This window comes from Candidatus Enterococcus huntleyi (genome assembly GCF_009933175.1).
Lineage (GTDB): Bacteria > Bacillota > Bacilli > Lactobacillales > Enterococcaceae > Enterococcus_K > Enterococcus_K huntleyi.
Window position 1 is genome coordinate 115344 of sequence record NZ_MAEJ01000012.1, and the last position, 57671, is coordinate 173014.

At 37.4% G+C, this 57671-nt stretch carries 59 protein-coding genes and 1 pseudogene (2 of these 60 cut by a window edge); 28 read left to right on the forward strand and 32 right to left on the reverse strand.

Annotated elements, in window-relative coordinates; translation table 11 throughout:
- The 6 genes and pseudogenes from BAU15_RS08565 to BAU15_RS08585 all read left to right on the forward strand — a co-directional run.
- Positions 1-296: the 3' portion of a MurR/RpiR family transcriptional regulator gene (locus BAU15_RS08565; protein ID WP_161842328.1), read on the forward strand. It extends 580 nt beyond the left edge of the window; 296 of the gene's 876 nt are visible here — the last part of the coding sequence; its start codon lies off the left edge, out of view; its stop codon occupies positions 294-296.
- A 196-nt stretch (positions 297-492) separates the two neighbouring features.
- Positions 493-1401 carry an ROK family protein gene (locus BAU15_RS08570; RefSeq protein ID WP_237580163.1) on the forward strand — a complete coding sequence of 303 codons (909 nt, stop codon included), beginning with the start codon at positions 493-495 and terminating at the stop codon, positions 1399-1401.
- 635 nt (positions 1402-2036) lie between these two features.
- A pseudogene (locus BAU15_RS15925) lies at positions 2037-2087 on the forward strand (hypothetical protein); the annotation flags it as partial.
- Positions 2088-2168: 81 nt separating this feature from the next.
- On the forward strand, positions 2169-2480 hold the full coding sequence (locus BAU15_RS08575) for a hypothetical protein (RefSeq protein ID WP_237580164.1): 312 nt from the start codon (positions 2169-2171) through the stop codon (positions 2478-2480).
- Positions 2481-3122: 642 nt separating this feature from the next.
- On the forward strand, positions 3123-3479 hold the full coding sequence (locus BAU15_RS08580) for a winged helix-turn-helix transcriptional regulator (RefSeq protein ID WP_237580165.1): 357 nt from the start codon (positions 3123-3125) through the stop codon (positions 3477-3479).
- A 362-nt stretch (positions 3480-3841) separates the two neighbouring features.
- Positions 3842-4135, forward strand: a complete 294-nt coding sequence (locus BAU15_RS08585; protein WP_161842329.1) for a hypothetical protein — start codon at positions 3842-3844, stop codon at positions 4133-4135.
- Positions 4136-4344: 209 nt separating this feature from the next.
- Here the strand turns inward: BAU15_RS08585 and BAU15_RS08590 are convergent, their stop codons facing one another.
- A complete protein-coding gene (locus tag BAU15_RS08590) occupies positions 4345-4965 on the reverse strand; it encodes a class I SAM-dependent methyltransferase (RefSeq protein WP_202622722.1) in 621 nt (206 codons plus the stop codon).
- Positions 4966-5008: 43 nt separating this feature from the next.
- Positions 5009-5542: a class I SAM-dependent methyltransferase gene (locus tag BAU15_RS08595; RefSeq protein WP_161842331.1), complete on the reverse strand. Its 534-nt coding sequence runs from the start codon at positions 5540-5542 to the stop codon at positions 5009-5011.
- 258 nt (positions 5543-5800) lie between these two features.
- Between BAU15_RS08595 and BAU15_RS08600 the strand changes: the two genes are divergently transcribed.
- On the forward strand, positions 5801-6370 hold the full coding sequence (locus BAU15_RS08600) for a TetR/AcrR family transcriptional regulator (RefSeq protein ID WP_161842332.1): 570 nt from the start codon (positions 5801-5803) through the stop codon (positions 6368-6370).
- 206 nt (positions 6371-6576) lie between these two features.
- Here BAU15_RS08600 and BAU15_RS08605 read toward each other — a convergent pair whose 3' ends face one another.
- The 4 genes from BAU15_RS08605 to BAU15_RS08620 are packed head-to-tail and all read right to left on the reverse strand — an operon-like array spanning position 6577 to position 9864.
- Positions 6577-7494 (reverse strand): ABC transporter permease subunit, encoded by a 918-nt coding sequence (locus BAU15_RS08605; RefSeq protein WP_161842333.1) that lies wholly within the window; start codon positions 7492-7494, stop codon positions 6577-6579.
- A 12-nt stretch (positions 7495-7506) separates the two neighbouring features.
- Complete coding sequence (locus BAU15_RS08610) at positions 7507-7734, reverse strand: hypothetical protein (protein WP_161842334.1); 228 nt, start codon at positions 7732-7734, stop codon at positions 7507-7509.
- Positions 7721-8611 carry an ABC transporter ATP-binding protein gene (locus BAU15_RS08615; protein WP_161842335.1) on the reverse strand — a complete coding sequence of 297 codons (891 nt, stop codon included), beginning with the start codon at positions 8609-8611 and terminating at the stop codon, positions 7721-7723. The genes BAU15_RS08610 and BAU15_RS08615 overlap by 14 nt, the downstream gene beginning before the upstream one ends.
- 2 nt (positions 8612-8613) lie before the next feature.
- Entirely contained in the window at positions 8614-9864 is a 1251-nt protein-coding gene (locus tag BAU15_RS08620; protein WP_161842336.1) for a hypothetical protein, read from the reverse strand.
- 402 nt (positions 9865-10266) lie between these two features.
- Here BAU15_RS08620 and BAU15_RS08625 point away from each other — a divergent pair, with 402 nt between their 5' ends.
- Together BAU15_RS08625 and BAU15_RS08630 are read left to right on the forward strand one after the other, a co-directional pair.
- On the forward strand, positions 10267-11610 hold the full coding sequence (locus BAU15_RS08625; RefSeq protein ID WP_161842337.1) for an MFS transporter: 1344 nt from the start codon (positions 10267-10269) through the stop codon (positions 11608-11610).
- Between the two features lie 117 nt (positions 11611-11727).
- Positions 11728-12168, forward strand: coding sequence for an RrF2 family transcriptional regulator (locus tag BAU15_RS08630; RefSeq protein ID WP_161842338.1), 441 nt, complete (start codon positions 11728-11730; stop codon positions 12166-12168).
- Positions 12169-13783: 1615 nt separating this feature from the next.
- Here the strand turns inward: BAU15_RS08630 and BAU15_RS08635 are convergent.
- The gene (locus tag BAU15_RS08635) at positions 13784-13969 is read right to left on the reverse strand and encodes a hypothetical protein (protein WP_161842339.1); all 186 of its coding nucleotides are present in this window, start codon (positions 13967-13969) and stop codon (positions 13784-13786) included.
- Between the two features lie 542 nt (positions 13970-14511).
- Entirely contained in the window at positions 14512-15516 is a 1005-nt protein-coding gene (locus BAU15_RS08640) for an aldo/keto reductase (RefSeq protein WP_161842340.1), read from the reverse strand.
- Positions 15517-15635: 119 nt separating this feature from the next.
- Here BAU15_RS08640 and BAU15_RS08645 point away from each other — a divergent pair, with 119 nt between their 5' ends.
- On the forward strand, positions 15636-16193 hold the full coding sequence (locus tag BAU15_RS08645; RefSeq protein ID WP_161842341.1) for a TetR/AcrR family transcriptional regulator: 558 nt from the start codon (positions 15636-15638) through the stop codon (positions 16191-16193).
- Between the two features lie 34 nt (positions 16194-16227).
- Here BAU15_RS08645 and BAU15_RS08650 read toward each other — a convergent pair whose 3' ends face one another.
- The gene (locus BAU15_RS08650) at positions 16228-16737 is read right to left on the reverse strand and encodes a helix-turn-helix domain-containing protein (protein ID WP_161842342.1); all 510 of its coding nucleotides are present in this window, start codon (positions 16735-16737) and stop codon (positions 16228-16230) included.
- A gap of 242 nt (positions 16738-16979) precedes the next feature.
- Here BAU15_RS08650 and BAU15_RS08655 point away from each other — a divergent pair, with 242 nt between their 5' ends.
- Positions 16980-17852: an AraC family transcriptional regulator gene (locus BAU15_RS08655; protein ID WP_161842343.1), complete on the forward strand. Its 873-nt coding sequence runs from the start codon at positions 16980-16982 to the stop codon at positions 17850-17852.
- Positions 17853-17966: 114 nt separating this feature from the next.
- On the opposite strand, the gene BAU15_RS08660 is transcribed toward BAU15_RS08655, so the two are convergent.
- The 7 genes from BAU15_RS08660 to BAU15_RS08690 form a co-directional block, all read right to left on the reverse strand.
- Positions 17967-19076, reverse strand: coding sequence for a C45 family autoproteolytic acyltransferase/hydrolase (locus BAU15_RS08660; RefSeq protein WP_161842344.1), 1110 nt, complete (start codon positions 19074-19076; stop codon positions 17967-17969).
- 318 nt (positions 19077-19394) lie between these two features.
- Positions 19395-19979, reverse strand: coding sequence for a 3-isopropylmalate dehydratase small subunit (gene leuD / locus BAU15_RS08665; protein WP_161842345.1), 585 nt, complete (start codon positions 19977-19979; stop codon positions 19395-19397).
- Positions 19979-21352 (reverse strand): 3-isopropylmalate dehydratase large subunit, encoded by a 1374-nt coding sequence (gene leuC / locus BAU15_RS08670; protein ID WP_161842346.1) that lies wholly within the window; start codon positions 21350-21352, stop codon positions 19979-19981. The genes leuD and leuC overlap by 1 nt, the downstream gene beginning before the upstream one ends.
- 75 nt (positions 21353-21427) lie before the next feature.
- Positions 21428-22489 (reverse strand): 3-isopropylmalate dehydrogenase, encoded by a 1062-nt coding sequence (gene leuB / locus BAU15_RS08675; RefSeq protein ID WP_161842347.1) that lies wholly within the window; start codon positions 22487-22489, stop codon positions 21428-21430.
- 102 nt (positions 22490-22591) lie between these two features.
- On the reverse strand, positions 22592-24106 hold the full coding sequence (locus BAU15_RS08680; RefSeq protein WP_161842348.1) for a 2-isopropylmalate synthase: 1515 nt from the start codon (positions 24104-24106) through the stop codon (positions 22592-22594).
- 426 nt (positions 24107-24532) lie between these two features.
- Positions 24533-24997, reverse strand: a complete 465-nt coding sequence (locus BAU15_RS08685; RefSeq protein ID WP_161842349.1) for a VOC family protein — start codon at positions 24995-24997, stop codon at positions 24533-24535.
- A complete protein-coding gene (locus BAU15_RS08690; RefSeq protein WP_161842350.1) occupies positions 24994-25869 on the reverse strand; it encodes an AraC family transcriptional regulator in 876 nt (291 codons plus the stop codon). Before BAU15_RS08690 ends, BAU15_RS08685 begins: the two co-directional genes overlap by 4 nt.
- 288 nt (positions 25870-26157) lie before the next feature.
- On the opposite strand from BAU15_RS08690, the gene BAU15_RS08695 reads away from it, so the two are divergent.
- From BAU15_RS08695 to BAU15_RS08705, 3 genes are read left to right on the forward strand one after another with little or no spacing between them, the layout of a single operon-like run.
- Positions 26158-26529, forward strand: coding sequence for a GntR family transcriptional regulator (locus BAU15_RS08695; protein WP_161842351.1), 372 nt, complete (start codon positions 26158-26160; stop codon positions 26527-26529).
- 3 nt (positions 26530-26532) lie between these two features.
- A complete protein-coding gene (locus BAU15_RS08700) occupies positions 26533-27381 on the forward strand; it encodes an ABC transporter ATP-binding protein (RefSeq protein ID WP_161842352.1) in 849 nt (282 codons plus the stop codon).
- Positions 27381-28025 carry an ABC-2 transporter permease gene (locus tag BAU15_RS08705; RefSeq protein ID WP_161842353.1) on the forward strand — a complete coding sequence of 215 codons (645 nt, stop codon included), beginning with the start codon at positions 27381-27383 and terminating at the stop codon, positions 28023-28025. Before BAU15_RS08700 ends, BAU15_RS08705 begins: the two co-directional genes overlap by 1 nt.
- 136 nt (positions 28026-28161) lie before the next feature.
- Here the strand turns inward: BAU15_RS08705 and BAU15_RS08710 are convergent, their stop codons facing one another.
- Positions 28162-28857 (reverse strand): M23 family metallopeptidase, encoded by a 696-nt coding sequence (locus tag BAU15_RS08710; protein ID WP_161842354.1) that lies wholly within the window; start codon positions 28855-28857, stop codon positions 28162-28164.
- Between the two features lie 47 nt (positions 28858-28904).
- Positions 28905-29540 carry a TetR/AcrR family transcriptional regulator gene (locus BAU15_RS08715; protein ID WP_161842355.1) on the reverse strand — a complete coding sequence of 212 codons (636 nt, stop codon included), beginning with the start codon at positions 29538-29540 and terminating at the stop codon, positions 28905-28907.
- A gap of 581 nt (positions 29541-30121) precedes the next feature.
- Here BAU15_RS08715 and BAU15_RS08720 point away from each other — a divergent pair.
- Positions 30122-31939 (forward strand): glycerophosphoryl diester phosphodiesterase membrane domain-containing protein, encoded by a 1818-nt coding sequence (locus tag BAU15_RS08720; protein WP_161842356.1) that lies wholly within the window; start codon positions 30122-30124, stop codon positions 31937-31939.
- Positions 31940-32143: 204 nt separating this feature from the next.
- On the opposite strand, the gene BAU15_RS08725 is transcribed toward BAU15_RS08720, so the two are convergent.
- The 11 genes from BAU15_RS08725 to BAU15_RS08775 all read right to left on the reverse strand — a co-directional run bounded on the left by BAU15_RS08725 (position 32144) and on the right by BAU15_RS08775 (position 40555).
- Entirely contained in the window at positions 32144-33349 is a 1206-nt protein-coding gene (locus tag BAU15_RS08725; RefSeq protein WP_161842357.1) for a glycosyltransferase, read from the reverse strand.
- Positions 33350-33394: 45 nt separating this feature from the next.
- Positions 33395-33934 (reverse strand): DUF1697 domain-containing protein, encoded by a 540-nt coding sequence (locus BAU15_RS08730; RefSeq protein WP_161842358.1) that lies wholly within the window; start codon positions 33932-33934, stop codon positions 33395-33397.
- A gap of 56 nt (positions 33935-33990) precedes the next feature.
- Positions 33991-34521, reverse strand: coding sequence for a ClbS/DfsB family four-helix bundle protein (locus BAU15_RS08735; RefSeq protein ID WP_161842359.1), 531 nt, complete (start codon positions 34519-34521; stop codon positions 33991-33993).
- Positions 34522-34558: 37 nt separating this feature from the next.
- A complete protein-coding gene (locus BAU15_RS08740; protein ID WP_161842360.1) occupies positions 34559-34864 on the reverse strand; it encodes a DUF3781 domain-containing protein in 306 nt (101 codons plus the stop codon).
- A 254-nt stretch (positions 34865-35118) separates the two neighbouring features.
- Entirely contained in the window at positions 35119-35505 is a 387-nt protein-coding gene (locus BAU15_RS08745) for a VOC family protein (RefSeq protein ID WP_161842361.1), read from the reverse strand.
- 66 nt (positions 35506-35571) lie between these two features.
- Positions 35572-36348 (reverse strand): helix-turn-helix domain-containing protein, encoded by a 777-nt coding sequence (locus BAU15_RS08750; protein WP_161842362.1) that lies wholly within the window; start codon positions 36346-36348, stop codon positions 35572-35574.
- A 107-nt stretch (positions 36349-36455) separates the two neighbouring features.
- Entirely contained in the window at positions 36456-37469 is a 1014-nt protein-coding gene (locus BAU15_RS08755) for a HAMP domain-containing sensor histidine kinase (RefSeq protein ID WP_161842363.1), read from the reverse strand.
- A complete protein-coding gene (locus BAU15_RS08760; RefSeq protein ID WP_161842364.1) occupies positions 37466-38161 on the reverse strand; it encodes a response regulator transcription factor in 696 nt (231 codons plus the stop codon). The genes BAU15_RS08755 and BAU15_RS08760 overlap by 4 nt, the downstream gene beginning before the upstream one ends.
- 159 nt (positions 38162-38320) lie before the next feature.
- The gene (locus tag BAU15_RS08765) at positions 38321-39055 is read right to left on the reverse strand and encodes a hypothetical protein (protein WP_161842365.1); all 735 of its coding nucleotides are present in this window, start codon (positions 39053-39055) and stop codon (positions 38321-38323) included.
- Positions 39055-39846, reverse strand: coding sequence for an ABC transporter permease (locus BAU15_RS08770; protein ID WP_161842366.1), 792 nt, complete (start codon positions 39844-39846; stop codon positions 39055-39057). The genes BAU15_RS08765 and BAU15_RS08770 overlap by 1 nt, the downstream gene beginning before the upstream one ends.
- The gene (locus tag BAU15_RS08775) at positions 39833-40555 is read right to left on the reverse strand and encodes an ABC transporter ATP-binding protein (protein ID WP_161842367.1); all 723 of its coding nucleotides are present in this window, start codon (positions 40553-40555) and stop codon (positions 39833-39835) included. Before BAU15_RS08775 ends, BAU15_RS08770 begins: the two co-directional genes overlap by 14 nt.
- A gap of 251 nt (positions 40556-40806) precedes the next feature.
- Here BAU15_RS08775 and BAU15_RS08780 point away from each other — a divergent pair, with 251 nt between their 5' ends.
- The 4 genes from BAU15_RS08780 (at position 40807) to BAU15_RS08795 (ending at position 44523) form a co-directional block, all read left to right on the forward strand.
- The gene (locus BAU15_RS08780; RefSeq protein ID WP_420022124.1) at positions 40807-42192 is read left to right on the forward strand and encodes a M24 family metallopeptidase; all 1386 of its coding nucleotides are present in this window, start codon (positions 40807-40809) and stop codon (positions 42190-42192) included.
- 205 nt (positions 42193-42397) lie between these two features.
- The gene (locus BAU15_RS08785; RefSeq protein WP_161842369.1) at positions 42398-42694 is read left to right on the forward strand and encodes an ArsR/SmtB family transcription factor; all 297 of its coding nucleotides are present in this window, start codon (positions 42398-42400) and stop codon (positions 42692-42694) included.
- Between the two features lie 130 nt (positions 42695-42824).
- Complete coding sequence (locus BAU15_RS08790) at positions 42825-43760, forward strand: ABC transporter ATP-binding protein (protein WP_161842370.1); 936 nt, start codon at positions 42825-42827, stop codon at positions 43758-43760.
- Positions 43753-44523 (forward strand): ABC transporter permease, encoded by a 771-nt coding sequence (locus tag BAU15_RS08795; RefSeq protein ID WP_161842371.1) that lies wholly within the window; start codon positions 43753-43755, stop codon positions 44521-44523. Before BAU15_RS08790 ends, BAU15_RS08795 begins: the two co-directional genes overlap by 8 nt.
- A gap of 99 nt (positions 44524-44622) precedes the next feature.
- Here the strand turns inward: BAU15_RS08795 and BAU15_RS08800 are convergent, their stop codons facing one another.
- Complete coding sequence (locus BAU15_RS08800; RefSeq protein ID WP_202622723.1) at positions 44623-45060, reverse strand: GNAT family N-acetyltransferase; 438 nt, start codon at positions 45058-45060, stop codon at positions 44623-44625.
- Between the two features lie 145 nt (positions 45061-45205).
- Between BAU15_RS08800 and BAU15_RS08805 the strand changes: the two genes are divergently transcribed.
- Positions 45206-45700 carry a GNAT family N-acetyltransferase gene (locus tag BAU15_RS08805; RefSeq protein WP_337247993.1) on the forward strand — a complete coding sequence of 165 codons (495 nt, stop codon included), beginning with the start codon at positions 45206-45208 and terminating at the stop codon, positions 45698-45700.
- Positions 45701-45791: 91 nt separating this feature from the next.
- Here BAU15_RS08805 and BAU15_RS08810 read toward each other — a convergent pair whose 3' ends face one another.
- Entirely contained in the window at positions 45792-47030 is a 1239-nt protein-coding gene (locus tag BAU15_RS08810) for an aminopeptidase (RefSeq protein ID WP_161842373.1), read from the reverse strand.
- A gap of 267 nt (positions 47031-47297) precedes the next feature.
- Between BAU15_RS08810 and BAU15_RS08815 the strand changes: the two genes are divergently transcribed.
- Entirely contained in the window at positions 47298-47870 is a 573-nt protein-coding gene (locus BAU15_RS08815; protein ID WP_161842374.1) for a TetR/AcrR family transcriptional regulator, read from the forward strand.
- A 102-nt stretch (positions 47871-47972) separates the two neighbouring features.
- Here the strand turns inward: BAU15_RS08815 and BAU15_RS08820 are convergent, their stop codons facing one another.
- Positions 47973-48419: a flavodoxin gene (locus tag BAU15_RS08820; protein ID WP_161842375.1), complete on the reverse strand. Its 447-nt coding sequence runs from the start codon at positions 48417-48419 to the stop codon at positions 47973-47975.
- Between the two features lie 201 nt (positions 48420-48620).
- Here BAU15_RS08820 and map point away from each other — a divergent pair, with 201 nt between their 5' ends.
- From map to BAU15_RS08855, 7 genes are all read left to right on the forward strand, one after another.
- A complete protein-coding gene (map, locus tag BAU15_RS08825; protein ID WP_161842376.1) occupies positions 48621-49385 on the forward strand; it encodes a type I methionyl aminopeptidase in 765 nt (254 codons plus the stop codon).
- A gap of 22 nt (positions 49386-49407) precedes the next feature.
- On the forward strand, positions 49408-50328 hold the full coding sequence (locus BAU15_RS08830; protein WP_161842377.1) for a YihY/virulence factor BrkB family protein: 921 nt from the start codon (positions 49408-49410) through the stop codon (positions 50326-50328).
- A gap of 23 nt (positions 50329-50351) precedes the next feature.
- Positions 50352-51473 (forward strand): glycosyltransferase family 4 protein, encoded by a 1122-nt coding sequence (locus BAU15_RS08835; RefSeq protein WP_161842378.1) that lies wholly within the window; start codon positions 50352-50354, stop codon positions 51471-51473.
- 428 nt (positions 51474-51901) lie between these two features.
- Entirely contained in the window at positions 51902-53059 is a 1158-nt protein-coding gene (locus tag BAU15_RS08840; protein ID WP_161842379.1) for a CDP-glycerol glycerophosphotransferase family protein, read from the forward strand.
- Complete coding sequence (locus BAU15_RS08845; RefSeq protein ID WP_202622724.1) at positions 53056-53796, forward strand: WecB/TagA/CpsF family glycosyltransferase; 741 nt, start codon at positions 53056-53058, stop codon at positions 53794-53796. The genes BAU15_RS08840 and BAU15_RS08845 overlap by 4 nt, the downstream gene beginning before the upstream one ends.
- Positions 53793-54992, forward strand: a complete 1200-nt coding sequence (locus tag BAU15_RS08850; protein ID WP_161842380.1) for a CDP-glycerol glycerophosphotransferase family protein — start codon at positions 53793-53795, stop codon at positions 54990-54992. Before BAU15_RS08845 ends, BAU15_RS08850 begins: the two co-directional genes overlap by 4 nt.
- A gap of 47 nt (positions 54993-55039) precedes the next feature.
- Positions 55040-57671: the 5' portion of a bifunctional glycosyltransferase/CDP-glycerol:glycerophosphate glycerophosphotransferase gene (locus BAU15_RS08855; RefSeq protein ID WP_161842381.1), read on the forward strand. The gene runs 26 nt beyond the window's last position; only the first 2632 of its 2658 coding nucleotides appear in the window; the start codon lies at positions 55040-55042; its stop codon lies beyond the right edge, outside the window.

Below are 57671 nucleotides of genomic sequence, written 5' to 3' on the forward strand. Positions count from 1 at the left end.
TAATAAAGACCACTAAAAGTTTAAAGAGAAAAGGAATTTCTGTCATTGGAATTACGAGTGTTGGTGAGAATAGTTTGAGAGAATTTTCGGATTGTGTGCTGGATATTTCTACGAGAGAAAAATTATTTTCTAAAATTGGTAATTTTTCTTCAGAATATTCAGTTGAGTTGATACTTAATATTTTGTACTCATGCTATTTTCAATTGAATTATGAAAAAAATAGGTCCTATAAAGTTTTGCAGGCAAAAAAGATAGAAAATAATCATTTTTTGAACAATGATTTGTTGAATGATTGAGTTTTAATTGTAAGCAACAAGATTTGACGGAAAGTGTATTGTTTTTAATTGAATTGAAGATGTTTGCCTATTCTTCTAGAAACACATTGAGGTTAACTAGTTAACAGTAGTGATGCAATTCTCTGACAGTATAAAGAGTGGCTGATTTAAATGGCGGGTCATTTTAACCGTAGTTGACAAGGGAGGAAGAATAATTTTGGAAAACTATTTAACCATAGATATTGGTGGAAGTTATATCAAATATGCTTTAATGAACATTGAGGGAACTTTTTTAGAGAAGGGGAGTATTCAGACACCCCGGGAAAAACTAGCTGATTTAATAAAACTGATTCAAAGTATCTATTGTAAATATGAAGGGGTAAAAGGAATTGGGATTAGTATGCCTGGAGTAATTGATATGAAAGAAGGGTTTGCCTATACAGGAGGATCTCTATCATATATTCAGGAATGTCCATTTGCTTCCCTCATTCAAGAAGCCTGTAATGGAGTTCCTGTTACAATAGGAAATGATGCAAAATGTGCTGGTTATGCTGAGATTGGTTTCGGGGTTCTTAAGGATGTAGAGGATGCAATCATCTTAGTTTTTGGTACAGGACTCGGTGGCTGTATTGTCAAAAATAGGGAGGTTCATCAAGGAAAGAATTTTTCAGCTGGAGAAGTATCTGCAGTTAAAATAAATACTTCAGAGAGTAACAATACTAATAATTGGTGGGGAGTAAATAGTGGTGCACGTGGATTACTCCGAAAAGTACAGAAATCCATAGGAACCAATCAAAAATATACTGGAAAAGAAATATTTGCCATGGCAAACGCCAAAAATCCTCTTGTTCTTGAGGCATTAGATCATTTTTGTCATGATATTGCTGTTCAAATTTTAAATTTACAAGCTATTTTCGACCCAGAAAAAATAGCAATTGGTGGAGGTATCTCAGAACAGGAAATATTTATTCAAGCTATTCAGGAAAATATTAATAAAATCTATACAGCTAACAAAGGCTATCCAATTCCACTGCCTAAAGTTGTAGCTTGTAAGTATAGAAACGATGCTAATTTATTAGGAGCGTTTTATCAGCACTTACAATTAAACAGAAATCGTCTGGATTAATCAAGATAATGCCTGCATGTGAGGAAATGAGTGTTAAAAATTTGTATTTAATGAGCCCTGAAATCGAAAATCCGGTGTATTTTGTAGACTTACAATTCAGCACCTTTGTTTATTTTTTACTGGAATTGATGCCTACTAGGAGAGCGTAAGGTAAGTAATTTATGTTTTTCTGTGTAATTCATTTGCCAGTCGCTCGATTTTACGAGAAGTAGGGGCTTTCTCTTGTGAAATTAGCGAATAGAACTAGCCTACTTAAACCATATTCTTAGGTATCGCCAAATAGGTATGATTCAATGATTTAAAGTGAATCAATTAAACATTTATAAGCAGGCCATATGTTTTCTTTTGGTGAACCTGAGGTTGGGATATCTAAAGTGAGTTTATTCATATTATAATTTGAATAAATTGATTTTATTCCTTTAGAGGATAAATGGTATCTGTGATTCGTTTACTTTATCAAAAAAACACCTGAAAAGACTGTTTCTATGGTGTCTTTTTGCTTTAGTAGGTAGATTGGGTAGAGTAGATAAACAAATGATAGTAAGGTGAGGGTGTAAAAAATATGGAACTTAGTGAAACGTTGAAGGAAAAAAAGAAAAGAATTATCAATGACATAAGAACAGGTTGCAGAAAAAATTTTTGTATCTCAAAAGTCTGTTTCAAATTGGGAAACTCAAAAGACATTTCCTGATATTGAAAGTTTAATCCGTTTAGCTCATTTGTACGACTTATCTTTAGATCATTTATTACTGGAGGGATCAGATATCGTGAAAGATATTAAGGTTCAATCTGAACTAAGCACAATGAAAAAACTATCCATACCACCGTTTATTACCAATATTAGTTTAGTGATTTTATTAGTAAGTCAAAAATGGTGGGGGGATCTTTCAACACAAGCAACGATGATTATTGCAATTAGCCTATTTTCTAATTTTATACCACTGTTCTATTTTAAAAGTAGAGCTGTTAATTTAAAGAATAGTAAAATCAGTAACTGGTTTGTAGTTCCTTTGTTAGTGATGATTATAATTTTTGCAGTAGGATTGATCATTTTTATTCCCACTCTTTTTAAAAAATAATTTATCAGTTAAATTTGTAGAAATATAGCAAGCGGTTAACTATTTAATAAGTCTTGAATATTTCGATTTAAATTAGCTGTATAAAAATAATACCTAATGGAGGTGAGGGGTAGAGCTAATAGTATTGCAACTATTAGTCTTTAGAAGTACTATACTTGGTTAATATTAGAATGCTACATACAGAGACAATCAATGTCAAAGGTGTCATTAAATATTTTTCCTTTAGACTATTGGTAATAAATAAGTTGCTGAAAATAGCAATGGTTGTAAAAATTGTTATTCCTGTCAAATATTTCTTAACGAGATTCAAATTTATATTCGTTTTTAATATGTCACAAAATATTAGATACGCATATCCGGCTGACATCCATAAGATAAAAAAGATTACGTTAACAATTCTCAAATGAAATGGAATTACAATATAAATTCCTCCTAGCACAAATTCTCCAAGTGGAGCCCCAAATATTAGAAGCAAATGTAGTATCGCATTGAATAGATAGAGAGAACTACAGACAATAGACAACCTTTTCTTCATTTTATCCCTCATTTCTTATATAATGATTATGTGTAAATTATAAATAAATTAAAGGAATTTGAATAGTACGCACTTTTTAGTTCAGTACTAACCAAAAGGTAAGAAAAGTGGAAAAATGTGACGATAATAGTAAATGTGTAGCAGTCAACTATGGTTATGAAGGTATAGAAAAAGTTATAGATATGATTTCTGGAAAATGGAAATTAAGGATTTTATATTTATTATCGTTATCTATTAATTGCCGTTATGGCAAACTAAAGGAAAAATTAGGTAACATCAGCCATAAGGTATTAAGTCAACAATTAAAAGAATTAGAAAAAGATGGCCTAATTATAAGAACTGAATATCCAGAAATTCCACCTAAAGTTGAATATATGTTAAGTGATATGGGATTAGGATTGATTCCAGCTTATGAAGAGTTTGGTAAATGGATGTTAGATTATACTCAAGAATTAGGATTATGAGTTTAGATAGGAATAGATGGTTTATTGTATGCTATCAAGTGATTTTTTCTTTCGTTGAGGTCACGTATACCTATAGTTCAAAACTATATTTTCGGGCCGCTCGCTTCAGATTTTTCCTGCTATTCAGTTTCTTTGTTGGAAGAGAATTTTTATAGTTCCTAAGTGCAAGTTATTCTATATTCTTACAGTTCGATAATTAACATCTGGATTTGCCAATAGAGTAGAATATGATGATTAAGGTTAAAAAACACTCATTATTAACGTGTGACAGATAAAAAGAAGTATACTTATATGAAATCGTTTGCAAAATAGTGAAGTTTTCTAGTAATGAACTTTTAACATAGATAATGGAGGGCAAGAAAATGAGACTTAGCCGGAAAAATAAAATTCTGTTTTCAATTGTATCATTAATTTTTATATTATTTTTTGTACTCCATTCCACACCGGAGATTGCTGTAAGAACCAATATTTTCTTTTCCGGATATTTCAAAGAAGGACTGACATCTAAAGTACAGGAAAAGAATAGTTCAGAAAAACAGTTACTTGTAGTTTCTCCTCCGCCATTTGAAAAATCCACTCATTCTTCTTTAGAAACGTATCAAGTGCATAAAGTTTGTATTTTCTTTTATTGGGCAGATTACTACGGGGAAGTATAGGTGGTACAACAAAAGATTAATGGTTGTCAGCTCGTAAATTTGGTAGGGTAGAAGTAAATAAGTGCCCGTTATCAATAAAAAGACGTCTCTTTAGTAAGACGTCCTTAAAATAATATAGGTTAAGTTGAAATTCTAGCCATATATGTATATTGAAATTCCCTCACAAATTACTAGTTGTAATTAGCTTTTTAGTAAGTTTTTCCTCAAAATTAATCGACTTTCTTATGTACAGTATATAGAATCCAATCCCCATTTTTTATTTCTTCTACTTCCGTAAATCCAATCTCTTTTAGTAGTTTGGACAATGATTCTGTTGTTTTAAAATTATCCATATGATAGTCAATTTTATCTTTTTCGGAAGATAGAATTAACACTGAATCGGCAGCCATTACTCGATATATTTCTGCAAATCCTCTTTGAAGATTATCCCAATACATATGGGTCTGAATGGCAAAGACCACATCAAAAAATTCGACTGGATAGCTCATATTAGCAACATCTCCGATTGCTAATTTTACTTCCCCATTATTAATCGCCTCTTTATTTAATTCAACGGCTGTTTTATAGGATTCTTCAGAAATATCTACACCGTAGATAGACATATTTTGTTCTAAATCAACTAGATTTTTGATAGTTGAGCCACCGCCGTACCCAACATCTAAGACGTTAGAATCGTACTTAACTTTGGTATTCTCAATGGTCCAGCCACTCAAATTAGCAAAATACGACGCCCATATCTTTGTGACAACTCCCCCTACAAACCCATGTGGATTAGCTGCTTGTCCGCTTAAATAATCAAGTAATGGATTATAGAATACTACGCTTGTCATAATCAAACTTATAAGTAAAATTGAAGCTACTTTTTTTTTCATTTTATTTTCCTTTCACACACCGGTAATGTATCCAATTGTTTGTTTCAAAGATATCGACTTCGCTAAATCCGACCTTTTTTAACATATCTGTCATCGTTTGTTTATCTACGTATTGTGGCAAGTGATAGAAAATTTTGTCTTTCTCACATATAATATTAAACTCTCCATTTTCTGTTAAAAGCGCTAGAATTTTGGCACTAGCACTCTCTAAATTAGTCCAATACATGTGAGTTTGGACTGCAAAAATTTTATGAAACATATCTTTAGAAAAGGGGAGTCTTTCTGCTTCAGCTTGGACTAATGAAACTTTATTAGATCCGATAAAATCTTTATTTAATTTCGTAGCTTTTTGTATCGCAGCTTTTGAGATGTCAGCTCCATATATTTGTTTGGCGTAGTTATTTTTGGCTAAATAATTGATTAATGTACCGCCGCCACTGCCTATTTCGAGAACTATATCTGTTTTTTGTAAATGGGCGTTAGTTAGTCCCCATAATGCCATACCAATAAATGTTTTATTCCAAATAGTAATCATTAGATTTCCCACCACACCTGTGGGATTACGGCACTGTTGTATGAGATAGTTCATAAGCCTTGTCTGTATGTTCATTTTGCCTCCATCTGTAAAGTAGTTTTGTAATATTGCGTTCGATATTACAAAACTACTGTAGCATATAGAGTTTGGTTCAGTCAACAAGTTTTGAATTATTATTAAATATATTTCAAAACTATAATTTTTTGTGATAGACTGTATATATCGTAAAAATACTCTAGATAGCTAAAGGAAATTACTATGAATAAATATGAGGAACGAACACTAAAGAAGCAAACAGATATTGTGACGGCGGCACTAAATTTATTTGGAGATCAGGGTTTTTCTAATGTTAGTATTAAAGATATTGCTGCGCTGGCGAATGTATCACAAGTATCTATCTATAACTATTTTGGAAATAAAGAGTCATTAGTAACTGAATGTGCGAAAGTGATTATGGGCGATACAATTAAGCTAGCTGAGGAAATACTGGCTACTGATGAATCCTTTGAGCTAAAGTTAGAACGGGCATTGTCATTATGCGATAAAGAAATCAATCGTTCATTGAGTAAGTATTTATCCGAACAAGCCAGCAATGATGGGCAGTTTTTAACCTTGTTAATCCAAAATATCAATGATTTAAAAAAAGAAATCTATATGAAATACATTGCGGTGGGCAAAGAGGAACAGGTCATTAGTGAGGCTGTTTCTGACGAGGTTATCGGTTTATTTATTGATGCAATTAATACGCTAGGTATGTCAATTTCAGAAGAACTTAAAGCTAAACAATCTGAAGTGATCCATCTATTTCTTTATGGTTTAATCGGATAATCGAACTAAAAATAAATTTTTGGCTTATTAAAGTCAATTATCAGCTCGATTCTGGTCTGAAACGTTAAGTTGAAATAAACCCGAAACTCTTTAGATAGAGAGCTTCGGGTTTTTGCATATTTTTGAATAGTTTAAAATTGAAGGTTTTCTATGACGAAAACTCTGTGCGACACCAGTGAGAAAGGCTGACTCACAGGACCATTCGTTCACCTTTGTTTATTCGGTCGCGTCAAATAGTGATTTCCAAAGTAGTTTAAACATAAGAACAGGCTGGCCGTTACTAGAAGACTACCGAAAAATGGCAGCATATCTTGAAATACTGTATCAGAGATATCCATGTTTTTCGATTTTTGATAAAGGTTGACGTAGTAAAATGGCAAGAACTTTGTATAAGCAAGATTGGAATAAAATTCATCGATAAAGAGTGTGGGAAAGCCCATGATGAATGTTGTACCGATCAATGTTAGAAATGAGTCCTTCTTTAGCTTTGATAAAGTGATTAGAGTAAATAATGTAGTGAGTGTAACTAGTTCAAAAAATACAAGAGACTGAAGCAAATATTGCTTTAAAGTGACAACTTCAACAGTCTGATTTTTAATTTCTAGTAATATAGGGTACTGCAAGTTACCTAAATTATGGGAATAGAGCCAACTGATTAGTAAGGCTACACTTGAAATAATCAGTGGTAAAGCTACTGTTATAATTAAGGAAAGACGTATTTTGTTCGTATAAATTTTTTCTTTTTTTATAGGGAGTAATTTTAATAATTTGATGGTATTCTGTTCATATTCTTTTGCAAACAAATCGAAAAATAAAAGGATGATTAAAAGGATTCCACCGTATGAAAAAAAGTAATCCATACTATTTTTTACAAAATAGAGTGCACTTGTGCTTGCGTCTAAGTTAGTGGGTGGGATATTTTCGTCTAAGAGATATTGGTTTTTATCGATTAATTTTTGAATATCTTCTTCTGGATAGACAATCTGTCCGCCTAGGTTTTCTATTAACATGCTTGATTTTAAGTACAATATATATTCGGAAACAGCTTCGCGCCAATCGTCTTTTTGGTAGGCCGTGGAATGTTTATTTAGGTGTGTTAAGGCTTGACTATATTCTTCGTTCATGCGTTCATTTTGTTAAATTTGAGTCTCGGTCATTTCGTCAGTTGGCGCTGCTGCTGCCTGGTCAGAGAGGGCTACAAGATCATAAAAGGTGTCTTCAATTGAGATTATATAATTTGCTCGCACTTGTTTTTCTTTTTGTGTAACGTGAGCGAAAAAGAAGGTGAGTAGCAGAAATGTCAGTGAAAGAAGCACCAACGTTTTATACGACTTTAGCCACTTTTTGTATTCAAATTTCATCATCTGAAAGCCCCCAAAATAACTCTAAGTAAATTTCTTCTAAATCCCAAGGTATTTTCTCGATATTCCAGACTTCAATTTGATTGTCATCGATAAATTTCTTTAGTTGCTCAAATTTTTGAGGACTACTTGTAATTTCAATTTTATGAGTGGTTTTTACTTGATAAGAAATCGCTTGGGCAATTAAAAAATCTTCAATTAATTGCGTATCCTTAATGATCAACGACCATTTTTCCTCATGACGTAATACATCTTGGAGCGCTTTTAATTTTCCCTCATGTAAAAATAAAATCGTCTCAGTTAATTTAATGACTTCGCCTAAATTATGCGAGGAGAAGATAATGGTCGTACCTGCAGCATGCATCTTTTTCAGTATATTTCGAACGGTAATGACGCTATCAGGATCTAATCCATTTAAAGGTTCATCTAGCAAGAATAGCTTTGGATTAGGTAAAATTCCTAACGCAAACAGCAGGTGTTGCTTCATTCCTAGTGAGTATTTTGCTACTCGTTTATGTATGTAGCCACCGATTCCGACTATTTCTACGACCTGGGCGATATCCTCTGCCGTTTTATGGTACATTTCCGCAATAAATTGTAGATGTTCAGCACCCGTTAGTTCATTGTACAAAATGGAATTATCTTGCATATAGGATAATTCGCTAAATAAAGATCGATCGTTAAGTTGCTTGCCTCCAATCTTTATAGAGCCTTCTTGGTAGGATTCTAAGTCTGTGAGTATGTTTAATAAGGTTGTTTTTCCCGTACCATTTGGTGCAACTAAGGCGATAATTTGCGGCTCCTGTATTTTCCAATTGAGGTCATCTAAAATGAGATCGGATCCATAGCTTTTTGTTAAACCAATGACTTCTAAAATCATGTTCAAATCAGCCTCCTTATTCTTTTTAATGGTAGAACACTGAGTGTAAATAATAGGAAGGTGAGGATGCCTAATGAACGGATTGCTTTTCCGAATGATAGGTCTATTCCTAATTTGAAGCCTAGTGTATGTGCTTGATAATAACTGATATTTTCAAATGTAAAATCAGTTTCAACCCAGACATAATCCGACTCATCTTTAAAATCGAGGACAGATGTATAGTCAATATCAATCGGTTGCTCGTCTCTGCCAATCAATAAACTAGTCGGCTGCGTATAGACAAAAGGATTCCACGAATTTAGTTGAGACTGACTATGAGTAGACAAATTATAGCCAACACCAATCATTAATGTTGCGAGTAAAACACTGATGAAGCTATTTTTAACTATTCGGACGAATAAAGCACTGAGGAAAAAAATGACCGATAAAATTAGCAGAAAAATAGCTATGACTTGTGCAATATAGTGACTAGCGGACATCAACTGAAGCTCATTTTTAATTCTTACAAGGATAGGGTAGTTCAGGTTTAAATCACCTGAAAAGAAATAGGTAATGGCAAGATTTGCCGCCAGTAGAGTCCCGAGAATTACTAGTACAAGGAACATATATAGTAGATAATCAGCGAGTAATTGTTTTATGTAAGGAAGTGGTGTTACTTTTAACCATCTATATTGATTTCCTTCATACTTCTTGCCAATAATTCTAGAGGCACATAAGCCAAGGACAAATAAACCAGCAAAAGAAGTTAAATAAGGCAATAGCGAAACGATTAGTAAAGCGCCAGACGTACCATATCTTGTACTTTCAGGTGATATATTGCGTGAAAGCAAAGCAGTATTAAGCAACTCTTTTCCTTTTAGATATCGGTCAATTCGCCCGCCGGCTGTGGGAAAAGATGATTCATTCATTTCATAGGTATGCTCTTTATAATCATGTAAACTTTTTAGTTCATCAACAAGAAGATAGTTCGAATCCTTGTTATTTATCGCTTCTGAAAGGGCAAACTTTCTATCCAAAAATTTACCATATTCATAAACAAATACAGGTTCATCAGATTGATTTTGTTCTTGTTCCTTTTGATATTCTTCATAAGGAAAATCATAATGATCTTTAATAAATGCTTGTTCGCTGTTCGTTTTATTTAGATTATAAACGTAGCCTAAAAAAATACTTGCTAGAAGAATGAGTAAAATAAATAATTGCCCTTTCGTTCGCTTTAAAACCAGTAATTGGGTCTTTAGATAGGCGCGCATAAAAACCTCCTTGAAATCTGTATGATTTCTCGTTTAGTGAAGAAAATTAGTATACATAAATTCTAAGTCAAAGCTAAATACGGTATAAGAAAATTCTATATGAGAGAAACTTGTTCAATTTAATAAATACATTTTAACATAACGGATGTATTTTTAGTATGAGTCTCATAGCAGTAACATTCACGCAATTTTGACGGGCTCTCCTTTTCGTACTAGAACGGAGGATTCTACAGTTCCGATTTATTTGTAAATATATGTATGTGGGGTTGCACGTTTAGTGTTTTTTTGAGAGAAAAGAGTGAGTGTCAGTAATTCTGTATCATAAACTAAAAATTTATTTTTACTTGACTTTAAATATCTAATAAGTATATATTATATATACTTATTAGAGGAGATGAACAGATGACAAATAAAAAAACGATTACGATGTGGTTAGCATTAATTGGGGCATTTTTAACGGTGTTGGATACAGGAATTCTATATACCGGCACAGTCAAATTAGCGGAGGAGTTACACCTAAATGCTAATCAACTTTCCTGGGTACAAGTTGTCTATGTTCTGACTTATGCGGAATTCATGCTGCTTGGCGGAAAATTAGGGGATATCTATGGACGCAAAAAGTTCTTTATTGCTAGCTTACTGGTTTTCGCTATCGGAAGCTTATTGGTTGGGGTGTCAACGAATGCGCCAATGATTATTGGTTTTAGAGCGGTTCAAGGAGTGGGTGCTGCGATCCTGCAACCTACGTGTCTAGCGTTACTAACTGATACATTTGAGGGGGAAGAGCTTCAAAAAGTGATTGGTTATTATGCAGCGGTCATTGGAGCAGGTGCGGCTGTGGGAATTGCTTTCGGCGGCTTTTGTGCAGCTTTTGCTTCATGGAGAGTTGGTTTCTTAATCAATGCGCCGATAGCGATTATTATGAGCTTGATTGCTGCAAAAGTATTAGCTGAATCGAGTAAAAAGGTTGCCAAATTAGATTGGTTAGGGACGATCTTATCTGTACTTGCAATGGGTTCTTTATCTTATGGAATTGGTAGCACGCAACATCGTTTTTGGCTCTTATTACTGTCCGCTGTTATCTGGTTAGTATTTATTTTTAGTCAAATAAAAGCGAAAGAACCGATGATCCCTCTTGTTATATTCCAAAATAGAGAAAGGCTGGGCTCTTATCTAGGCTCGCTCTTATTTTCTGGCGCAGGCGTGATATTTTGGTTTTATATCCCACAATTTATGCAAATACAACTAGGATACAGTCCATTTATTTCGGCGATGGGTATGATTCCAATGTCGATTCTATTATTTGTCATTGCGTTACAGGTGCGAAAAATTATTGCAAAATTTGGTAATAGTTTGGTGATGATTGTGGGTCTGTTGCTCGTTTTACTATCCGCTAGCGGCTTGGCTTATTATGCGAATACGACTAGTTACTGGGTAGTGTTTCCTTTTACACTGACATTCGGTGTCGGATTTGCCTTGGCGCTAACGCCATTGACGACTTCGGCTATGGCTCAAATATCACCCAGTGCCAGAGGGGCCGCATCAGGAGTATATAATACAACGAGACAATTTGGCGCAGCTTTAGGCCTTGCGTTAGGATTAGCAGTTTCTACAAATTCAGCGAGTATCAATGAGCTATTCAGAAGTGTCATGCTTTTGGCATCCGTATTGGTCGTGAGTGGCATTATTTTTGTGGTTATTTTGGTGTTAGGAAAGGGTAAAATTAGTGAGCACGATGGAATATAAATAGGAGCTTATTTCAACAATATGGTATAATTTTCGAGTAAGATGTGAACCTCAAATGTGAGAGCAAAATTGATGCATCCTGATAAATTTTATGGATGAATAGAAAGTGGGATCGATATGTCATACTCTGTAGCACTCTCTCAATCTTTAGAAATACTGAGCTATATTGAATTGAAAACTAAGTTTGGTGAAGCTAAATACCTGACAATCAAGCAAATCTCAGAAAAATTAACTATTCCAGTACCTAGTGTAAAACGATTAGTCGGACTGCTAAAACGGGCGAATTTGATTGAATCGAAAAAAGGTGTAAATGGTGGCTTGTCATTAACCCGCCCCGCCCAAGATATCTCATTATATGAAGTATTTGATGCAGTCGAAGGACAGAATGCGATGTTCAAAATCCATGAAAACTTTGATACCGATAAATTTATCCATCAAGAAGAAGCGGAAACGATGTTGTTTAGAATTAACCAAATATTGTCTTCAGCTGAAAAAGCGATGCACGATGAATTGAAAAAAGAAACACTGAGTGATCTGTTTCAAAAGAATGCTGAGTAAAAATTGCTGAAAAATAATGAAATACGGCGATGTTAAGCAAAAAATAGTTCATCCTAAAGGAGATTGAAGAGCATGTATGCTTCAGAGACTAAGACGTTTCACTGTGATAATTGTGGGAAGCAAGTTGTGAGTGGAGAAAATGTTTGGACTAAGTGGAATTTCCCTCCTAAAGTAACGGCTGCACAAATGAAGGCTATTAAGGAATTAGAATTTCAGAATGCACCTATTATTTGCCAGACATGTTCTGAGGAATTACTGAGTAAGTCATTTTAGACTGGTATAAGTGCATTTTTAAAGTTAGGTTAATCATGTTTTTATGTGGCATTAACAGAAAACTACAGATCAATGATTATTTTTGATCAGGGTATAAAAAATAACGAAACCGAAACTCTCTAAGTGGTGAAAAGAGTTCCGGTTTTTTCAGTATCGATTTATTTTATAGTAGGATAGTACGTCGGTAGCGAATTTGACAGCTAGTAAGATACTGAGAGTAAAAAGAAAATTTTTGCTAAAGTCTCCAAAAATAAATCCTGAACTAGAAGACATGACAGTCAGCATCTTTTCTGGATTATAAAGATTGATTGGGAATAGATACAAAAGTTTATTGATGGTTCTTGTTGCATAACTTGAAAAGACAGTGGAGCAAATGATAATAATCAACAAACTAATCAAAATAAAGACACTACCAGTCACTTTGAACAAATCACCTCAATTCGTATAGCTGCCAATGGTTAAAGGTTTAGAAAATTTTGGGAAACCAATATTTTCTAATATAACAAATCTTTTTTCGATTTTTTCATATAGAGTCGATAGTTAAATATTTTCCTTTTCTTTCAGTAGTATCCAGTAGCAGTGCTTTGGCTGATTTTAAGAGGACATCAAGTAGTAAGAAATCATTGGTTAATTTTTTTCCTTTAAAATCGCTTTTTCACTGTGCACTTTATTTCACAAAATACACAACAAACAACCATTTATGAAAGAGTGGTCGATTATTATTTATAAAATGGTTGCCCTGATGTTTATCTGAATTACAAAAGGCTACACCGTGGGATTATAAGGACAATTTTATAAAATCATCTGAAGTAAAGTTCACATTTAGCTAGAAATTACAATTTTTAGTGCCTTTTTTAAAAAGGTTGTTAGTTGCGATATTTTGCGCATATTTAACACCACATAAAAGATAAAGAATCCATCACCTAGTGGGTTTTGCCATTAAAATCAGCTTTTTCACCTCATTTTTCACCCTTAATAATGCGCAACAAACAACCATTACTTAAAAAGTGGGAAATGGATTTAGTTGTTGCTTTAAATAATCTATTAAGAGTTATCGGTATAGACAACTATTGAGTTACAATTACTTAAGGTTTGTTCAGCTAAATTATTTCTAAAATTTTTTATGAAGTAATTCTTATGTGGGGAAATCTTTTCAGATGGCAATTCTATTAGGAGTAAATGTCATTGCCCAATTGTTAGGAGCTGCCAGGGACGTATACGAAAGCGAACTCTTTCCAGTTCTCAGGATAGTTCTACACATGACATTTTACAATCCACTTATGTAAATGGGGCTAGTAAATAACAAATTACTTTTTCAAACCTTTTCCTATCGAACTGCTAGTTAGATATTTTCAGCCTTTTTCTCACTTGTGGCTAGTTGCGGTGTTTTTGAGCTTTCTAACAAAAACGTTTTAATGCATCGGCTAGGGCCCAGTACGGAAGTAAAATGTTCCATTTTGCTTATAATCGGCGTGCGGATACCGTTCTTACTGCTTTGAACCTTAGAAATTAGTACTGACAAATCCATTATCTAGTGCAATTTTTCTCTAAAATTGATTATTTCATCTCGATATTTGCCATGCAACGTACGCAACTAGCCACAAGTATTAACAAAGTGGCTAGTTTACTAACTAAATAATAATAGAATTGACGATCATCAGCGCTATAAACCTTGGTAATTCAGTATTCCACCGACAATCTTAATATAAGTTCTCTGAATTAAATTCACATTTTGCTGAAATTTACGGGTTTTAGTGTTTTTTCAAAGTTGTGGCTAGTTGCGGTGTTTTTTCGTAATTTAACAAAGTCGAAAAAATTAAAAAACCTTTACCTAGTGGGTTTTGCCTTCCAAACAAGCTTTTTATCGCGATTTTTACCCCTAAATGATGCGCAACTAGCCACAAGTATTTAAAGACTAGTCATTTTCAAGCTTTTTTATGGATTATACTTGGTTTTTAATAACAAATTGAGATTTATTAGCACAGCCAATTTATACTATATAGTTCATCTAATATAGGTAGATAAGCTTCATGTCACTAAACCAATGCGCCAATATAGACACTCAGATTCTCAAAGTTCTGAGGCTGTACGTAACTGATGTATTTCTTGTTCTGTCAGTTGTAGTTGCATTGCCTGGATATTTCCTTTAACGTGTGCGGGGCTGCTTGCGCCAGGGATGGCGAAAACTGTTTTGCCGTGAGCTGTTATCAGCCAAGCCAAGGCGACTTGTGCAGCTGTCGCTTGATGTTGATTTGCAATGGTTTCTAGCGTATTAATTAGGGGTTTCGTTCTTTCTAGATTCTTTTTGGTGAAGCCGTATTGTATTCTCTTTAGCCAGAAGAGTTGTTTTATTCGTTCTGGTTCCTTATGAAATTTCCCCGTCAATAATCCTTGGTGCAGAGGGGAGTAGGCGATGATAGCGATGCCTAATTCCTTCGCTGTATTCAAAATTCCATTTGTTTCAATCCGCCGATCAAATAGATTATAGCGGACTTGATTAGAGACTAATACGAGTCCTAACTCCTCTAGAATAGCCTGTGTCTTCCGCATTTGTTTGGCTGAAAAATTACTTACGCCAACATAGCGGATATCGTTATTTCCGACTAGCTTCGCCATTTCCTTTAGTTGTTTTTGTAATGAAGAGCGCGAGGTGGGGTGGTGAATCTGATAGAGTGTGATTATTCTGTTCCCAAGATTGGCCCGGCTGATCGAGATAGTGTGGCCGATAGAAGTAGCTTTTCGAGCCAAGGGCCACCATTTATCTGCTAGGTAGGGATCTGTAAATGTAGGATCCTGACGCTTCAGTGTGTCTAAACTTTGCGCAATCATTTGTTCTGATGTTCCATGACCATAAGCTTCAGCGGTATCAATCCAATTAATCCCCTCAGCCAAGCTAATTTTGATGATTTCTGTCACTTGCTCCTGATTAATACCTTTCCAAAATTTGCTGCCGAAGCCTTTTCCACCTGAAAATTGCCAAGCACCTAAACCTAGTGGTGATAGCCATAAATCTGAGTTTCCCATTTTTCGTAATTGATTATTCTGCAATTGGTTACCCTGTAATTGATTATCCATAGTTTGCTCCTTTTTAAATGTCTCACTTGTGTCTTTCTGATTCTAATATTATAGTAAGAAGGAAGCGGATTTCAATAGAATCAGATAAGTGCAACAAATTGCAGAAAGTGAGACATCCGATGGCAAAGATGAAAAATAATAATCAACAAGTAGCGACGACGAAAAAATGGATTATGCAGGCTCTGATTGAATTAATGCAGGCCGATGAATTCAATAAGCTGACAATCAGCCAGATTGCCAGCCAAGCAGAGATAGATAGACGAACTTTTTACCGTCACTTCAAAACGAAGGAAGAGGTTCTGGATCAATACATCCTATCATTAGTCGTGCCTCATTTTCAGAGCTTGGTACAACAGGGACAGCTGAGTGAGCGGCAATTAACAGTCTGTCATTTTCAGTTTTTGACTGAACAGCTAGCATTTCTACGCCTACTAAAAAGACAAAATCTATTTGCTCATTTATTACAAAACTACCAAGGCTATATCCAAATTTTTCAAGAGATGCGTGGGCTACCCACTGAAAAAGATAATTCTGATCGTTTTCGTCTAGCTTTTAAAACAGGTGGATTTTGGAATATCGTTTCTGAATGGCTAGAAGATGAGCCAGTCAAATCACCGGAAGAGATTACCGCGATCGTCCATCAGTTTTTAGAGAAGGGCATTGATAGTCTTTGTTGAGAGCTACAATTTCTGTATACAAAGCAGAAATGTTTCACTTTTTCTTTCGTATCAAAAATAGTCCAATCATTGCGCCAATCAAAATAACTGGAACGAATCGAATAAAAAGCCATTCAACTACATGAAAACCTACGCCTAAAACAGCAGTTTCAGGGTCATTATAGTTCCAATTCAAATAGGGACTATTTAATAGAAGTAGGATCATAAAGAACAATACGATAACTGAACAGAACGTAATCAATGACCAGCGAATAATTTTTTGTTTTGCTGACTTCCTTTTGGCAAGTTGCAAATTTATAATCTCCAGTTTTTCTGCAATTGTTTTTAAATCATTGGGTGTTGTTACATCAACTGTTTCACCGAGTAAAATACTGACAGGAGTTTCGAGAATCTCTGAGATGGAAATTAGCATGTCAGAATCAGGAACCGACAATCCTTGCTCCCATTTCGAGATGGTTTGTCTGACTACATTTAGTTTAACGGCAAGTTCTTGTTGTGAAAGTCCTTTTGATTTTCTGAGTGCTTTAATAGTTTCGTTCAACATTGTGTCTGATCCTCCTTCTTGGTTTCTAACCATAGTGTATGACGAATTACCCGTTGCTACAAGCAATGCTAAGTAACATTTAAGTTATTAGTTTATCTAAGATCACTATAAAGGACTCCAGTATGGATAAGTAAACTTGAAATCTTCGTTTTAGAAATGGTTTTCGGCAATAAATTCTTATAATATTCTTGAATTGGTTTCGCAACACGAGTGAGCTAACAAAAAATAATCAGGGGGTTTTTATGAGCAATGGAACGGGCAATGAAACGATCGTAAATAAAGCGATTAGCTATATTGAAGATAATCTTGATTCTGAAATAGGTCTTCAAGAAGTCGCGAATCATATTAATTATTCGTATTATCATACCACGCGGATATTTTCTGCTGTTTTAGGGGAATCTGTCGGTAGCTATATTAATAAACGTAGGCTGTATGAAGCTTCTCAAAAGCTAATTTTTACGAATCAAAAAGTTATCGAGATTGCCTTTGAAAGTGGGTTTGAATCATCGGAAGCATTCAGCCGAGCTTTTAAACGTCTCTTTAATTTTTCACCAACAAAGTATCGAAATAATGGACTTGATTTAGTCGTAAATAAAAAGGGAAAGCTAGATTCAACACATGTGGCTCATATTTCGCAAAATATATCAGTAACACCTCAAATAGTTGAAACGAAAGAGACCGTAATTATCGGAATTAGGGGAGAAACAACGCTTACGATCAATGAATTACCGAAGCTATGGGCACAATATATGCGCATCTGTAAAGAGAACCATGTCGAATCAATCGGTTATAGTGTCTGTGAAACAGCTAACGCAACTTATCTAAATAATGATAATTTATTTTTTTCAGTAATGATTGGTTCTCCTGCTGAAGCATTTCCGCTTATCCCAGAGACAGTCGTACAAAAGACAATCTCTGGTGGGAAATATGCAGTATTTCAACACAGCGGCACGCTTAAAAATCTTCCCTTATCCTATGATTATATTTATGGCGTGTGGGCAATGACGTCCAAATCTCAGTTGGCTGATCGTGATTCTTACGAACTATATAATGGTGAAGCACTCGCCTATGAATCGGCTGAGAATCGTTTGCTCATCTATATTCCTATAAGGTAAATAAAATAATCTGTGAATTCTGATGAGCTAAGCTTGGAAAATCATCCGGTTGTTCAGAAAAGTTAAGAATCATTTTTACTAGAAGAGAGAATAAGTCGAAATCACTCAGAGAATTTATAGTTTTATCAATTCGCCGTCAAATGGGAGGCTCGTAGGTTGAATTTTTGCGCTGATTTGTTCAGTTGCCAATTCATTAGATAACGAATAGCTGTTCCAACCATTTTCGTCTAAGCCACCCCAACAAATAGCTATTGTCCCTAAAGTGATATCAAAAACCATACTCTTAATTGTGCCAAGAAAGTCTTCATACCAACCACAACATAAACCTTCTGGATAGTTGGAAAGACATAATTTTTTCAAATCATCCGTTGTTACAGTTACTGATTGCTGCATAAAATCTTCGATATAGTTATACCTAGTAACCGAGTGCTTCATGGCTAGCGGCTCCAAACGAATAATCTCTGGCAAGTGGGCATGATTTGTCGAATGAATATATTTTTGTGTAGTGGTATGATCAATTTTCTTAAATGATTTAACCCCGTCCAAGGTTTCAAACAAAACAGCTGTACCGTCTTTATCAGCAAGGATTAGATTAATATTATAGCCGATGGGCATATCCGTTAAAGAGTCTAGCGCTTCGGTGACATTTTTACAGTTTTCTAACAGGGCACGAATCACTGCCCAAAACTGCAATCCGGCAACGTGTGGCTTACGCATCGGTGGAAAGTTTCCAACTGGTAAACCACAAGAGGTTTGCGCCACAGCTAAGCCAAATTCATTGATACCCTCACTTCTACCAAATAGGGCAACGCTCCCACCCATGTGCGTGTATCGTCCGTTAACATTCGTTTTACAAAAAGTGAAATCATCAAATTTGTGGGAAAAATCATAGTTTCTTGCCATTAAGACATGACCGTCTGTAGTCTTTTCAGGAAGTATAGCAAGTAAGGAACAGCCGGGGACTAGATAGGTCATCGTATTATAAACTAATTGGTTTTTATGGACACCAATTGCATCGGCAAAGCCCGCCAGTTCTTGGTTCAAGCCTGGGCAATAGGTGTCAAATAAATTAGTCATTTCTGCTAATTCACTTTCTGGATATCCATCTGGTATCTGTTGATTGATCAGGTGCTTGGTGGCACCATTTTGTTTCTTTCCAAGTTGCCAGCCAATTTCATAATTTGTTCCTTTTGCTTCAAACATAGTAATCTGTATCTTATCCATAAGTTTTAACCTGCTTTCTTTTCGTTCTATCCATAGTTTAAAGAACGAAGCAGGCGAAAGCATGATACTTTTTGCGAAGTGTCAAGGGGCATTTACTATTGTCGGTTTTCGGCAGGATAAAAATGTAGGTTTTGGACAATGAAGAGGGTTGTTAGGTTAGGCGTTATAGTTTTTCTGAGTTGGTCGATTTAGCACCAGAATAGGGTTAACCGAACTGGATCACTGGCTTAATGTAGCAAACAGTTAATTGAGGTATTTCCAAAAGTCTAAAAAACTGCCCAAACTTTCTATGAGTGAAGTTTTAGGCAGTTTTCTATTTTATTTAAATGTAATCATTTTTTTCTCATAGGCTTGGATTTCTGCTTCATAATCCATTGTAATACTGATATCATCAAGACCCTTGACGAGTTTATTTTTCCAGGTTGGTTCGATTTGAAAGGCGTAGTTAGCTTCTGGCGTTTGAACTTCTTGCTTCGGCAAATCGATGGTAATTTCTTGGTCAGCGGGTAACTGACTCAATGTATCTCGAATGTCTTGCGCCAGGGTGATTGGCAAGAGGCCATTTTTTAGTGCATTCATATAAAATATATCGCTGTAGCTGCCGGCGATGACGGCTTTGAAGCCATAATCTTGAATGGCCCACGCGGCATGTTCACGTGAAGAGCCTGAGCCAAAGTTTTCACCTGAAATCAGGATTGTAGCTTCTTTGCGTTCGGGTTTATTTAAGATGAATTCAGGATTAGGCGAACCATCAGCTAAAAAGCGCCATTCATCAAATAGATGCTTACCAAAACCGGCTTTATCGACTTGTTTCAAAAAGCCTTTAGGAATGATTTGATCGGTATCAATATTATCATTCATGAGAGGGACGGTTTTTCCAGTATAAATAGTAAATTTTTCCATTAGATGACCTCCTTACGACTGTCGACAAAGTTGCCGTGAATAGCGGCTAGCGCAGCCATGACTGGACTGCAAAGGTGAGTACGGGCGTCTTTTCCTTGGCGACCTTGGAAATTTCGATTCGATGTGGAAGCACAATGGACGCCAGGTGGTACACGGTCAGGATTCATCCCTAGACACATCGAGCAGCCAGGTTCGCGCCAGTCAAAACCGGCTTCTTTAAAAATTTTATCTAAGCCAATTTTTTCAGCGGCTTTGCGCACTGGACGAGAGCCAGGGACGACAATCGCTGTGACATTTTCATGGACTTTTTTGCCTTCGATAATTTTAGCAGCCTCTTTTAGATCAGAGAGACGACCGTTTGTACAAGAACCGATGAAGACATACCCGACAGGAATATCAGCTGGCGTCTGACCAGGTTTTAAGCCCATATAATTGTAGGCTTGTTGCAAGTCGGGGGTTGTAATTTCTGGAAATTGACCATCGAAAGGCACACCCATCTCAGGATTTGTGCCCCAAGTAACAAAAGGTACGAGCTGACTGACATCCAGCGTCAAAGTTTTATCATAGACAGCATCCGAATCTGTCGGTAATGTTTGCCACTCTTTGATTGCTTCAACCATATTTTTAGGTGCGTATTCACGACCTTCGATATAGGCAAAAGTTTTCTCGTCGGGGGCGATTAAACCAATTTTAGCACCGCCTTCAATTGCCATATTACAAATGGTCATACGTTCTTCCATCGACAAGCTTTCAATGGCTTCACCGTAAAATTCTGCGCCATAACCGACACCAAAGTCAGTCCCGTATTTGGCGATGAGCGCGAGAATAATATCTTTCGCATAGACGCCTTTAGGCAACGTGCCGGTAATATTGATGCCCATATTCTTGGGTTTATTTTGCCATAAGCATTGCGTGGCAAAGACATGCTCAACTTCACTAGTCCCAATCCCAAAAGCTAGCGCCCCGAATGCACCGTGAGTAGCCGTATGTGAATCACCGCAGACAATCGTTTTGCCTGGCTGAGTTAGGCCAGTCTCTGGCCCAACCATGTGAACGATTCCTTGACGATCGCTGCCGTTATCACAGAGTTGAACACCAAATTCTGCACAGTTTTCTTGCAAAGTATCAATCTGTTTTTTAGCGACCAAATCGGTAAAATTGTGAATATCAACCGTCGGTACATTATGATCCATTGTCGCAAAGGTTCGTTCCGGTCGGCGTAATGTCCGACCCGCTTCACGAATACCGGCAAAGGCTTGCGGTGAAGTCACTTCATGAATCAGGTGTAGATCAATATAGAGTAATTGCGGTGCGCCTTCTTCGCCTTGGACGACATGACGCTCCCACAGCTTATCAAATAGTGTTTTTCCCATAGTTTTGGCTCCTTAGTTTCTGATTTTGACAGTTCGTCTGCTACTCTTTTTTACATAGTTGATTTCGTTTTATTATTATATTTTTGCCGTGAAGGCTGTTAATTCCTGAATCACCGCTTCTGTAAATTCAGCGGTTGTAGCTTGCCCCCCTAAATCGTGAGTCAATAATCCTTGTGCCAGCACAGCATCACAGGCATTTTCGATGGCTTTAGCCGCTTGTTCTTCTTGGAAAGACTGGCGCAGCATCATCGCCACTGACAGAATCATCGAGATTGGGTTAGCAATCCCTTTGCCAGCGATATCTGGTGCGGATCCATGAATCGGCTCATAGAGGGAAGGACCATTATCGCTATGACTGGCGCTAGGCAACACACCTAATGAGCCAGGCAAAACAGAGGCCTCATCGCTGAGAATATCACCAAATAGATTTTCTGTAACAATCACATCGAAGGCTTTGGGATTTTGAATTAATTTCATGGCTGCAGAGTCGACATATTGGTGTTCCAATTGACAATCTGGATAATCTTTAGCAATTTCTTCAGCAGTTGCTCGCCATAATTTACTAGAGGCTAGGACGTTGGCTTTATCGACAGAAGTGACTTTCTTGCTACGTCCTTGAGCAATCTTAAAGGCCGCATGAATGATACGCTGAATCTCACTTTTCTGATAACGCGCCGTATCATAAGCCATCGTTTCTGTTAATTCGCGCGGTTCGCCAAAATAGATACCGCTACTTAATTCACGCACGATGATTAAATCTGTGCCTTCGATAATTTCAGGTTTTAAAGGCGAGAGATGTGATAGGGCAGAAGAGACAGCTACCGGGCGGATATTAGCAAATAAATCTAGCGCCTTTCGTAAAGCTAACAAACCTTTTTCAGGGGTGTCTGCCATTTTTTCCCACTTCGGTCCGCCAATCGCACCAAGTAATATTGCGTCGGCTTCCTTACAGGCAGCTAGCGTCGGTTCTGGTAGAGAGGCGTAGGCCTCATCGATACCGGCGCCCCCAAACGGTTTTTTGTCTATTTTAAATGTCTGGCGACAATTTTTCTCAACAGCGGCTAAGACTTGTAGCCCACTTTCCATAATTTCTGGTCCAATGCCGTCACCGGCTAAAACAACAATTTTCTTCGTCATGTCTTTGCTCCAATCTTGTAGTGAATCTTGTAGCCAATTTTTATAGTTAATCGTGGGTAAACAGCCAGTCCTTATCGGGTCTAAAGCTTTAACTGAGGACCGTTACTTGGCTTGTTTAAAATGATTACTTGCTTGTACGTAGGCTTTTGCCGATGCTTGCAAGACATCGAAATCGACGCCGATGCCTCTAAATTCGGTGTTGGTTTCTGAATCGACCAGCGTGACACGCACTTCTGCCTGGGCATCTTCACCACCTGTGATGGCTTGAATTTCATATTCAGTTAAGTCTGGGTTTTGCTGGAATAGTTCATCAATCGTATTGTAAATTGCTTGAATACTGCCTGATCCAATTTTTGAAGCGACTTTTGTTTGATTTTCTTCATCAATAATAGAAACAATCGCTCCTTGATAGCCGTTAGAACTATATTGGACTTGGACGTCTGCCAATTTGTATTGCTCGGTTTCTTCACGATACTGATCTGCCAGTAATGCGACTAGGTCCTTATCGGTGATTTGTTTTTTCTTATCAGCTAGTGATTTGAAACGTTTGAAGGCTTCTTTGCTATCGGCTTCGTCCAGTTGATAACCTAATTCTTCCAATTTAGAAGTGAAGGCATGGCGTCCAGATAGTTTGCCTAAAGGCAGTGAATTTTGTGTAACACCCACTAGCGTCGGGGTGATAATCTCATACGTTTCCGGATTTTTTAGGACACCATCTTGGTGAATACCCGATTCGTGGGCGTAGGCATTATCGCCGACGATTGCTTTGTTTTTTGGTACAGGAATTCCTGATAGGCGAGAAACGAGTTCGCTGGTTCGTTTGGTTTCATTAAGCACGATTTGTGTCTCGCATTGGTAAAAATCTTTTCGGATAGCCAATGCCAAAGCGACTTCTTCCAGTGCCGTATTGCCAGCGCGTTCGCCAATCCCATTGACCGCACCTTCGACACGATTGGCGCCATTTTCAATTGCTGCTAATGCATTGGCGGTGGCCATGCCTAAGTCATCATGACAATGAGAAGAGAAGGTGATTTCTCGTTCACTCTGAATATTTTCAATCAAAAATTTAAACAGGGCACCATATTCCGTCGGGTTTGAATAGCCGACCGTGTCAGGAATGTTGATGATTGTCGCGCCCGCATCAATCGCTGTTTGCACGGCTTTTAATAGGAAATCATGGTCTGAACGTGAAGCATCTTCAGGTGAGAATTGAACTTTCTCAAATAAACTACGGGCATAACTGACATGCTCTGTGATCGAAGCCAAGACTTCTTCTTTGGTCATTTTTAATTTGTATTGCATATGTATATTACTGGTGGCTAGGAACACATGGATTTGTGGATTTACCGCATCCTTCAAGGCTTCATGGGCACGATCAATGTCTTTTTTCTGACAACGAGCCAGACCTGTGACGGTTGTTTTTTTGACTTGCTGGGCAATTGCTTGAACGGCTTCAAAATCACCAGGGGAGGCGATTGGAAAACCAGCTTCGATCACATCAATGCCCCATTTTTCTAGCTGTAGGGCAATTTGAACCTTCTCTTTAGTATTAAAATTGACGCCCGGTGTTTGCTCACCATCTCGTAGGGTTGTATCAAAAAATTGAATCTTTCTCATTATAATTTCCTCCTTTTTCCTTAAAAACGGGTATAAAAAAAGCATCCCATTAGAAAAGAACCACTTTCTTCTCTAATGCAATGCGAATAGGGACTTCATGAAATGAGTTTCATAAAAGTCCCGGCTATAATAATAAAGTTGTGTTGTAAGATTTAATTGAGTTTATCATCGCAACCACCCGTTAATTGTCAGAATTTTTAAATAATTTGTTGTACTCATCGTATAAAATAATTAAGAACTTGTCAACAGTAAAATGAAAAAAAGATGAGAAAAGTTCTAATTAACACTTTTTAATATCTAAGTAAAGAGTCTAGGCTAGTGGACTAGCTAAAGAAAAACGAACCAGCTTAAACGATTAGAGAAGCATCTCTAATTATCCAAGCTGGCTCATTTCTGAGAGCATTTATTCTTTTGGACGCGCGACGATTATTTTAGGATGCGTTCAATTATGCCTTTTTTCATGTAGGTTTTTTTGACAAGCTCATCGATCGTTAGTCCTTCATTATGTAGACGTTTCACCATGACTGCTAAATCTTCGCCGACTTCGATGATGTGTTTGTCGGGATCGTAAAAACGAATGACTTTTTGGCCCCAAGGCATGGTCGCAACTTCACCTAAAAATTCGATATCTTCGTGTTCAATCCGCGCGATAAAAGCATCAAAATCAGGCTCCTCGAAATAAAATTCTGCGACATTTCCACCATAGCTGAAGAAATCTTTCTGACAATTCGTAAATTCTAGCCAAGATTCTTCCGTTTGAAGCGAAAGTCCACCCGTCAGCGTCGCATTATCACCTAAATCTGAGATGACGCGGACTTGTAAAATCTTCGTGTAAAATGCTTTTGACTGCTCGATATCTTTGACAACGAGCATTGGTCCTTTGTATTTCATCGTTCTTTTCCTCCTTGTGCTTTCGTAATGGGTACCCAAACTTGATAGCTTGTATTTTGTGGATCTGGGTCTATATAAACCTCGATATCTGGTAAATCAACATACTTATAACCAGAAGTCGGTAGCCATTCTGAATAGATTTGAGTTTGTAATTCCTGAATCGAGCGTCCTGTCCCTTGACTTGGGAAAATGGCCCAAGTAGCTGCCGGAATGAGCTTTGTCTCGAAATTATGTGCTTGCTGGCTACTCGTTTGATCATTGCTGACAGCGATGGCGTATAGCCCTTCATCATTTGCCTGACTGAAACTAATGCCCAACATTCCTTTAGGTTCACCAGTCATTAATGCCACTAATTGTAGAATCGTGCCGTCTCTACGGGCCTGATCCCACATTTTGGGAATTTCTTGGAAATTTGTTTGGACATCGGTAGTGATCTTTTGAGAAATACCCACCACTTGAAACGCTGGTTTTTCTTCAATCTGATAGGTAAGCTCTTTGGCACCACTGATATTTAAATGGAAGCGGATAGGCGCAAAAGTCTTTACTGGTACTGTCCCACTTTTTAGCGCAGATGGAGCCACACCATGAATTAATTTGAAGGCTCGATTAAAGGCGGTGGGTGAAGAGTAGCCATATTTTAAGGCAACATCAGTCACGCTATTCTCGCCATTTTGCAGATCCACTGCTGCCAGTGAAAGTTTCCTTTTTCGCACATATTCTGAAACAGTCATGCCTGACATGTATAGAAAGAGTCGTTGGTATTGAAACGCTGAGCAACGAGCAATTTCACCTAGCTTTTTATAATTAATTTTTTCCAAAAGAGTTGCTTCGATATAATCAATCGAACGGTTTAAGTCGGTCGTCCAGTTCATTTACTTGCTTGCCTCCACACATTCAGTATACATTTATTTACATTTAAAAACCTTACATTTGGAATCTATTTAATGCGAGGTATTACTAATATCATACCATCAAATTAGTAGCGAATCGATAGTAGTTTTTGATAGATTTTATGGCAAACGGATAGGCTAACCTATTGCGAAATTTGCCTACGAACTAAAAAAATAAGCGAATTTTTTTAAAAACAAACAGTGTATAACACTTTACAACAGTTCTGTACTGTTGTATACTGTTTGTGAAAAGCGAGGAGCGAATAAAAAATGAAACTTATTATCAATACATCATTGATGATTCCGATATATGAACAGATTGTTGATCAGGTCAAGCGATTGATACGTCAGGGAGAATTGAAGGAAGCGGACAATTTACCATCAGTACGAGCCTTAGCTAAAGAGCTGAAAATTAGTGCGTTGACTGTAAAAAAAGCCTATGACAGTCTCGAAGAAGAAGGGTATGTCGAAACGGTGCATGGCAAAGGGACCTATGTTTTAGCAACAAATCAAGAGATTTTATTGGAAGAACAAATGAAAGAGCTAGAGGGTGAATTGGAACGCGTGATTCAGAAAAGTCGGCGCTATGGGATTAGCGATGCGGATTTGAAACAACTAGTTGAATTACTATTGGAGGGGTAAACGATGTTAGAAATTAAACAAGTAAGAAAACAATATGGCGATTTTTCATTGGACTGTTCATTGGCAGTGATGCAGGGAATGATTACCGGGTTGATTGGTCAAAATGGCGCCGGTAAGAGTACAACCTTTAAGGCAATTTTAGGCCTGATTTCCATCGATAGTGGGTCAATTACACTTTTAGACAAAGACATTGCTCAGGTTACACCACATGATAAAGAAGGCTTGGGCGTGGTCTTGTCGGATTCTGGATTTAGTGGCTACTTAACGATTAATGATATCATTCCTATCTTGAAAAATTTATATTCGGCTTTTGATCATCCGTATTTTATGCAACAGGTCAGCCATTTTCAATTACCACTGGATAAACAAATTAAAGAATTTTCGACGGGGATGAAGGCCAAATTGAAAGTTCTCGTGGCGATTTCTCACAAAGCCAAGTTACTAATTCTGGATGAACCGACAGCTGGGTTGGATGTAATCGCGCGAGATGAGTTACTTGATTTGTTGCGGGAATTTATGGAAAAGAATCAGGAGGCAGCCATTCTGATCAGTTCACACATCTCAAGTGACTTGGAAACACTGTGCGATGATCTCTACATGATTCATGAAGGACGCATTATTTTGCATGAAGAGACAGACGTTTTGTTAAGTGATTATGCGGTTCTAAAACTCGATGAGGAACAATTTGAAAAGCTCGATAAACAATATGTTTTACGACAAAAACGTGAGCCATATGGGTATAGCTGTTTGACCAACCAGAAGCAGTATTATGCTGAGAACTATCCGCAAATTGTGATTGCTAAAGGGTCAATTGATGAAGTGATTACGCTGATGATAAGGGGGAATTTGTGATGAAAGGACTACTGATTAAAGATATTCGGTTAATGAAAATACAGGCTAAATTTTTTGTCATGATTATTTTTATTTCGCTAGTTATTTCGACGATGAATGCGGATCCGACCTTTGCGATTGGCTTCATGGGATTTGTCGGCTCAATGTTCACCATGAGCACGATTAGCTATGACGAGTTTGATAATGGCCATGCTTTCTTGTTCACGTTACCCATCTCACGAAATTCTTACGTCATAGAAAAATACTGCTTCGGTTTACTGTTAGGATTTGCTTCTTGGTTAGTCGGAACGGCGCTTAGTCTAGTAAGCATCGTGGTGATAGGTAGAGGGGATGTCAAAGGAGCCTTACTTGCGGCCTTATTAATTTTACCGATGATTATTTTACTCTTTTCATTCATGGCCCCTTTTCAAATCAAATATGGGGGCGAAAAAGGGCGGCTGGTCATGATTGGCGCAGTCGGTATCATCATGATAATCAGTTTTATTGCGACAAAATTAATTGATCAACAAGCGTTGATTCAGCTACTCAATGCGCTTCTTGAAAATATGTATCTAACCATCGCAGTCCTTATCGTCGTTACGCTACTTGTCTTTGGCGTTTCATTGATGAGTAGTCTGGTGATTATGAATAAGAAACAATTCTAAGATAAGAGGTAAATACGCTGGGAAATTAAAAATAGAGCCAGGAATTTAAGGAGTACGTTCCTTATTCTGGGCTCTATTTTTGTCTATGTACGGGAAGAACAGTGAGTATGATTTTCGTGAATACTTTCATAATGAATTATTTCAGAAAACGAATTCGATCTTTGCGTGAAGGTATTTCCTGACTAACTTTGTGCCACGAGTTATTTTTATAAATCTCATATTCTTCGAAGTTTACAGGGAAACCTTGTGCCTCTTTGAAGTCTGGTCGATCCATTACTTGCAAATGTAAATGAGGCGCAGTTGAATTCCCTGAATGACCGACCTCACCTAATAGCTCGCCTTTTTTTACTTGTTGTCCAAGGATAACATTAATCGAATTCTTTTTCATGTGGACCAATGCAATGTAGACCCTTGGCGCACATTTCAATACAACATAATTTCCTGCTAGTCGACTGAAGTCATGTTTACTCTCATCAAAAGAGAGAGATTTTTTTAGGCCAATTAAAGATTCTACGAGCCAATGAACAATTCTACGTTCTTTATGACCATCCACGACCGCAACTATTTCTCCATTCAGCGGCGCATAGATTGGCTCACCCCAACCATAACAATCTTTGAGAGGAACCCCAAATAGAATTCGCCGACTTTCGCTTACTTTATAGAAAGGGGTATTTTTTCTTAGATAGTCGACTTGTTGAAAGTCAAAAGCATATCTCAAACCCATTCGGTCTGTACCATGGCTAGGAACTTTATCGGCTGGCGAAGTGAGCGCGTTCCACTCGCCACGCAGGGGGAACTCGATAGTCAGTGGTTCTAAATGTGTTGTGTGCATGATATTCCTCCTATCTTTTTAGGTAATACTATCTGTCTCAGATAATCTTAGTTCATTTTTTCTAAAGGAGAATAAAAAATTTTTCTCAGCTCATCAAAATAGGCATCTAAGTGTTCAATTATCTTTTCTGAATCAAAGCTATCAGCGCCAGAACGTTTGATTTCTTGCAATATTTGGGTAGTAAAGCCAATATTAGCCCATGTAATAAACTGTTTGCAGATATTTTTATCAAGCTCTTTCCTAAAGTGTGATTCATCAATCGTGTCTAAAATAGCGGAGCACTCCGCCAAATTATTCTGCTGGTTTTCATGAAGTAGTATTTCATTAATCACGTGAGAATTAGTTGGTTCTGTTAATTTATCAAATTCGAGAATTGCTGGATATTGTCGGATTAAGTCGATTTGCAAGAGATAAGATTGACGTAATTTTGAAAACAACTCTTGTTCGCGCGTATCTAATTTCTGATAATAATGCTCGTCTAAAAGCTGTTTAAAATAACGATAGACAAATAGAAACAATTCTTGTTTATTCTCAACATAATGGAACATCAGCGCTTTTGATATTCCTGCCTCTTTGGCGATTATATTGGTTGAAGCAGCATCGTAGCCTTTCGTTACGAATTCTTTCAGGGCTGCATTCAGAATCGCTAGTTTTCTTTCTTCATCAAGCTTTGAAATATTCATCGGTGGTTTCCTTTCCAGAATTGTAATTTTTCTTTTTTTATGGTTCTATCTCAGGCTGTAGGATAGTTCTACTGTAGCCTGTTCTTCTCTTAATTTCTATCATTGACCTATCAGGTTAATATAATTGTATCTCTATTTACCTAATAGGTCAAGATTGTCGAAATCTTCATTAGTTAAATCTCAAAACAAATTGTTTCAATAAGCAAATTAGTAAAGGGTAAAAATACAGAAAAATGTTTATCCGTTATTTTTTGTTTGTAAAATTAGCTATTTTTGACAGATCGTAAAAAAAGATAATAATCGAACATAACTCTGTGAAAATCTGTAAATTTGGTCTAATAATATTTGTGAAATAACCGTCTAATTTGTCTGGTAGATAGATTTGAAAAGGAGAGGATTTGAAAGGAGACTTCCAAAGAATTGAGTAGGAAATTGAAGGATAACAATAATTAAGCCGAGCGGGAAAAGAGATTTCCCTTAATTAAACCCTATTATAAAAGGATTTCTTTTATCAAAGAGTCTTGATAAGTTCATTCAGGTGTGTGATACTTAAATAAAAAAAGGGTTAGGTATGTGTATAAATGTTGCGTATTTTTGATTCAAGTTATTTGAAAAAGACCACACAAGGTTGGGGTATACAATTGGTTAGTTTTGCTTTATTGTTTAATTTTTTACAGCTATTTTTGATACAGCCACTCGTTAGTTTGATTTTTCGATTTGGCTTAGCTACTTCGGGATACCAGGTGTTATTTAACGACAATATGCTCGATTATTTTTTCTCGCCAATGGGGCTTATTTCTGGAATTATTTCAATGGTGCTAGTTTTAATCATCAGTTTCTTCGAGTTTACTGTATTGATTAATTTTACTACTGAGAAGCTAAAAACAGAGGAGGGATCGATTTTCCATCAGCTGAGAGCCTTCAAGCTTTCTAAGAAGATGCTGAATCCGTTGAATATCGTGTGCACGTTTGTGTATGTATTTCTTTTTCTTCCTATTGTTAATTTGGGTTATACGAGTCCGCTATTTCCTTTTTTCAAAATACCCAATTTCATTACCGGAGAGTTGGCCAAAGGAAACTATGGACAGTATCTGATTCTATTCGTCTACGGACTGATCTATCTAGGCTTCTTTCTGAGTATTTATGTCGTACCTAGTATGGTTTTAGAAGGGAAATCTTTTCTTTCAGGAAGTCGATCTAGTGTGGCAGCTATCAAAAAAAATCTCTTCTTTTATCTGAAAATTGTTGTGGTGTATTTGATCATATGGGGGTTGTTAAAAGGATTGCCAGAATATATGGCTGAAGAGTATTTTCTACCAATCACCGGTGCTGAAATTTTCCATGTCTTTCAAAATGGTCAAATTTTGTCGGGCATAGGGAAAATTCTTTTCTTTCTCTATTATCATCTCGGACAATTGTTGGTTATGCCGCTATTGCTTAGCTTATTAACTTATGGCTTTTATCATGAGAAAAAAGATTCTCTGGTAAATGAAAGCTCTAGTTACTCATTCACAAGGGTTAAGCGTCTGGTCAGTCAACTATTTCAGAGAAGAGTGCTACAAATTATCTTTGCCGCTTTACTAGTTACATCTGTCTTTTTATTTACCTATTATTCTTTAGAGGATGCCAGTGATTTACATGAGCCAATCGTTATTGGCCATCGTGGAAGTCTGGATGGCGTCGAGAATACCGTCGAAGCGGTGCAAGGGGCAATCGATGCAAAAGTTGAGTACGCTGAAGTTGACATATTGTTATCTAAAGATGGTATACCAATGGTTATTCATGATGATTCTCTACAGCGTTTAGCGGGGATTAACAAATCTGTTCATGAATTAACGGCAGCTGAGCTTTCAGAAGTACAGTTGAAACAAAATGGTCATACCGGAAAAATTTCGACATTGGATGAAGTATTGGCCTATTGCCAAGATAAAATTCAGCTCGCTGTAGAATTGAAATTACATAATCATGAATCAAAAAATTTGATTGATGAAGTGGCTAAAGTCATGAAAAAATATAATGTTTTAGAGAGTGCTATCTTCTTATCATTGGATTATTCATTGGTGGAGGAGATGAGTACCAAGCATCCAGAGACCACCAATGGCTACTGTATTTTTGGGAATATCGGCTACTTAGATCCGACCGTGATTTCTACCATGAAGATTGATTTCGTTTTAATCGAAGAATGGATGGCTACGCGAACGAATCTAATGGAATTCCGACGTGCGTGGCTTCCAGTATATATTTGGACAGTTAATGAACCAGATGAAATGCAATCGTTTCTAAAAAGAGGTGCACTAGGATTAGTGACGGATCATCCGCAAATAGCTGTTGAGCAACGGGCAGAATTCGAAAAAGACAGCCAGCGCACCTATTTGAAACCAGAGGACTGGCAAGACTAAGTAATTAGTAGACAAACAAAAAGCTTTCTAGCTAAGTCAAGGGTATGTGACTCAGGCGCTAGAAAGCATTTAATTTTGCGTAACGGTGACCGAACATTAGTGGTTGAATAGATTCTACTTTAGTTTGATCTTAAGCTTTTGGTAATCTCTATTTCGCTGTTATTCAGACAATTTCTGTGTACTTTTTAAGAAGCAATAACTAAGCTATTTCGCAGTCCAGTGATAAATAAGATTGGCTGCGGTTTGAGCTCCAGTCATTTGTTTTTCCTTGATTTGTCGGGCCATTTCTTGGGCTCTAGTCTGATAGCTTGGGTTGGTTAACATCGTTTTTATAATCTCTGCCAAGTTTTTTTCTTTGATATCTTTACTGCGAAGAGCGTAGGCATTCCCGTATTTGGCACAAATATTGACATTGTAGCGTTGCTCCATTTGCAAGCCTAGTGCAATAAAGGGTTTGCCTGAGAGACAGGCTGTCTGAATTGTACCCTCACCGCCATGTAAGATAGACAAATCAATCAAAGAATTGATCTCTTCTGTGGGTAGCCAATCGAAAATATGGACATTATCTGCGAACTGCTTATTTTTATACTCGGGAACATAGTAGGCCACACTACAAATAAACGTGTAGGGGAGTTGAGCAAGAATCGGTAAGATTTTCAAAATTAGTTGCCGGTTAGCTGAACTGCCCATCGAAAAATAAATCAATGGCCGTTTTTCAGCAGCAAGTTGATAGATTTTCTCAGGAATTTCCGTCCCTAACTTGGCATAGATAAAGCCAGTGTATGCATAGTTCTCTGGCAATTCTGTGATTCCTGTTAACTCAGGATAGGTGGTAATCAAATTGACATCCCCGTCAAAAATATCGATAGAATGATGAAAAATCTTCTGTTGATATTTTTTTTCGATATGTTTAAAGACACTTGGAACATATCGAACACTCAGTAATAGTTTACGGATCAGTGGTTTTAGTAGCGGAATATCAAACAGTTCACCACTTTGTATTTGTGGGCGAGAGTAGGCAAATGGTTTAACGTAAAATAAGGGGACTTGGCAAATTCTAGCCGACATGAATAACGAAATCGAAGTGCCAATCACGACTTTCTCAATTTGATGCGCTTTGATAAAGTCAATTTCAGCAGCTACTCGCTTTTCCATCAATTCTTTAGTGAAGGGATTTTTGATGGTTTTTAGTTGATCAAAACGAATCATCTCTGCGGCCATCTTTTCTGAAGTTTCAGGTTGCAAATAATGAACAGTGAAGCCAGCTTCTTCAATCAGATAAGCAAATTTTTTGGCATAGGCAATAAAAAAGCATTGAACACCTAGTTGGTGCACTTCTTTGGCTACTTCAATCATTCTTGTCGTTTCAGCAAGATTGATTGTTTCTGGGGCGAAAAGTATGGATTGCATGAATTCCTCCTCGGAAAATCTATTTTTTTACCAGTAGTCTGTTATTTACATCGTAGCGATTTTTCTTACGGTGTTGGCTGTTCGAATAGTTATTTGTCCACGGATTTTTGAGCTAGCTGTCTTTGACCACCACTTCGTTTTTCGGGAATTCTCACGATCAAAGGACCAAAAGATACTTTCTTTGTAGCTTGTTTCTTGTTCTAATTCTTCATTGACTGGGCCAATCGCTGCGTAAAAGTTTTCGATAGTTAGCGGCGGAATAAGAAATATCAAGTTGTCATAGACGCCTTTATCTGTCGAGCCCCACCAATCTGGCGCATTCTTCAATATATCTTGAACAGCTGTCTGTTCAATTACAAAAACGGGAATGTCTAGATCAAAACTCTTTTTGATCATCGTCGAAAGTGTGGTAGATAAAAAATGAGTGTCATCAATCGTCGTAGAAAAGAGCAGATTGCCACTATTAAGATGCGTTCGAACATCAAGATAGCCCAGCGCTTCACAGCCGTTCTTTAGCTCAGCCATGGAAATTTGATTTTTCCCACCGACATTAATCCCTCTTAGTAACGCAATATATCTATTCATGACGAATCTCCTTTTCTGCTCATTCGTAAGTTTACTATCTTATCATCAGGCATCAACTATAGTGTTTTTTTATACCGTTTAACCTTTTTAATTGCCCAGTCATAATGACTAGCTGTGCTGGAGACAAAGTAACCTCCAAGTGTACTGCCACCAACCCATTTGTATTGCTTCTTCAAAAATAGTTGCTCATCTGAAAATTCATTAGCAAGTACCATAACTTTCGTGTGGCTGTCCTTTACTAACGCCAACGCTTCATTAAAAGAGGTTTCTTGGTGTTTTTCGACAAATTCCACATTCATGGACCCGTAACTACGCCAATTGTAACCTTCTTTCAGGAATTGTTGCGTAACCCCCTTTTGATTAGCTGTCACCCAATTGAGCAGTAACTGATGCCATTCATACAAATGAATCAACACATCTTTAAGCGTTTTGTCTCGTTTCCAATGGGCAGCTGGGTCTTTCTCATCAGCAAAAGGTAGCTGTGTGTCAAGAGCTTCTTCTGGCAGTGAGTCAATCAGTATCAGTAGGGTGGCAAAATTTTCCTCACTTGCTTGCAATAGGTCGCTTTTCGTTCTAGGTCTAGCCATCTAATTTTCCTCCAAAAAATAATTTTTTCAAATCAGTTCATGAGATTGATTTTTTCGCTTTCTGGTGTTTTGGTGGGTGAGCGGTGATAATCGTATAGCTGTGGGCATTGACAGTGATGATTGCTTGCTCCGTTTCCGCGTAATAATTTTTCCCTTGTCTAGTAATTTGGCAGTTGGGTAACTGGATTTGTTGCTTGCACCAATCTACCACGTCGTCAACCTGCAAGGATAGATTATTTTTAATTCGTTCCACGCCTAACTCGGTTGTATGTAAGTGATTTAGCTGTTCTAATAAAGTCGTTTTAGGTGGGACTATTGAGTTTGCTGCGTCTGTTATCGTCATAGTTGAATGCCTCCCTTGCTTGATTCTTCTTTATCAGTATATCGGCTATTCCGGCGGTCGACAAGTTTAAATTACAAACAAATGTTCGACTGTTTAAATTGATTGTTTAAATTATTCAAATTGTGCGAGTTGCTCGTCCAAATGAAGTTACTCTCCGCGAGTACAAAAGGCTGTCAGTTGGTCATTTAGAAAATAATCATAAAAAGGACACCAGCCTGTGATTGTGCTGAATGTCCTCATCTGATTGATAGCAATTATTTATCTTCGGTGAAAGTTAAAACGTAGCCGCTATTATCCAAAATAGCGAACTCTTTTGCCCCATAAAAAGTCGTGTGCATCTCGGTATTGATACGATGGTTTTCTTGCAATTTTGCATAGATCTCCTCCAAATTATCCACCTTGATATACAGGCTGATGGACGGCTGAACTTTCTCAGTGGCTAATGCTGGATATTCTGAAATGAAATTTTCTCTTTCTTGAACCATCAGCATCAGGTCATCTTTGGCCAAAATAGCGAACTGCAGGCCATCGCTCTGATTAGGCACAGAAGCGACTGTGGTGAAGCCGAGTATTTCTTCATAAAACTGTTGGCTTTCCGTCACATTTTCCACCATCAAGTTGGTCGTTATACTTGTCATCATAAATCATTCCTCCTTTGTCTATCCTTATTTTAGCAACTCGCATGAATGCTGTATTGGAAATACTGGTCATGATTGATAGTGGCTGATAAGTTCCATCGGTGTCAGGCCAATATGTCGTTTGAAATCATTGATAAAATGAGACTGGTCATAGTATTGAACTAACGCCAATAAGTCACCGGCGTTCATTTTTTCAGTAGTTAAAAGTGTTAATGCTTGTTGAAAGCGTAAAGTTGAAAGGACGACTTTAGGGGACAATCCATAATTCTTTTTGAAATCTCGCTGACATTGACTTTGGCTTTTGTTGAGTAGGTGACAGAGTTCGTTAACAGAAGCAGGTGGTTCTTGAATCAGCCTAGGAAAGAGTGTGGTGTAGTCGTTGGGCGTCTGTTGACTGAAATTTTCTACCATATAGTCAATCAGATATTGTTTTGCCTCATCAAAGGTCAGAGAGAAGAATGTTTGGCTATCAAAATCTGGATAAATACGAGACAAGGGTAGAAATGCATCCATGGCTTCATTTGCTGGCAATCCCGTCAGTTGATGAAAAGCTCCTGGAAGCATCCGCGAGCCCATAAATTCAGCAGGTAACTGGATGGGTGAGTGGAAATCCGTCTGACTCATCCCTGAAAAACCAATTATTTGCTCCTTAAAATCGACAATCAAATCGATACACCCGTCAATAATAATGATATTGTCCAGTTTCTGATCATTCTCGTTAATCGGACGCATCTGCCAGTAACAAATCACGAATTCTGACAGCTCATCAATCACCGTTTCTCGATAGTCCATCTGCTGAAGAAAAACTTGGTCTAACACGTAAGGGATTTGAATAGGATAGTACATTTCATGACCTCCAAGTTGAATCAGAATAAAAAATTAGTTGTCTGTTATTTTTCCATGATTGTCTAAAGAAATTAGTTTCTTCAATTGGCATCCAATAAGCCTAACTCTTAGTGGATAGGCAAAAATAGTGTAAATTCAATGACGTCTTGGTGTTTCTCGACGACAATCTGCCCATTCATCGCTTCAATGATGGTTTTAGCAACCGAAAGACCTAAGCCGAGATGACCGTCTGCGTTGTTTTTATCCTCTGTATAAAAACGGTCAAACAAGCGCTCTAAGTCGGTTGTTTCAACAGTGGCGCCATCATTTTTAAAAGTAATCACGAATTGTTCGTCGATAATCGCCGTTGAAATATAGATAAATTGCTTGTGGTAACGTAAAGCATTACTCAACAGATTATGCAGCGCGCGATCTAGCTGATAACCATCCATTAAGAGCGTCTCGCCATCGTCAGGCAACTGATTAACTAGCTGAATAGCGGCAGATTGTAAAGCTAACTCCGTTTTTAAGTCATCCAAAAAATCAACCGACCAAGCGTAAGCATTGACTGCAGTCAGCGTTAACGAAAGTGTTTCTGGCGTTTCATAGCTAGCCGCGAGCTCTGCGGATAAGTCAGCGAGTGTGGCCACTTTATTTTCGATTATTTTGTAGGCCTGTTTTTGTTCATCCGCTGAGATAATCAGCCCGTCTTGCAGGGCTTCGACTTGAGCTGAGATGGAGGCCAAGGGTGTTTTTAAGTCATGAGAGATACTGCTAACAAATACTTTTCGTTCCTGCTCGAATCTTGCTTGTTGTTGCTGCTGCGCCAATAAGGCTTGTCTCATTTGCTCAAAAGCAGTCATGAACTGACCAATTTCATCCGTTGTCGCGACTTGTATAGGCTTGGTTAAATCTCCCTTTGAAATTTGGGCAGCTTGCCTGGTTAAGTCGTCTAAAGGGGACAAAATTTTCTTCTTAATATAGTAGACAGTGTACAGGACTAAACCGATAAATGGGCAAATAATCAATAAAATAGGTACGAGGAGCGTCGCTGAATCGATCACGAAGGCGAGTAGTAAGACGATTAACAGACAGGCCAGATAACAGAGAGTCATGAGTTGTCGAATGAGTGATTTTTTCATCGGATTCCTCCGTCAAAACGGTAACCAATCCCACGAATAGTTGTGATGCCATTCGCTGGCCCTAACTTTTCTCTTAATTTTTGAATATGGATCGTTACGGTATTCATGTCACCATATTCAGCCACGCCCCAGACATTATCGTACAGCTGTGCTTTACTGAAGACTTGCTTAGGATGGCGCAATAAGAATTCGTATAAGTTATATTCTTTAGTGGTCAGCGGGATGATTGTTTGCTCGCTCAAAACTTCTCTAGCTGCTAAATCAATCGTAAAATGTTGATATTTTAAACGATTCTTCAAGGAGTTAATAGTTGAATACTGTTCCATTCGTCGGAAAATCGTTTCTATCCGGACAATTAGTTCCTTAATTGAAAAAGGTTTGGTCAAATAATCATCTGCACCCATCTTTAGGCCTAAGAGTCGATCGATTTCAGTTTCTTTGGCGCTTAAGATGATGATTGGCAATGTTTCTTTCAGCCGAACCTCTCGCAGAATATCTAAGCCATCTTTTCCCGGTAACATTAAGTCTAAGAGTAGTAAGTCTGGCTGGCAGCGTTCAAAGATAGCCATTGCGGAATCGCCGCGGTCACACAGAAAGACTTCGGCTTGCTCGCGTTCCAAATATTTCTTAATCATCTCTGCTAGCTCACGTTCATCTTCGATCAGCAGAATTTTCTTGTTTGCTAAAGTCATCGCGCCCTCCTTGTATATATATTTCTTTTGTAAACCGTCCATTTACTAGTTCATTTGATTGTATGAGACCTCTTTTTTAGCGATACCTCATTACAGTACATCAGTAGGACAGATAAGCAAGTTTTGTCTTTATAGTATAACAGTTCTTAAAGTCATCTATCAACGGAACGCGCGTTTTTGAAAGAAGAAACCGGCCAGAATAGCCAAACTGAGACACCAAATGAATTGCACGGAGACTCCTTCAAATGGTGCTAAAAAAATTGGGTGTTGTGTCAGTTGAAAGAGATTATTGACTGCTAGATCAGGTAGATAGATAGCCAGTTTTGTGAAGCTAAGGATCATTTGACTCAGACCTAAAATCAGCGGAAATAAGCTAGCAATCGGTGCAATGAGTGACTGAAATAGCAGGGCAAGATTCGCTGAAATCAATCCTAGAAATAACCAGCTGAGAATAGTCGGGATTACCTGAACGAGATGATTTAAGAATAATAAACTGTAAATCGACTCGCTACTCGACAGCTGATTCGCGAGCACCAGTAAAGAGAGCAGATTGGCTAGAAAAAAGGCGATGAATGTACTCAGTAGAATCACTAGTCCATTTGCCAGCATTAATTTTATTCGAGAGGGGCAGATTAATAGTGTGGTGCGCATACTTGAACGAGTAAACTCCTCACCGATGAAGCTTGCTGCCGCAAGAATAATTCCTAGCTGAGCGAGGGAGAGAAATTGTAAGTAAACAGTGAGTGATTGTTCAGAAAAAGCCTGAATTTCTGGTTGTGCGTTGAGGGTGAAAAATAAAAAAATCGGTGGAATCAAAACAGCACTGAACCAGCCACAAAGGGACCAGCGGGAAGAGACAAATTTTAATGTATTACTTTTTAATAGTGAAGTCATTAATAGAGACCTCCTAAATCTTTATGGGTAAATAATCGGTGAGCGCTGGCAACTAAAATCAGTGTCCACACACTCAAAATCAGTAGCCCTTGGACAGGTTGGTGAACCATTGAATCCGTTGGGGTAGCAGTTAAAAGCTTGCCAGCAGCCACAGGCAGATACGTTCCCCAGACATTTTTTGAGGCCAGTAAAGTTGCCAGTCCATAAACTTGAGGAATCAGAAAGAGCAACGGAACCAACGCATTACGGCAAATCATGGCAAGTAAATAAGCAATCACTGTCAAAAAAGTCCATTCGCATACTCCATAGGCGATGTGTCGCCAAGTGATGTCACTCAATGCCATCGGTGGCAAGCCAATATTTCCCAGCGTCAAATGAGTTACAGCGATGGTTGCATAAATAGCAACAAAAGAAATCAGCAAGCTGCTGAAGACTATACTGATTAGTTTTACAATAAAATGGGCTGTTCGTTTGCCACAGGTTAAAAAGGTTGTGCGTAGCTGATGATTTTTATACTCAGTTGCCCCTAACAGACTGCCTAAAACAACCATCGGGAGTATGCCAAAGGGTAAGATATCATAGAAAGCCAGATATTCTTTTGGCGGAATTGCTTGCGCTAAGTCAGGATGGGTTAAAGGTGTCGCATCAAGTCCAAGATGGATGAGTTCTCTTGCGCTGATCATGGCAAGTAACGGTTGGATGAATAATACTAATCCGGCAACAATCCAGACCGCTTTTGTTGTAAATAGTTTATAAAATTCAACTTTGAGGAGATTATTAAAAGTTTTCATCTGATTGATCCTCCTGCATGAGAGTAAAAAAGACATCTTCTAAGGAAGTTAAATCTTTCATCACCAGTGATAGAGGACCAGCCGCTCGGATTTCCCCTTGATGAATAACGACTACTTCATCAGCAATTTCTTCAACTTCTGCTAAAAAATGAGAAGAAAGGAGAATGGTTTTGCCAAGATCAGCTTGCTGACGAATAAACCGTTTGAACCAGCGCATGCCTAATGGATCGAGGCCATTAGTCGGTTCATCGAGGACTAGAAATTGTGGATCCCCTAGTAAAGCACAGGCCAGTCCTAGACGTTGCCCTTCACCTAAAGAAAGTGTACCGAGTCTGGCGTGTCTTTTTTCGTAGAGCTGCGTCATTTTTAAGACCTCATCAATCCGCTGTTTCGGTAGTTGGTTACTCAAAGCAATTATTCTCAAATGAGTCGCTATTTTTCGAGATGGCAAGCCACCTAAGCCATCGAAAACCGCACCCACAGTTTGCAGAGGATTATCTAGATGTCGATAATTTTTTCCGTCAAATAAAGCCGTACCCGATGAAGGTGCATCGAGCCCTAATAAAATCCGCAACGTTGAACTTTTCCCAGCACCATTCGGACCAAGGAAAGCCGTGATTTTCCCTGGTTGAGCGATAAAAGAAAGACCTTGTAAAATTGTTTTCTGACGATGCCGCTTGCTTAAATTTTTGATAGTAATCTCATTCATGAAATTTGCCTCCTAGTAAATTTTTATCTGACACAAGGATAGCAAAGCAGAATAAAGTCTTAATATAGTGAAAATAAAGTTTTGATAAAGTCGCTGTTCACAAGAATTACATTTGATGTTATCTTAAATAAGACGAATTGGAGAATGTAACAGAAACAACAGAGACTGAGTCGTTTGATGAGAATGATTAGTAGAAGAGTGAATGGAAGATATACTAAGAAAAGAATTAATTATGAGGTGAACAAAAAATGATAGATAAAACAATTCAATTAAAGACAATCACAGCGCCGACAACATATAAAGAGGTAGCGCCAACTGTCTTAACAGATGAAACGATGCAACATCGTAAAGAAAAAGTAGTAGCTCGCATGAAAGAAACCGGCTTTGATACGTTGATTATTTATGCGGATAAAGAGCATGGTGGAAATTTTGAATACTTAACCGGCTTTATTCCGCGTTTCGAGGAAGGTCTGTTAGTATTAGAAGAAACAGGGCAAGCAACGGTCATTTTAGGGAACGAAAACTTGAAAATGGCTAAGGTTTCAAGAATTCCTGTGACGTTGAAGCATAGTCCGTTATTTTCTTTACCAAATCAACCGATGGATAATGAGCAGCCTTTAGAGAACTTATTTGCTGAGATTGGCTTGGCTGCTAAAAAGAAAGTCGGCTTAGTTGCTTGGAAGATGTTTACGCCGAAGCAGACTAACGGCGCGAACTACTTTGATATGCCTTATTTCATCGTGGATGCGATCAAGAATAGTCTAGCGGAAACAGCGAGTTTGGAAAATGCTGCCCTTCTTTTGATTGGTGAAGAGGGTGCTCGAACAACTAGTAATCCAAATGAAATTGCCCATTATGAATATGGTGCGAATCTTTCTTCAACGTGTATTTTGCAAGCGATGGATGCTGTTGAACCGGGAATCAGTGAAGCGGAATTGGGGCAGTTATTGACTGCCGAAGGGCAAGAAAATACGGTTGTGACGATTGCCGCAACTGGGCAACGATTTGAAAATGCCGTGATTTATCCGACGCATAAAAAAGTTAAGTTGGGTGATCCATTATCCATGACAACGGCGTTTAAAGGTGGCTTATCTAGTCGGACAGGTTTCGTGATTTCAGATGAAAGTCAACTACCTACTGAACAAAAAGATTATTTAGAGCGAGTTGCGAAGCCTTACTATAAAGCTGTAGCTACTTGGTTGGAAACCGTTCAAGTTGGCGTAAAAGGTAACGAAATTTATCAAACAATCGAAGAGGTTTTGCCAAAAGATACTTACCATTGGCATTTGAATCCTGGTCATTTAGTTGCTGATGAGGAGTGGATGTCTTCACCTATTTATAGTGAATCAGAAGAAGTTCTGAAAAGTGGTATGATCTTACAGATTGATATTATTCCATCTGTACCAGGCTATACAGGCGTCAGTGCAGAAGAATGTGTGGCGATTGCTGATAGCCAATTACAACAAGAAATTAAAGTGCAGTATCCTGAATTATGGCAACGAATTGTGACGCGCAGAAGCTATATCAAAGACGTGTTAAATATCCAATTAAGTGACGATATTTTACCGTTATCGAATACAGTAGCGTATTTACGTCCGTTCTATTTGGCGAAAAATCAAGCATTTTGTTGTGAATAAGTTATAAATAGGTCAATTTAAAAAAGTCTATAGGCTATGATGAAGAGAAGTTCGTTCGAGCTCTTTCGTCAGTGGTCTATAGACTTTTTGTGAGTATTTTTGACTGAAACTGATTATTTTTAGTAGCTAGCTCTCTTTTTCTTGACAGTATATAGATGTTTATCTATATTGGATAGTGGCAGTTATCTACGTGAGGAGGCTTACTATGAAATATGAAGAGGTATCTTCAGTGCTAAAGGCGATGTCTGATCCAAACCGGGTGAAAATCATTCATATCTTATCAAAAGGCACGATGTGTGCCTGTCATGTGCTGGAGCATTTTGAGTTTACTCAGCCGACTTTATCCCATCATATGAAAGTCTTAGAAAAAGCCGGTATCGTTTCGGTGAGTAAAAAGAGTCAGTGGCATTATTATTCGTTGAAAGAAGACTTTGTTAATCATTTTATGGTTACTATGACGCAACTTTTTTCAGTGGGAGATCAGTCAGATCCAGCGAAGTAATTTACGGGAAAGACTGATTCTGTTGAACAGAGAGACAATGATTAAATGAATGAGCATTGTAAATGGAGAAATTGACTTTCTTCAAATATTTATAAGAAAAGTAAAATTGAGGTTGTTAGGAGAGTAAGAAATGACAAATGCACTTGAAATTATTGATTTAAAAAAAGTTTATGCGACTGGTGTGGAAGCCTTACGGGGAATTAATTTAACCGTCAAAGAAGGCGATTTTTATGCACTATTAGGACCGAATGGCGCAGGAAAATCAACGACAATTGGGATTATCACCTCATTGGTGAATAAAACTTCAGGTAGTGTGCGGGTATTTGATTATGATTTGGATACAGATTTGGTGAGAGCCAAGCAACAGATTGGCTTGGTACCACAGGAATTTAACTTTAACCCTTTTGAAACAGTTCAACAAATTGTGGTTAATCAAGCGGGCTACTATGGGGTTTCACGCAAAGAAGCGATGCAGCGTAGTGAGAAATATCTAAAACAATCGAATCTCTGGGAAAAAAGAAATGTCCGGGCCCGAATGCTTTCTGGTGGGATGAAACGCCGATTGATGATTGCCAGAGCCTTAATGCATGAGCCGCGGTTACTGATTTTAGATGAACCAACAGCGGGTGTCGATATCGAATTGAGAAGAGAAATGTGGGCCTTTTTACAGGAATTAAATGAACAAGGTACGACAATCATTTTAACCACCCATTATCTGGAAGAAGCGGAAATGTTGTGTCGTAATATTGGCATCATCCAGACAGGGGAGCTAATTGAAAATACCAGCATGAAATCTTTATTGGCCAAACTGCAATTTGAAACCTTTATCTTTGATTTGGCTCCTTCTGAAAAACAGCCGGAAATTCTCGGTTACAAGAGTGTCATGGATGACGAATTAACGCTTGAGGTGGAAGTGGAGCGGAATCAAGGGGTCAACGCAATCTTTGAACAATTAACGGCGCAAGGAATTAAAGTTCTTTCGATGCGAAATAAATCGAATCGTTTAGAAGAATTATTCTTAAAGATTACCGATGAATCTCATCATGTGGAGGAAAAAAATGTTTAATTTATATATGACTGCTTTAAAAAGTTTAGCTGTAAAAGAAACCAATCGCTATTTACGAATTTGGGTACAAACACTGGTACCACCTGTTATCACAACTTCTTTATACTTTGTTATTTTTGGTAAGATGATTGGTGGACGAATTGGGGAGATGGGCGGCTTTTCTTATATGGAATTTATCGTCCCAGGACTGATTATGATGTCAGCTATTACTAGCTCGTATGCCAATGTTTCGTCTTCCTTTTTCTCGCAAAAATTCCAGAAAAATATTGAAGAACTATTAGTTGCACCAGTTCCAACGCATGTGATTATTTGGGGCTTTGTGATTGGTGGCGTCGGTCGGAGTGTCTTAGTTGGTTCGTTAGTAACGATCATTTCCTTATTCTTTGTACCATTACATGTTCATTCATGGGCGATGGTCATTCTGACTTTACTAATGACGGCCATCTTATTCTCACTAGCTGGTTTAATCAATGGGATTTTTGCCCAATCGTATGATGATGTATCGATTGTGCCAACCTTTGTATTACAACCGCTAACGTATTTAGGGGGCGTATTTTACTCCATCTCAATGTTACCACCAATTTGGCAAGCTATTTCAAAAGTCAATCCAATTGTCTATATGATTTCAGGATTTCGTTTTGGCTTTTTAGGCACAACCGATGTGCCTGTCTTCTTGTCAGTGACTATTTTAGTGTTATTTATTGTGGTTCTTTACTCTGTTAGCTGGTATTTAATTAACAAAGGCCGAGGCTTGAGAAGCTAAGCGTTCTTGTTGAAAACGTACCTGTCATTATTAAATAAGTAAATCAAAGAAGAGTAATCCCTCATGAAGTAGGGGATTACTCTTCTATTTTTATGCAAGTTAACGCGTTAGCACGATCAGTTCTTTTTGAATAGTAAAGCCATTTTTTAGATAAAAGTCTGTGGAAGGATAATTCTTTTCTGTATTCAGAATAATTGCATTTAAGTTTTTCTTTTCCAAATCTTTAATAATTTCGTTGATAAAGATTGTGCCGATACCTTGGCCCTGACGATTATAGTCAACGCAAAATTCATCGATGTAATACTCCATTCCTTGAATCCATGGTTTCTTCATACCGATGCTAAGTGCCACAATTTTTTCTTCGATTACGGCAATATAGCCTAAGAAATAATTATTATATAAATGGTTCTGATAGAAAGTTAGAGCTTGTTCCCGTGATTCATAGACGTCATTCCAAGGCTCTTTAGTAAAAGTTGCCATGGCTAAATCTACACAAGCATCCAGATGCTCTTTGGTTAGTTCTTTTACTTGAATCATTCTATACATCTCCTCATTTTTCCCTTAGACTTAGGATAACGTAACTAAAACAGGAGGGCAACCTATTGATAAAAATAACGCGAATCAATGGGCTTTAAAAGGGGATTTGACGGCCAACCCAAATGATAGAGGAGTGAATAAAAAAATGATGGACTGTATTTTTCGAAGGGCAAGACTAGAAGATATTGATGAAATTATGGCGATTGAACAGGCAAGTTTTACAAAAGAAGAAGCCGCAACTAAGACAGCCATGTTAGAACGAATTCGGCTGATTCCAGATAGCTTTCTGCTGGCAGTCGATGGAGAAACTATTCTTGGTTATGTGGTCGGGCCAGTCATCACTAGTCAATTCTTAACAGATGATTTATTTGAGAAAACTGTCGAGAATCCTCAATATGGAGGGATTCAGACAATCTTAAGTTTGGCGGTAAATCCTGACCACCGAGGACTCGGTCTAGCCGGCCGTTTGTTAGAACAGCTAAAAGAGGAAAGTATGTTGCGTAAGAGAGCTGCCATTACTTTAACATGTTTAGAGCCTTTAATTCCCTATTACAAGAAGTTTGATTATCAACTTATAGGTATTTCGGAGTCTGTGCATGCGGGTGAAGTTTGGTATGATATGTCTCTACCTTTATCGTAGCTCCATAAACAAAACAACGAGTGAGAAACCCTTTCATTAACTGAAGGTTTTCTCACTCGTGATTTTATCTAAAAATTATAGAAAGCTGACTCTATGCCCAGTCGCCGTTGCGGAAAACGGGTACGCGGCTACCGTCTTCACGGATACCATCAATATTCATTTTATCTGAGCCCACCATGAAGTCAACGTGTGTTTGACTTCTATTTAGGCCAGCTTCAGCTAATTCTTCTTCACTCATTGATGTGCCATTTTGTAAGTTGAAAGCATAAGCAGATCCGAAAGCCAAATGATTTGAAGCATTTTCATCAAATAAGGTATTATAAAAAATAATGCCTGATTGAGAAATTGGTGACGGATCCGGTACAAGAGCCACTTCTCCGAGATGCTTCGCTCCTTCATCCGTATCCAATAGCTTCGCTAAGACTTCTTGACCTTGCTCTGCTGAAAAATCTTCAACGCGTCCATCTTTAAATGTGAATTTCATGCCACTGATAATTGTACCAGCATAACTTAATGGTTTTGTGCTTGAGATATAGCCATCGACGCGACGACTATCTGGGGCAGTAAAGACTTCTTCTGTAGGCATATTTGCCATGAATTTTTCGTCTCGTGCGTTAAAGCTACCTGCGCCTTCCCATAAATGATTTTTAGGTAAGCCAATTACCAAATCAGTTCCTGGAGCCGTATAGTGAAGAGCAGTAAATTGTTCTTTATTTAGCTCTGCAGCCTTTGTTGCTAATGTTTTATCATGGGCTTGCCAAGTGGCTACTGGGTCTGCTGAATAGATACGAGTGGTTTTGAAAATTTCATCCCATAAGGCATCCACTTGTTCTTCTTCTGTCGCTAAATCGGGGAAGACTTTACTTGCCCATCCAGGACTTGCAGCAGCAACAACTGTCCAACTAACTTTGTTTGCTTGTGTTGCTTTACGCAGATTCATCATAGCTTTTCCGGCAGCCATCTGATAAGCAGCCACGCGATCTGAATCGACACCAGCTAATGCACCTGGGTCAGAAGAGACCACGCTGATGCGGCTAGCTCCTTGTTCAACCCAGCTGTCTGATTGATCAATTTTGTATTGTGGAATCTTAGAAATTCTTGATTCATCGGCAAAGCTTAAGAATTCTTTTTGAACGAATTCATCAGTCCATTGCACTTGTACTTCAGCAGCACCTAATTTATAAGCTTCGGCTGTAATCAAACGTGCTAGAGGCGCTTGGTCAACGCTGATTTGTAGGACTACAGTATGTCCATCTTGAACATTTACGCCAACTTCGGCGATTAAGCGAGCATATTTCTCTAAGTTTTTATTAAAATTTTCTAATGTCATCTCTGTCTCTCCTGAAAGTTAATAGTTTATTAAACATGAATATGATAACATTTAACCGGTAGGAGAACAAATAAAAAAATTAGATTTAGCTAAGTCTGATGAGAATATTTTAAATGAAGGGACAGAAGGTTTGTTAAAGAGGAGTGTTTGGTAAACGGAAATCAGTGTTATTAAAAAACATGTTTTTTATACAGAGAAAACGTGTTACAATAACCGTATAAACTTGTTGAAAGCGTTGTTGACATTGCATAAGGAGATTAAAAAATTATGGCAAGAAAAAAAACCATAACCAGAGAACAGATTTTAAAAGCTGCTCATGATGTAGTTGCTACCGAAGGTTTTTCTCGTTTTACAGCTCGTAACATTGCAAACAAGATGAAGTGCTCTACACAACCGATTTATTTAGAATTTAAGAACATGGATGATTTAAAGGATGAGTTATACAAACAGCTTCATCGCTATTTATCCGAAGATGTTTTTCAAGCGGTCCACACAGGGAAACCCCTCATTGACTTGGCGCTGAATTACATTCATTTTGCAGTAAATGAAAGTGGCTTGTATCGAGCATTGTATCTGGAATATACGGGTGCAGGTGAAGAGATGCAAGAATTTTCATATGAATGCTTTTTAGAAATCATCAAAAAAGATCCAACCTTTAATCAGTTGACAGAGGAACGGATTTTGTCATTGCACACGGGTACTTGGATTGTGGCCACGGGTGTGGCTTCATTAATGACTTCTGGAATTATCCAGTTGACGGATGATGAGATTGAAGCACTCATTCAAGATACGATTGATCATATTCTTAGTGATGAAAGTCCAGTTAAAGTTAATTTTTAAGATGCTTTATTTAAAAAAGAGGTTGTGACAGGAACCATTTCTGTAGCACCGTTTATTAAAAAAAGAAGGATGACAAATTATTGTCATCCTCCTTTTTTTTGACTAGGCTTGAAGTTTTTCCGCTAATGCTTTAGCGAAAGCTTCAAGTTTTTCGATATCTTCTTCTTCAGCAGCTAAATCAACTTTGACAGATTCTGCCCCTTTAACTGCGCCAATTTTTGAAAAGACTGCTTCAAAATCATCGACTGATTTACAAAATTCATCGTAAAATGTGTCGCCTGAACCACAGACACCAAAGATTTTTCCAGCTAAATTAACTTCTTGTAAATCCTCATAAAAATCAACAATTTCATCTGGTAATTCGCCGTCACCATAAGTATAAGTCGCGACAACACAGATATCTGCGTCTGTGAAATCTTCGGCATCGACTTGAGTACATTCGTCGATCTCCACTTCAAAATCCATATTTTCAAACGCTTCGGCGACGATATCAGCGATTTCTTCGGTATTTCCTGTCATACTGGCATAAACAATTTTTGCTAAAGTCATGAAACTTCCTCCTACTGGGTCTCTTTAAATAAGTGCTCATTTATTATTCGGGGTTCAGCACAAAGGCTGCACTCTACTGATGATTATATCAAAAGCGTTTCAGAAAGAAAACCGCAGATTAAATATTACAAATTCCTCATTTGTCTATCAGTCAAAGTCTATGGTAAAATAGATAGAATTCGAAAAAGGGGACGAGAGAATATGATTACATTAAAATCTGCACGAGAAATTGAAGCGATGAAAGAATCAGGCGAGATTTTGGCAGGTGTCCATAAAAGTTTACGTTCATTTATTAAACCAGGAATAACAAGCTGGGATATTGAGCTTTTTGTTAGAAAATATATTGAAGATCATGGGGCGGTTGCTGCTCAGATTGGTTTTGAAGGTTATGAATATGCAACATGTATCAGTATAAATGACGAAATTTGTCATGGCTTTCCACGTAAAAAAGCCTTAAAAGATGGCGATTTAATAAAAGTCGATATGTGTGTCGACTACAAAGGGGCGATGTCTGACTCTTGTTGGTCATATGTTGTTGGTGAAAGTACGCCCGAAATCGATCATTTAATGGCAGTCACAAAAAAAGCTTTATATATTGGGATTGAGCAAGCTCAAGTCGGTAACCGGATTGGCGATATTGGTCATGCCATTCAAACTTATGTTGAAGGTGAAAATTTGGCAGTTGTCCGCGATTTTGTGGGTCACGGCATTGGCCCAACCATTCATGAAAGTCCAGCGATTCCTCATTATGGTGAGGCAGGTAAAGGCTTGAGATTGAAAGAAGGCATGGTGATTACTGTTGAGCCGATGGTCAATACAGGTACTTGGAAGATGAAAATGGATCCAAATGGTTGGACTGCTTATACGAGAGATGGGGGTCTAAGCTGTCAATTTGAGCATACATTTGCGATTACGAAAGATGGACCGAAAATTTTAACTTCTCAAGGGGAAGAAGGAACCTACTAAAACTTCGATCGGAGGGCTCGGTATGGGGATTATAAATAAATTCAAAGAAAATAAGAAGTTAATGCGATTTATTGAAACGACGCAAACGAGAATACAGGATTCTGAGATGGGCGTAACCTCAGTCGTCGTCGCTTATTATTTGTTGCTGTCTATTTTTCCTTTGCTGATTGCGGTTGGCAATATCTTGCCCTATCTAAGAATCGATCCTAATACCGTTTTACCTTACGTTAAAGAGATAATGCCAACACAGATTTATAATTTCTTAGGCCCTGCTATACAGGACTTATTAACACAGGAATCTGGGGGATTGTTGTCTATTTCAGCAATCGCCACTTTATGGTCAGCCAGTCAAAGTATCAATGCACTACAAACAGCGATGAACAAGGCTTATGGAGTAGAGCAACGGGGGAATTTTATCGTTGTTCGGCTCTTATCACTTGGGGTAATCGTCTTATTCATGATTGCCATCGTTGGGGTGGTAGGGATTCTCGGATTAGGCCATATGGTATTGGCTTTCTTACAACCAATTTTTGATTTCCCTACTCAAATCATTGATACTTTTGAGACTTTAAAATGGCCAGTTGTCTCGCTCGCTTTGTTCTTCATTATGCTGCTGATCTTTTTGATTGTTCCAAATGCTAAAGTCAAGATTCGTTCGGTTGTTCCAGGAGCTATTTTTGCGACAGTTGGTTGGATGTTACTTGCACAAGTCTTTGGTATATATGCCCATTTCTTTGCTTCAAAAGTGAGCGGCTATCAAATCATCGGAAGTTTTATTGTCTTGATGCTATGGCTTAATTTTTCGGCAACCATTCTAATTTTAGGCGGTATTATTAATGCCGTAGTGCAGGAATATTTGAGCGGTGCGGAGATTGAAGAACGTCAAAGTGTGGTTAGCCTTGCGCTAAAAAAAATTAAAGCCATTTTTAAATTGAAAAAATAGCTTATCAGAAAGAGAGAACAGCTATGGAGTTTGCGTTTAAATTTATAGTGAGACTATTTATTACCCTGGTTATCTCTTTGGTATTAACCCCCTTCATTAAACTGTTGGCCTTCAAGATTGGTGCTACAGACAAGCCGGGTGCTCGAAGAATTAATACAAAAGTGATGCCGACAGCTGGTGGGTTAAGTATATTTATATCCTTTAGTTTCGCTGTGTTGTTTTTATACAGAGATATCTTCGACTTTGCGACGACCTTTCCGATTATCCTCGGAGCGCTGATTGTGGTTATTACAGGGCTAATTGATGATATATTGGAACTAAAGCCGTATCAAAAGATGCTAGGTTTATTGATTGCTGCATTGGAAGTATATTTCTATGCAGGTATTCAAATTAAATCATTTGCGGTACCCTTATTAGGACATTTTGAGCTTGGCTGGTTAGGATTACCAGTGACGATCTTATGGATACTCGCCATCACAAATTCAGTCAACTTAATTGATGGGCTGGATGGCTTAGCCGCAGGGGTTTCGATGATTGCCTTGGTAACAATCGGAATTATCAGTTATTTCTTTTTACCAAATGTCGGCGCTTATGTAGCCATGATGATCTTTGCTTTAGTTGCATCGATTGCCGGGTTTTTCCCATTTAATTTTTATCCAGCAACGATTTACTTAGGCGATACAGGGGCGCTCTTTTTAGGCTTTATGGTCTCGGTAATCTCGCTACAAGGACTGAAAAATGCAACCTTTATTACGATGCTGACACCAATGTTTATTTTAGGCGTACCAATCACAGATACCGTGTATGCAATGATTCGTCGGAAATTTAATCGCCAACCAATCTCTTCAGCTGACAAAATGCATTTACACCATCGTTTGCTGTCATTAGGTTTTACCCATAGAGGCGCTGTCCTAACGATTTATGCATTAGCGATGCTCTTCTCATTTATTGCATTATTGATGAACTATGCTAGTACTTGGGGGACAATTCTACTCGTTATCAGCAGTATCATTGGCTTAGAACTCTTCATCGAGTTAATCGGTCTGGTCGGTGAAAATCGCCAACCATTAATGCGGACCCTAAAATTTATCGGTAATCGAAAATACCGTCAAGAAGTCCTAGCTAAAAACAAAAGGAAACATTAGATTGCTCAACTGAAAGTGGAGTGTTTAAAATAGACACGTTGAGACAAAAAGCTACTATTATAAGTAAATGTAAAAATAGGTAAGTAAGAGGGCTATCTAAGAAGGCTTATCTAAGAAGCTAATGAAGAAATACGTCCTCATAAACCTGTGATTATAACCGAAAACAAGTGAAAAAGCGGAAATGCTAGAGGTAATAAATTATAGATAGTCAGGCAATTAGACAAATTGAGGGAACCTTGAATAATAATAGAAGCTGAAGGTGAAGGAGTAAACTCTTTCATCTTTTTTTGAGCCGAGTCGTGTAAGTGACGCGGATTGTTGCAAAATCTTTACAATCTGAGAAGTATGACGACAAAAGCGCTATAAGCATTTTCTTTTTAGTGAATTTACTGTAAAATGAAGAATGATTTTAAATTGGAGTGTGGGGTATGAAGGACGGGTTTCTGTCGTTAATTAAATCCAGCTATTTATTACTTGTACAGGCGAAAGCGAAAAGTAGTCGCGTTACGCATGACAAGATTGTTTACTTGCTGAGTTTTCCAAGTACAAGTGAGCCGGTGTTGGAAGAACTTTCGGCTTATTTTGGAAGTCGTTTAGTTATTTGCTATACAGCCAATTCTTTCAGTCTGGCACAGAAGTTTCAAAGTAAAGGGAGCACTATTTATTCGATTGATCGTTTTAGCGAATTATTTACTCAGGTGGTTCCTCTAGTTAAAGGTGCTTCTACCGTGCTATGTGATAATTATTTTGCTTTTTTAGGAGCAATTGATTTCGCTCCTACGACTGAGGTTATTCAACTATGGCACGCAAATGGTGCGATTAAAAAGTTCGGCATCGAAGCAAATTATGCTAAAAATCGTTCAGCTTCAGATAAAAAACGTTATAAAAAAGTCTATAAAAAATATACTCATTACGCAGTAGGCTCTGATAAAATGGGGACTATTTTTCAAGAAAGCTATCTGGCAACCTCTGACCAACTATTAAAAATTGGCTATCCAACCTCTGATCATTTATTGAGTAGTAGCTGGCGTAGGCAGCAGGAAGCTCGCTTTTCTGAGGTCTTTTCAGATCTTGCAAAGAAACGGATAGTATTGTATACACCTACTTACCGTGAGAAAACTTCAGAAAATCCGCTTGATTTTGAGCGCTTGGCCAACGAGTTAGGCGATGAATGGGTGATTTTTGCTAAAGCGCATCCCCATGATGAACAATTACAAGAAAGACTTGCTACATCGATGAGCATTTCTTCTGATATGAGAGGGTTTACCTTACAGGAGTTTTTACCCTTTGTAGATTGCCTGATTACTGACTATTCATCAGTACCTTTTGAATATACACTGGTCAAGGATAACGGAAAGATTCTCTTTTTTTGTTATGATATGGACAGTTATCAAAAAGAGGTAGGCATCCAAGAGGATTTTGAAAGCTGGATACCTAGTACAATAGTTCAAACACAAAAGCAATTAACAAAGGAAATTGTTAGTGCTGAACCACAGGAGATTGAAGCCTTTAATTCTCTATGGAATCAATATAATGATGGGCAAGCAACACAGCGATTAATCAAACGAATTGAGGAAAAAATATGAAGCAAGACAACATGATGGGCATCCCCGTTGATGCGTTAACTTATGAGGAAATACTGAATGACGTCTCTGTCTATTTAAAAAATAAAAAGAAGATGACTGCGATTAGCGTGAATCCGCAGATTGTGACAGAAGCGAAGAAATATCCTGAAATTGTTTCGTTTATCGAGCAAAGTACACATCGAATTCCCGATGGAATCGGTATTGTACTAGTCTCTAAATTGACCAAAGGACCAATCACTAGCCGCATTGCCGGAATCGAATTGATGACCAAATTTTTAGCTTATGCAAATGAATATAAGAAGCGAGTCTTTTTTTATGGGGCAAAGCCAGAAGTTATAGCAGACGCTGTCAAAAATATCCAGCATAAATACCCAAACCTGATTATTTCTGGTGCAATTGATGGCTATACAAATTTGACTGAGCAAGAGATTGTTAGCCAAATAAATCAAGAAAAGCCTGATTTTTTATTTGTTGGATTAGGATTTCCGCGACAAGAACAATGGCTTTCAAGAAATGTGGAGCAGTTAGATGTTTCGATTTTTCAAGATGTGGGCGGAAGCTTCGATGTGTTCAGCGGACATGTCAAGCGTTCACCACAATTTTTTATCGATTATCATTTAGAATGGTTATATCGCTCCTTAAGTAATCCAAAACGAATCGGGCGTATCTTCCAGTTACCAGTCTTTATGTGGCGAAGTTTACTATGGAAAATGAGAAAGCAAGAAGGGTCAGTATGAATCGATTAAAAAAATTTGCCAAAGAGTTAATTAGTCAAGGATACAGGATACTATTTAATCTGAATACGAAGCGCCAAATTGATGAGCAAGTAATTATATTCGAGTCTTTTAATGGAAAAGTTCCAGGGGATAATCCATTAGCTATTTACCAAAAACTATTAGATCAGCCTGCTGGAGATTTTAAAATTTTTTGGAGTATAAAGCCACAATTTGTTGAAGAGACACGCAGGCAATTTCCTGAAATTTCAATTGTAACCAGATTTTCTTTACAGTGGTTGAAGCTGTTGCCTCGTGCTAAATTTTGGATTTTTAATTCAAGAATGCCTGTATGGTTAAAAAAGAATAAAAATACGACTTACATTCAAACATGGCATGGGACGCCTCTGAAAAAATTAGCCTTAGATATTGAAGAAGTTCATATCCCTGGGAATGATACTAAGAAATATCAACAAGAATTCTCTGAGGAAGCAGCTCGCTGGGACTATCTTATCGCGCCAAACCAGTATTCAGAGGATATTTTTAAAAGAGCATTTCAATTTAAAAATGCATGTTTGGAAATTGGATATCCCAGGAACGATGTTTTATATACGGAAAACAATACTGAGTCGATTCTAAGATTGAAAGAGAAGATATTGGGTAGAACTTCGGGGAAAGTAATCTTGTATGCGCCAACTTGGCGGGATGATTATTTTGTCTCACAAGGTGTCTATAAGTTTCATATGCCATTTTCATTAAAAAATATCTTAGATCAGATGAATCCAAATGATGTCTTCATTATCAGACCTCATTACCTTGTGCGAGACTCGATTGATATCCAGGGTTACGAAGATCGTGTGAAAATTTTGGTGGACGAGGATATTAGTAATTTATACTTGATTAGTGATTTGTTGATTACTGATTATTCTTCAGTGATGTTCGATTATGCGAATCTAAAGCGCCCCATGCTATTCTATCCGTATGACTTTGAACACTACAAGGATAATCTAAGAGGATTTTATTTCGAGTATAATGAAGTTCCAGGACCTATTGCACTGACAGAAGAAGAACTACTAGAATATTTGAAAGAATTTTATGTGGAGACTTATTATGAAGCGTTCTCGATTAAATATAAACAGTTTAGTGATAGATTCTGTGCATGGGAAAATGGCAAAGCTGCCGAAAGAATTGTGACTCTAATAAAAAGTGATAAAGTCTAATCGGAGGTATCAAATTGGAAAATAAAAGGAAGATTTTTTCAATCATTATGGCAGTCTATAATGTGGAGAATTATGTAAAAGAGGCTGTCGAAAGCCTGATGAGTCAAAAGTTTTCGAAGATGAATCAGGTTGAAGTTATTCTGGTAAATGATGGGAGTACTGATCACTCAAAAGAGATTTGCCTGGAATTAAAAAAATTATATCCGGATAATGTTGTTTTTATTGATAGTAAAAATTATGGTGTCGCAGGAGCTAGAAACAAAGGATTAAAAGTAGCAACAGGTAAGTATATAAACTTTTTAGATCCAGATGATGGTCTATCAGAATCCACTTTGTCAGATGTTTACAAATTTTTTGAACAACACTACACAAAAGTTGACGTTGTGTCAATTCCGATGATGATGTTTGGTGATTCGAGAGGGCCTCACCCGCTTAACTATAAATTTGTTGAGGATGGTTTGATTGATTTAGAAGAGCATTTTGACTATATTCAAATGTCATCGCCAAGTTCTTTCTTTAAGAGCACAGCTATTCAAGAAGAGCGCTTCGATGAAACGATGAAATACGCTGAAGACGCAAAATTTATAATGAATATTATTGGAAAAAAAGACTGTTATGGTGTGGTTACAACTTGTCATTATAAATATCGACGCCGAAAGACTTCCGCTACCCAAACAGGCCCTATGGATAAGAATTGGTATACAGACTATTTTAAAAAATTTAGTTTGGCGGTCATTGAAAAACATTTAAAGATGCATGGGGAAGAAAAAACTATTCCTAAATATGTACAGTATACTGTTCTCTATGACTTAAGGTGGCGCATCCAGATACGTAATAATGTTGCCAAATTGACGGAGGATGAATTAATTGAACTTTTTGCTATAATAAAAGAGATATTATTTTATATCGAAGATCGAACAATTTTATCGTTGAGGAAATTATCTTTCCAATATAAACGATTCTTGCTTAGTTTAAAAGAAAATAGCGAAAATAATTTCTTTCATGAATATGAAGAAAATAATGATTACAAAATGGTTATTGGTGAAAATGAGTTAGGGGAACCCAATATTTTTTGCTTATCTGAGCAAAAAATCTCTGTTGACTTAATTCAAATTACCAAATCAAAAATAAAGATTGAAGGAAATATCGGGACGCCATTTGACTTAAAAAAAGCTGAAATATCAGTTGTTTTTCAGGGGAAAGTCTATCCAACAGTAGCTGTAGATAGATATGTTCAAAATCTATATTTTGTTGATACATTGATTAAAGAATATAACGGTTTTAGAGTTGAATTACCTTATGAAATTGAAGGAGTTAAATATGGTAGTATTAGTTTTATAATTAAGTATAAAGGAAAAAAATTTGTCCCTAAGATTTCTTACGGAAACTTTTCATATCTTAAAGATAGCGAGGCGAAAATTTATGAGAGGCATGGAATCATGTTGTTTATAGATGATGATCGTTCAACAATTAAAGTGGATGTAACCTCGAAAAAGCTGCTTAAGCAGTATAGAAACAGTTATATTTACCGATTACTACACCGTGAAAATAAGAAATTTATATTAAAAGTCATACTCTATAGATTAATGGCTACGTTTATTAGAAACAAAAAGAAAAAAGAAAAATGGATTTTTATTGAACGAATACAGGAAGCTGGAGACAACGCCCAGGCACTTTTTGAGTATTGTTCAAATAAGGCGGATGACATCGATAAAGTTTTCATCATCAATTCATTTTCTAAAGATTTTGAACAATTAAAGCAATATGGAAAAGTTATTAAATATGGATCAATCGCGCATATTTTACAATATTTAACTGCTGACAAAGTGATCTCATCTCATGCCGATGAATATGTATACAATCCTTTCGGACGAAACCGAAAGTTCTATAATGATTTGATGGATCAAGATTACGTATTTTTACAGCACGGGGTAACAAAAAATGATATGTCGGACTGGCTGAATAAATATAAAAAAAATATCCGAATGTTATTAACTACTTCTGATTACGAGTATCAATCATTTATAGATGAACCTTATAATTATACAGAAGAAGAGATTTTCAATTTAGGTTTCCCTAGGTTTGATAAATTGGTTAGTAAAACTGAGAAGTTAATATTGTTTATGCCAACTTGGCGGAACCCACTAGTAAATAAAATTAATCGTCAAACAGGCGAAAGAGAATATAATAGTTCGTTTAAAGATTCAGAGTATTGTCAAAAATTAGTAGAATTTTTAAACAGTCCCAAATTGATTGATTTACTTAAGAGAACTGGGTACAAAATGAAGTTTGTTCCCCATCCAAATATTAGACAACAATTAATCGATATTCCTGTGTCAAGTGACTTAATCGAAACTATTGATCATGATGTATCTTATTCAGAATTATTTTCGGTAGGAGCAATTTTGATTACAGATTACTCATCCATTGCTTTTGATTTTGCCTTGTTGAATAAGCATATTATCTATTATCAATTTGATGAAAATCATTTAAAAGATGGGTATTTCGAGTATGAGACTATGGGGTTTGGACCAGTAATTCATGAATTAAATGGGATAGAAAATTATGTCTCGAGTCTGTTTGTAGAAAATCAATTAATTAATAATCCTAGTCAATATTTTGAACGAACAACTAATTTTTACAAATATACGGATCATGAGAATTCTAAACGAGTATATG

Bases quoted from the DNA above. Each gene is read 5' to 3' on its own strand.
- BAU15_RS08805 (WP_337247993.1), top strand. From the start codon at position 45,206: ATGATGGACTGTATTTTTCGAAGGGCAAGACTAGAAGATATTGATGAA.
- BAU15_RS08635 (WP_161842339.1), bottom strand. From the start codon at position 13,969: ATGGATTTGTCAGTACTAATTTCTAAGGTTCAAAGCAGTAAGAACGGT.
- BAU15_RS08765 (WP_161842365.1), bottom strand. From the start codon at position 39,055: ATGACTTCACTATTAAAAAGTAATACATTAAAATTTGTCTCTTCCCGC.
- leuD (WP_161842345.1), bottom strand. From the start codon at position 19,979: ATGGAAAAATTTACTATTTATACTGGAAAAACCGTCCCTCTCATGAAT.
- BAU15_RS08800 (WP_202622723.1), bottom strand. From the start codon at position 45,060: ATGATTCAAGTAAAAGAACTAACCAAAGAGCATCTGGATGCTTGTGTA.
- BAU15_RS08610 (WP_161842334.1), bottom strand. From the start codon at position 7,734: ATGATGAAATTTGAATACAAAAAGTGGCTAAAGTCGTATAAAACGTTG.
- map (WP_161842376.1), top strand. From the start codon at position 48,621: ATGATTACATTAAAATCTGCACGAGAAATTGAAGCGATGAAAGAATCA.
- BAU15_RS08810 (WP_161842373.1), bottom strand. From the start codon at position 47,030: ATGACATTAGAAAATTTTAATAAAAACTTAGAGAAATATGCTCGCTTA.
- BAU15_RS08820 (WP_161842375.1), bottom strand. From the start codon at position 48,419: ATGACTTTAGCAAAAATTGTTTATGCCAGTATGACAGGAAATACCGAA.
- BAU15_RS08795 (WP_161842371.1), top strand. From the start codon at position 43,753: ATGTTTAATTTATATATGACTGCTTTAAAAAGTTTAGCTGTAAAAGAA.
- BAU15_RS08660 (WP_161842344.1), bottom strand. From the start codon at position 19,076: ATGGATAAGATACAGATTACTATGTTTGAAGCAAAAGGAACAAATTAT.
- BAU15_RS08750 (WP_161842362.1), bottom strand. From the start codon at position 36,348: ATGTACTATCCTATTCAAATCCCTTACGTGTTAGACCAAGTTTTTCTT.
- BAU15_RS08835 (WP_161842378.1), top strand. From the start codon at position 50,352: ATGGAGTTTGCGTTTAAATTTATAGTGAGACTATTTATTACCCTGGTT.
- BAU15_RS08715 (WP_161842355.1), bottom strand. From the start codon at position 29,540: ATGAATATTTCAAAGCTTGATGAAGAAAGAAAACTAGCGATTCTGAAT.
- leuC (WP_161842346.1), bottom strand. From the start codon at position 21,352: ATGGGAAAAACACTATTTGATAAGCTGTGGGAGCGTCATGTCGTCCAA.
- BAU15_RS08595 (WP_161842331.1), bottom strand. From the start codon at position 5,542: ATGATTACTATTTGGAATAAAACATTTATTGGTATGGCATTATGGGGA.
- BAU15_RS08590 (WP_202622722.1), bottom strand. From the start codon at position 4,965: ATGACAAGCGTAGTATTCTATAATCCATTACTTGATTATTTAAGCGGA.
- BAU15_RS08620 (WP_161842336.1), bottom strand. From the start codon at position 9,864: ATGCGCGCCTATCTAAAGACCCAATTACTGGTTTTAAAGCGAACGAAA.
- BAU15_RS08615 (WP_161842335.1), bottom strand. From the start codon at position 8,611: ATGATTTTAGAAGTCATTGGTTTAACAAAAAGCTATGGATCCGATCTC.
- BAU15_RS08705 (WP_161842353.1), top strand. From the start codon at position 27,381: ATGAAAGGACTACTGATTAAAGATATTCGGTTAATGAAAATACAGGCT.
- BAU15_RS08585 (WP_161842329.1), top strand. From the start codon at position 3,842: ATGAGACTTAGCCGGAAAAATAAAATTCTGTTTTCAATTGTATCATTA.
- BAU15_RS08700 (WP_161842352.1), top strand. From the start codon at position 26,533: ATGTTAGAAATTAAACAAGTAAGAAAACAATATGGCGATTTTTCATTG.
- BAU15_RS08770 (WP_161842366.1), bottom strand. From the start codon at position 39,846: ATGAAAACTTTTAATAATCTCCTCAAAGTTGAATTTTATAAACTATTT.
- BAU15_RS08745 (WP_161842361.1), bottom strand. From the start codon at position 35,505: ATGATGACAAGTATAACGACCAACTTGATGGTGGAAAATGTGACGGAA.
- BAU15_RS08655 (WP_161842343.1), top strand. From the start codon at position 16,980: ATGAGCAATGGAACGGGCAATGAAACGATCGTAAATAAAGCGATTAGC.
- BAU15_RS08850 (WP_161842380.1), top strand. From the start codon at position 53,793: ATGAATCGATTAAAAAAATTTGCCAAAGAGTTAATTAGTCAAGGATAC.
- BAU15_RS08680 (WP_161842348.1), bottom strand. From the start codon at position 24,106: ATGAGAAAGATTCAATTTTTTGATACAACCCTACGAGATGGTGAGCAA.
- BAU15_RS08730 (WP_161842358.1), bottom strand. From the start codon at position 33,934: ATGAATAGATATATTGCGTTACTAAGAGGGATTAATGTCGGTGGGAAA.
- leuB (WP_161842347.1), bottom strand. From the start codon at position 22,489: ATGACGAAGAAAATTGTTGTTTTAGCCGGTGACGGCATTGGACCAGAA.
- BAU15_RS08830 (WP_161842377.1), top strand. From the start codon at position 49,408: ATGGGGATTATAAATAAATTCAAAGAAAATAAGAAGTTAATGCGATTT.
- BAU15_RS08740 (WP_161842360.1), bottom strand. From the start codon at position 34,864: ATGACGATAACAGACGCAGCAAACTCAATAGTCCCACCTAAAACGACT.
- BAU15_RS08720 (WP_161842356.1), top strand. From the start codon at position 30,122: ATGTTGCGTATTTTTGATTCAAGTTATTTGAAAAAGACCACACAAGGT.
- BAU15_RS08650 (WP_161842342.1), bottom strand. From the start codon at position 16,737: ATGTTGAACGAAACTATTAAAGCACTCAGAAAATCAAAAGGACTTTCA.
- BAU15_RS08605 (WP_161842333.1), bottom strand. From the start codon at position 7,494: ATGAACGAAGAATATAGTCAAGCCTTAACACACCTAAATAAACATTCC.
- BAU15_RS08840 (WP_161842379.1), top strand. From the start codon at position 51,902: ATGAAGGACGGGTTTCTGTCGTTAATTAAATCCAGCTATTTATTACTT.
- BAU15_RS08640 (WP_161842340.1), bottom strand. From the start codon at position 15,516: ATGGATAATCAATTACAGGGTAACCAATTGCAGAATAATCAATTACGA.
- BAU15_RS08775 (WP_161842367.1), bottom strand. From the start codon at position 40,555: ATGAATGAGATTACTATCAAAAATTTAAGCAAGCGGCATCGTCAGAAA.
- BAU15_RS08785 (WP_161842369.1), top strand. From the start codon at position 42,398: ATGAAATATGAAGAGGTATCTTCAGTGCTAAAGGCGATGTCTGATCCA.
- BAU15_RS08815 (WP_161842374.1), top strand. From the start codon at position 47,298: ATGGCAAGAAAAAAAACCATAACCAGAGAACAGATTTTAAAAGCTGCT.
- BAU15_RS08685 (WP_161842349.1), bottom strand. From the start codon at position 24,997: ATGAAATACAAAGGACCAATGCTCGTTGTCAAAGATATCGAGCAGTCA.
- BAU15_RS08755 (WP_161842363.1), bottom strand. From the start codon at position 37,469: ATGAAAAAATCACTCATTCGACAACTCATGACTCTCTGTTATCTGGCC.
- BAU15_RS08760 (WP_161842364.1), bottom strand. From the start codon at position 38,161: ATGACTTTAGCAAACAAGAAAATTCTGCTGATCGAAGATGAACGTGAG.
- BAU15_RS08790 (WP_161842370.1), top strand. From the start codon at position 42,825: ATGACAAATGCACTTGAAATTATTGATTTAAAAAAAGTTTATGCGACT.
- BAU15_RS08710 (WP_161842354.1), bottom strand. From the start codon at position 28,857: ATGCACACAACACATTTAGAACCACTGACTATCGAGTTCCCCCTGCGT.
- BAU15_RS08725 (WP_161842357.1), bottom strand. From the start codon at position 33,349: ATGCAATCCATACTTTTCGCCCCAGAAACAATCAATCTTGCTGAAACG.
- BAU15_RS08735 (WP_161842359.1), bottom strand. From the start codon at position 34,521: ATGGCTAGACCTAGAACGAAAAGCGACCTATTGCAAGCAAGTGAGGAA.
- BAU15_RS08845 (WP_202622724.1), top strand. From the start codon at position 53,056: ATGAAGCAAGACAACATGATGGGCATCCCCGTTGATGCGTTAACTTAT.
- BAU15_RS08600 (WP_161842332.1), top strand. From the start codon at position 5,801: ATGAATAAATATGAGGAACGAACACTAAAGAAGCAAACAGATATTGTG.
- BAU15_RS08695 (WP_161842351.1), top strand. From the start codon at position 26,158: ATGAAACTTATTATCAATACATCATTGATGATTCCGATATATGAACAG.
- BAU15_RS08630 (WP_161842338.1), top strand. From the start codon at position 11,728: ATGTCATACTCTGTAGCACTCTCTCAATCTTTAGAAATACTGAGCTAT.
- BAU15_RS08645 (WP_161842341.1), top strand. From the start codon at position 15,636: ATGGCAAAGATGAAAAATAATAATCAACAAGTAGCGACGACGAAAAAA.
- BAU15_RS08690 (WP_161842350.1), bottom strand. From the start codon at position 25,869: ATGAACTGGACGACCGACTTAAACCGTTCGATTGATTATATCGAAGCA.
- BAU15_RS08625 (WP_161842337.1), top strand. From the start codon at position 10,267: ATGACAAATAAAAAAACGATTACGATGTGGTTAGCATTAATTGGGGCA.